The sequence below is a fragment of the Planococcus sp. 107-1 genome, from assembly GCF_021513255.1.
Lineage (GTDB): Bacteria > Bacillota > Bacilli > Bacillales_A > Planococcaceae > Planococcus.
The window spans coordinates 3,109,592-3,165,764 of the sequence record NZ_CP090977.1; the positions used below are offsets into that span (position 1 = coordinate 3,109,592).

Genomic DNA, 56,173 nt, shown 5'->3' on the forward strand with positions numbered 1-56,173 from the left:
GAAATTGCAGATCTGCTGATCGATCAGATCGAGTTCGCCAATGTGATTTTATTGAATAAATCCGATTTGCTTTCGCCCGTAAAAACGCTGGAACTGAAACAAGTCATCCGCAGCTTGAATCCGGACGCGGAAGTGATCGAGACCGCATTTACAACTGTCCCGTTGGACCGGGTGCTAAACACGAAGCTATTCGATTTTGAAAAATCCAGCCACAGCGCCGGTTGGCTGAAAGAACTGAACGGCGAACACATTCCTGAAACAGAAGAATATGGCATCACTTCGTTTGTGTACCGCAGCCAGAAGCCGTTCCATCCCGAGCGCCTCATGGCCTGGATGCTGGAATGGCCGGTGGAAGTCGTCCGCGCCAAGGGGTTTCTATGGATTGCCTCCCGTGACGATGCAGCCGTCTTGCTTTCACAAGCTGGCCCTTCACTCAGCATCGAATACGCCGGTGCCTGGGATCTCGATTACGGAGTGAAAATGACCGAACTTGTACTGATCGGCATCAACATGGACCAACAAGAACTGACTGACTCGCTCAACCAGTGCCTGCTGGCCGAAGATGAAATGCTGCAGGACTGGAATAGCTTTTACGACCCATTGCCAACATTTCAAACCCTTAAGGAGGAGTGAACGATGAGAGTGAATATTACATTAGCCTGCACCGAAACCGGTGACCGCAATTACAGTACGACAAAAAACAAACGCACCAACCCGGAACGCATCGAATTAAAGAAATATTGCCCCCGCCTTCGAAAAGTGACCTTGCACCGCGAAACCAAATAAAAATTTTTTAGTTATTTTCAAATCGTAATGATTACTACTAAAGGAGATAAACCCATGGCAAAAAAATCCAAGATCGCGAAAGACCGAAAACAGCGCGAAACCGCTGCCCGTTTTGCTGAAAAACGCAAAGCCTTAAAAGAGCAAGGCGACTACGCGGCCTTGTCGGCCCTTCCAAAAGATGCTTCACCTACCCGCTTGAACAATCGCTGCGCATTAACCGGAAGACCACGCGGCTATATGCGGAAATTCGGCATGTCCCGAATCGCATTCCGGGAACTCGCGCATAAAGGGCAGATTCCGGGCGTCAAAAAAGCCAGCTGGTAAACAACGAGAAACTACACAAAAAATTTCAACGAGGTGACCAATGAAGAAATTATTATTCCTAGTCCTGCTGCTTGCGCTGTTCCTTGGTGCATGCGGTTCAACAAACGATTCCTCTACAGATGCAGCTAACGGAGCCGATACTGCTAAAGACGATAAATTATCGGTTTACACGACCGTTTATCCCCTGACTTATTTCACTGAACAGATCGGCGGCGATCTGGTCGAAGTCGAATCCATCTACCCTGCCGGTTCAAACGAGCATACTTACGAGCCGACACAGCAAGACATGATTTCACTGGCAGAAGCGGATCTTGTGTTCTATATCGGGATGGGGCTGGAAGGCTTTATCGATAAAGCACAGACAACATTGAAAAACGAAAATGTGGAATTTGTCGCGACTGCAGCAACGATTCCAGAAGAGGAACTTGGCGAAGGCCATTCCCATGACCATGAAGGCGAAGCGGAAGATGGACACACTCACGAGCATGAAGCTGCAGACGAGCATAACCATGAACATGGGGACGAAGAACACAATCATGACCACGAAGCTGATGAAGAACACAGCCATGATCATGGCCACGACCATAGCCATGGTTCAGTTGATCCCCATGTATGGATTTCACCAGTCTTGAGCCAACAATTAGCGGAATCGGTCAAGAACGAATTGGTTAAACAGGACAGCGGAAATGCAAAAACGTATGAAGCAAATTACGAAGCATTAATCGAAGAGTTAAAAGAACTTGATCAATCCTTCCAGGAAACAGCGGATGCCGCTGCGAACAAAACATTTTTTGTGTCTCATGCCGCTTTCGGCTACATCGCGGATACGTACGGGCTTGAACAAGTAGCGGTCGCTGGCTTGAACAGCCAAGATGAGCCGTCGCAAAAAGAACTGACTCAGATTGTCGACCAGGCGAAAGAACTGGACATCCGCTATGTTGCTTTTGAACAGAACGTCTCCTCCAAATTGACCGAAGTCATCCAGAAGGAAATCGGTGCAGAAGCCGTCCAGCTCCATAATCTCGGCGTATTGACTGAGGAAGATGTTGCGGACAAGGAAACTTACTTTACCTTGATGGAAGAAAACCGGAAGACGCTTGAGAAGATTTTAAATTAATTCAGATGAAAAAACCCAACTGTCACGTAACAGTTGGGTTTTTATATTTTCGTTACTGAGCCGTTAATCCGCCGTCAATGACGAATTCAGAGCCGGTCGAGTAACTTGCTTCATCTGATGCAAGGAACACCACCATATTTGAAACTTCTTCAGACTGCGCCACGCGCTTCAATGGAATGTGTTTTGAGAATTCCTCCACTGCCGCTTTTGTATCTTCCTGAACGACCATTGGAGTCGCGATGACGCCTGGGTGAACCGAGTTGACGCGAATACCGTAATTTGCACATTCCAATGCAGCAGCTTTTGTCATGCCGCGTACAGCGAATTTTGTATCTGTGTAGCCGATTGCACCGCCGACTAATCCATTCATCGACGAAATGTTGACGATCGAGCCGCCGCCCGCTTTTTGCATGGACGGAATGACTGTTTTCATACCAAGGAATACAGAAACCTGGTTGATTTCGACAATGCGGCGGTATTCTTCTGCCGTTGTCTGCAAGATCGACTTCGCCATCGTAATGCCTGCGTTATTCACTAATACGTTGACCGGCCCGAATGTTTTTTCAGCTTCTTCGACTACTGTCGCCCAGTCCGCTTCGCTGGTTACATTCTGTTTGACAAATAAAGCATTTTCACCAAGTTCTTCCGCAAATGCAAGACCTTTTTCTTCATTTAAATCCGTTAAAACAACTTTCGCGCCTTCTTCAATGAACTTTTTCGCGTGAGATGCGCCCATACCTTGAGCCGCTCCTGTAATAATGGCAACTTTTCCTTCTAAACGAGCCATGAAAAATTCCTCCAACTAGATTAATTTATTTTATACTACAACTGTAAATTTACAGATAAATAATCCATTTGTCCATCCGGAGGAATTCATGTCATAATAAATTCACCATTGTCGTTCAATTTATCGACACGAATGAGGAGGGCTTGCCGTGGCAGCCACTGAAGACCGGCGTATATTGCGGACCCAGAAAAACTTGAAAGACGCACTGCTCGCCTTGCTGGAACAAAAAGAACTTCGCGAACTTTCCATTACGGAAGTCACCAAGAAAGCAAAATGCAACCGGGTGACTTTCTATGCGCATTATAAAGATTTGAACGAATTGCTGTCGGCAATCTTCGACGATTACCTGCAAGGGCTCATCACATATTTCCGTCAAAGCTTTAAACACCTGGACCACTTTTCTTCGAAAGACGTCCAGCGGCATTTGCCGATTTTCGAATACATCTATAAGAACCAGCCGATTTTCTCGCTTATCATCAAAGGCGAAGTGCTGCCAGGGTCGCAAAACCAATTTTGCGAAAGCTTGGTGCGGGTATCCGCTACGGAACTGGCACTCGCAGGCGAGAACGAACTTAAGATGGAAATTCCGGAATTGAATTATTACCTCACTTACGGAATGCTTGGTTTCTTCATCTATTGGAGCAAACAGAACTTCCAGGACTCACCGGAAACGATGGCGAAGAAAATAGCCGATCTGCATGGCAAAATTTACGAAGGCAGCATCGTTATAGGCGAATAAAACAGGAAAAGCCCACCGGTCGAACCGGTGGGCTTGGGATATGTGGATGAAATTGAGCCGAAACGGGGATAACTGGACCGTTTCGTCATCCTTTTCGACTTACCCACATGTGGGTAAGTTTTTTAAAGAGGAAAATCAGTTATCCACAACTTTTATCATTTAGATAAAATGTTTTTTCTCAACCGTATGTTTCATTATTTCATCTAAATCGACTTCATAGCCAATTCCCGGCTCTTTGGACACCTGCACTTGTCCCCCCGTCGCCACAACTTCCGGCTTGATGATGTCTTTTTCCCAGTAGCGGGAAGATGAAGCTGTATCGCCAGGCAAAGTGAAATTGGCCAATGTCGTGATGGCGATGTTGTGCGCACGGCCAATGCCGGACTCAAGCATCCCGCCGCACCACATTTCAATATTCTCCTGTTGGCAGAAATCATGGATTCTCTTCGCTTCGGTCAATCCCCCGACGCGTCCCACTTTCATATTGATGATGCGTCCGCTGCCAAGCTCTATCGCTTGCCGCGCATCATCATAGGAATGAATGCTTTCATCCAGGCAGATCGGTGTTTCCAAATGTTTTTGCAGCTTGGCATGGTCGATCAAGTCGCCGGCCGTCAGCGGTTGTTCGATCATCATCAAGTTGAACTGATCCAGCTCTTTCAATACGTCAATGTCATCCAAAGTATAGGCAGAGTTTGCATCAACCATTAGCGGAATATCCGGGAATTGTTTCCGTACTTGTCTAACCACTTCGACGTCTTTGCCAGGCTTGATCTTGATTTTAATCCGCTTATAGCCTTCTTCGGTTTTTTCTTTCACTTCACTCAGCAAGTCTTCAATGTTCTCTTTGATTCCTAAACTTACACCCACATCAATCAGCTGTTTTTCTCCACCGAGCGCTTCTGCAAGTGAAATGCCTTTCGTCTTCGCATACAAATCCCATACTGCTCCGTCGAGTGCGGATTTCGCCAAATGATTGCGCTTATAAGGACTGAACAGTTCATGCACTTCATCGGGATGAGCGAGCTCTTTTTTCAGCAGCAATGGAACTAGGAATTTCTCCAGCATAATCCAGCTGGAATCCGTAAATTCTTCAATATATAAAGGGTGTTCGGAAGTGACGCACTCGCCCCACCCCGACAAGCCTTCTTCGTTTTTCACCTCTACCAGGATAAACAAACGTTCTTGCTGCGTGCCGAAACTCGTAGTGAACGGATTTTTCATCTTCATTTTCATTTTATACAAGTTGATTTCTTCAATTTTCATTTACATCGGCCCCCAATCGATTAATACTCCGACAACAATATAAATCGTTCCGATTACATACCAGATCAGCATGAGCGGAATCGCAAATTTAATCCATTTAGACCAAGGCACACCGGCAATCGCAAGCGTCGCCATCAAGACACCGGAAAGCGGCGTGATGATGTTCGTGAACCCGTCGCCAAGCGAATAAGCTTGAACTGCCACCTGTCTTGGCACATCCATCAAATCGGCAAGCGGCGTCATGATTGGCATAACTATGGCTGCCTGGCCGCTTCCTGAAGTGACGATGAGGTTGAAAAGCCCGTTGCCGACAAACATAGCGACTGCGCCCATGACGCTTGAAAATGGTTCAAGAACCGTGGCCATTCCTTGAACGATCGTATCCAAAACCATGCCATTTTCCATTACCACGACGATAGACCGTGCCATCCCGATGATCAGCGCTCCATAAACGACACTCTTACAGCCATTCATAAACTCGGCCACCATTTCATTGGCACCCATTTTCGAGATGAGGCTTGTCAGAATCGCGATGACGATAAAGACACCCGCCATTTCGTTAATGGCCCATTCAAGCTGGAATACACCATAAACGTAAGCGGCAATTCCGATAACCAATACACCCAAGACCCATTTGTGAACAAGAGTCAATTCGGTTGAAGCATCTTCCATGCTGTTTTTTTCATCCCGCCAGGAACGGATTGTCTTTCAAAATACTTTTCTGCGGATCTTTCTTGATGCGGTTTGCATACCACAGAATATAAAGAATCGTTGCAGTAACTACTGTTGCATAGATCAACAAACGATAGCCAAGCCCGGAAAACAGCGGCAATTCAGCAATCGTTTGGGCAAAGCCAGTCGTAGATGGATCAAGGAACCCGACGGCAAAACCGGAATAGGCGCCCAAGTAGATGATTGAAACACCGACGATGGCATCCATTTTCATGGCCCGAGCCAAAATGATCCCGATCGGAATAAAAGCAATGACTGCGTTGACGATGATGCCCAATCCTCCGAAAACGGAGAACAGAAGAGCTACCATGACGATCAATAGCCATTCTTTATTGCGCGTCTTATCGATTGTTTTCAAAATCACGGTGTTGATGGCGCCTGTACTTTCAATTACAGCGAATGTGCCCCCAATGATCAAAACCAGGAAAATCAATCCGGCGCCGCCGATCATCCCTTCTTGTATCGCTGTAAACACACCAATCGGACTAACCGGCGTCTGTTCAATCGCCTCGTAGCTGTTTGGTATGATGACCGATGCGCCGCTTTCGACCGTTTCCCGTTCAAAGCTTCCGGCCGGAATAATATACGTTAGGAGTGCTGCAAGAATCAGAATCCCGAACAAAATCACATAAGCGTCGGGCAATCCCCGTTTTTTCTTTTCTTTCTTTGGCTTGCTTGCTTGGACAGTCATATTATTTCCTCCATTCCCAATTTTCCAAAAATTGAACTTGAATCAAATTATATTGAAGTTTATACTTAAAATCAATAACAAAATAAAGTATATCCTTCAAAAAGAGGTGAACGCATGTCTCTCACTTATGTTGAGAAAACGAAAAAGAAATTTCCAGAGCTCTCCAAGGGGCTTAAAAAAGTAGCTGATGAGCTACTGACTGAACCGCTTTCGTTTGCCATCCATCCGGCTAAAAAAGTAGGAGCCATTATCGGCGTCAGCGAAACAATGGTCATCCGGTTCTGCCATGAAATCGGCTATGCCGGCTATTCTGATCTCCAGCGCGAACTTCGCAGCATCTTTTTGGATCTGGAAAAGACTGAGTCCAAGCAGCAGATTGGCGAAACGGCTCTTGTTCAGTCTTTCGCCCGCCATATGAGCGGCGACATCCACCGAATCCAGGACAATTTGGATCAGATGGATGAAGAAACGCTTGAAAAAGCGATTCAAAAAATCTTAACGAGCGAAAAAATTCTTGTGGCCGGCTATTATCATTCTTTTGCTTTTGCCCATTGGCTATCATTCAACTTGAACTACATTCTTGGAAACGCTTCACTATACCGGCCTGAAACGGATACCGGCCTGTTAAATCTGCCGGCCGAGAAATCCTGCATCGTCATTTTTTCGTTTTACCGGTACGCAGTCGACACCATTGCCTTGGCTAAAGAAGCGAAAGAAAAGGGAATTCCAATCATCACCATTACGGATTCACGGGTTTCACCGGTTGCGGAATTTGCGGACATCGTCATTCCGCTCAAGGTCAATTACCAAAAAGCTTTTGTAGCCAAAGGACCGGTGACACTGTCTTTCATCAACGCACTGCTGATGGAAATTATCGAACGCGGCGAAAGCCAAGGCAGCCTTCAACCGACCTACAAATACTTTGTAAAGGATGAGAAAAACTAATGGAAAACACACTTGCAAAAAAAGTCCAAGAAACTTTCGATCATTTACATGCAAACGCAGAAATCAGTTGGGAAGAAGTTGAAACAACCCACTACCTTCAGCAATTGTTGGAGCAGCACGGCTGCACGACGGAAACGTTCGATGATTGCACCGGCGTCATCGGACGCTACGGCAACTTCAATAAAGGTTTGCCGGTAGTGGGGATTCGCGCCGACATCGATGCATTGTGGCAGGAAGTGAACGGAGAATTCAGAGCGAACCATTCCTGCGGCCATGATGCCCATATGGCAATGGTGCTCGGCGTATTGTGGAAACTCGAAGAAAATCCAGAACTGGCAGATCAAATCGCTGTGAAATTCGTTTTCCAGCCAGCGGAAGAAAAAGGGGAAGGCGCGTTAAAGCTCGTCGATAAAGGCGCCATGGATGACGTAGATTATTTCTACGGCGTCCACTTGCGTCCGGTTCAGGAAACGGCAGTCGGCTATGCATCCCCTGTCATCGTCCATGGTGCTGCAAAAGTCGTAACCGGTGTCATCAACGGCGATGATGCCCACGGTGCGAGACCGCATCTCACCAACAATGCGATTGAAATCGGCGCGCAAATTGTCAACATGCTCAATCAGATCCATCTCGATCCCCTGCAGCCCCATTCCGTTAAAATGACTGCTTTCCATGCGGGCGGAAAAAGTGCAAACATCATTCCCGGCAAAGCGACATTTTCACTGGATATGCGGGCGCAGACCAACGAACTGATGGCGCAATTGACCGAGAAAGTGCAGAAAATCTTCGAAACTATCCAGAGCCAGCACGCCATCGAAATTGAGACATCTTTCGGAGAAGGCATCGCAGCTGCTGAAAAAGACCAGGATGCGATCGATATCATGACCCAAGCCATCGTTGCCGTTCTCGGTGAAGATAAATTGAAAGAACCGCTGATCACGACGGGCGGCGATGACTTCCACTTCTATAAGATCAAAAAACCGGAATTGAAAGCGACAATGCTCGGACTCGGCTGTGGTCTGGCACCGGGCCTTCACCACCCCAATATGAGCTTTAACCATGACTCGATGATGGACGGTGTAAACATTCTCCACGAAGCCATCCTTAAAACCTATGGACTTCAGAATTAACCGAAAAAACAGCGAAACCGCCCTTTTGCGAAGGGCGGTTCTTTTAATTCTGTGCCTCGCCCCCACACTTCCTGTATGATGGAAAAAAAGAGGTGATGACGTGATTTTCCTGTTGATTTGGCTTCTGTTAATCGGTTATGCCGCGTTTCTAGCTCCTGCGGGTGAAAATCCGGATCCCGTATTCTCCAGAATCTTAAGCGGTGAATGGGGCGAAATTGATCCGCTTGTCTTTGCCGTATTCAATTCACTCGGCCTGTTTCCTCTCGTGTTTTTGACAATTCTCTTGCTGCACGACCGTGGAAGATGGCCTGCTTGGCCGTTTGCCCTTTTATCGCTTGGAACCGGCGCTTTTTCGCTGCTGCCGTATTTCGCGTTTGGCGATAAACCATCAAAATCACGCACCAAAAACCGGACACCCGATTGGCTCGTACGTTTCCTGTCCTCCCGCTTTTGGCTCATTGTTCTAATGCTCATGTGGGCAGGCAATTTACTGACGCTGCTGCAAGGATTTTCACTGGCGGCTTACCGGGAAGCTTTTTTCGATTCCGGGCTCGTGTCTGTCATGACCGTTGACTGGTTCGTCTTGTGGGGCTTATCGGTCTATGCCACTTACCGCTTTTTCCCGGATGCGTCACGAAAAGCGGTTGCCTGGATTCCGATTCTTGGACCGGTGCTCGTCATGTGGACGAACAAAACCAAATTACCCAAAAACTAAAAAAGCACACCGATTCAATCAGCCTTTAGGAGCTGATGAATCGGTGTGCTTTTTCTATTGCCTTTATTCAAATAAAGGCGTAACCGGTTTTTCGTTGTGTACGTGCTCGATTGCTTCTGCAAGCAATGGTGCAACGGACAGGATGGTGATTTTCGGCGTGCGTTTTTCTTCAGACACATGAATCGTATTCGTCACAACCAGTTCCGTCAAAGCCGACTCCTCGACTTTTTGAACGGCTCCGTCTGACAAAACCCCATGCGTACAGCAAGCATAGACGCCTTTTGCGCCGTTTTCAACGAGCACATTGGCTGCTTTTGAAATTGTATCTGCGGTGTCGACAATGTCGACGATGATGATGGCATTCTTATTTTGGATATCGCCGACGATGTTGACGATTTCCGGTTCGCCCGGCTGCGGACGGCGTTTGTCGATAAAGCCAATCGGCACATCGAGGTCGTTCGCAAGTTTCCGTGCACGGCTAAGGCCGCCGTTGTCTGGAGCTACAACAATCGCATTTTCCAAGCCTTTGTTCAGGAAATGCTCGGCGATGACCGTTTCACCCAGCAGCTGATCGACCGGCATATCGAAGAAGCCTTGGATCTGCGGTGCATGGAGGTCCATTGTGATGATGCGGGTCGCACCGGCCGTCTCTAGCATATTCGCTACTAATTTAGCGGTGATCGGCTCACGTGAACTCGCTTTCCGGTCTTGGCGCGCATAGCCGTAATACGGAATGACCACGTTGATCGTCTCGGCGGAAGCCCGCTTCAACGCATCGATCATGATCAGCAATTCCATCGTATGTTCATAGCCTGGCTGTGAAGTCGACTGGACGATAAAGACTTCTGCACCGCGAACACTTTCCTCTAAATGGATTTGCACTTCCCCATCGCTGAAACGGTTAATCGAGCTCTTGCCCATTTCGCAGCCAAGCAAGTCGGCAATTTCCTGAGTCAACTCAGGATTTGAATTCAACGTGAATAATTTAAAGTTCTTTCTTAATTGATAAGGCATGTCGTGCTCCTCCTCCGCAAAAATCGATGGACTGGCTGGCAAAATAAAGCTTAACCCGTTGCCGCCCAGCCTCTATCCGTTGCTTTTATGATACCTTTTTGCGGAAGGAATAGCCAATGGATATGGAAAGCTTTTCAGCCGATTAAAGAAAAAGAAGCGACTGGTCTTCTTTCCAAGCCGTTCCAGAAATTAATTGTCTACCTGGATTCATTTTGCAGGCTCTTTTTCTTACCAATGATTGGCATCAAGGCACCCCACATAATGACAATAACTAAACCCAGTATTCGAATCCAAAGCGGCCCATTATTGATAAATATTGAATAAAAGAGATAGATCAACAACAGCATCCAGAAAATAATTAGCCATCCTTTTCTATTCATCGTTCTCCCTGCCTTTTCAGTTTAAATTTGATTTTTATATCCTGAAGTAAATTTCTGCATCACTGCTTGGCAGTGCACTTTACAGCTTCAGACAAACCCTATAAATCCCCTTCAGAACCCATACTTTAAGTCCCGGCAACTAGTGGCGCTGCTATAATTTATCCACTTTTATTTCGCGCCACTTTGAATAGGCTTCAAATAGTTTATCATGCAGAAATTCTTCGTTTTCAGTATCCTCCAGATTTTTAGCCACTAGCTTAAACCCTAGCCAAACATCCTCCTCACTTTGCAATTTCGGATCCCCCACACCATCCAAGACTGCTAAAAAACCAAAGAACAACGAGAACATCCTGTCCTTTAATATTTTCTCAATCCCATGGATAGCATTACTGCTGAATTCAATTGCTTTCAATGCTTCCAGTTCTTTTTCAGAGAGTTTTACTTCATCTCTAGCCGTTTGCGTTCCGGGATTTTTTAATAGATTCCCTATATCCGCGTATTCTTCTATTCGCTCGTGAACTTCCACCAATAAATCCATTTTATTGTCTTTTTTAATCTCATTTTTCTCCTTAGTGCCATACAGTTCAAAAAGCTCGCCGGACTCAATCATTTCAAGGCTTATTTCCGCATGAAAACTGGTGAGTTTAAGATCCATTGCCACGATTTCCTGCAAAATCTTTATAGCATCTGTTTTACGGTAATTTAATATGACTGCATAAAGGCTTGCGACATATAAAACGTACGGATTTTGGTGAAGCAGCAGTTCGTCGAACACATTTTTCGCTAATTCCGGTTCATCTTTAAGCTGATGATGTATGGCAAGCAGCGCTTCTTGCGATTTATTGCCTTTTCGATAATCACCTGAAAACTGTGCTTGCTCCGCCGTAACTGCATGCTTGATAAACTCTTTTACGAGATATTCCTGATTGTTCATAAAGACCTCCCCTTCTCCTTTTGGCTGCTATCGAAAGCAGCAGTGAACCGTACATAAAATCATCAAACCGCAGTATGCTGCTATTTTTTGTTTTTCATCTCTAAGAGGATAGGCGTTATATTCATCAGAATTGACAGCAGTGTCAAGACCCATAGAGCCGTTGACATTATAGGCACTACATCGAGTAAAGCAGACCAATCTTCAGCCTTTACCCAATCGGATACCATCGTATAATCTGCCACAACGGTCAATGCGGTGAATGACAACCCCATCGCCATCGCCAGCTTATAATCTCTGCCTATGGCATACCGGTATAGGTTTAAAAAAGTTGCGGCTATCGCGATAAGCCCTAATATGAACCACATTGACATTCCTCCATTGTTTTTCTATTGCTCATATCCCATAAAAACTTTTATTGTTAATTATAACGCCAAGATTTTACAGAAGTTTCCACAAAAAGAAAAGGTTAACCCCTCACTTCTTCCTTCTCTATCGACATTTCGCTTTCTCTCTGTGACATTTCACCTCCCTATCCGTCTAAATTAGAAAGGGGGGTGTTCTGATGAAATTCTACTGGCTAGCCGTTCTGCTGTTTTATATAGCATGGTTCTTATTTTCTACAGCCAATTTTCAAGAAGTGGTTTGGTGGTCGATCTTTTCTTCGAACCGGGCGACACATACTCCCTATATCGAGCAAATGTCTATCGTGAAAGTCGCAGCGATGGCCCTTATTTTTGGCGGCCTGCATTTCCTGATTCGACGCTTGAAATTAAAAAAGAATAAACCTTTAAACGAGTAAAAGCTGTTAAAACCCTGTGTTCAGTTATAGAAGAAATGTATGCTACGGTGGTTTAATAAATAAACGACAGAAGGTGAAAAAATGAAATACACTTGCCCGTGCTGCGGATATAAGACTTTAGATGAGGAACCACTGGGAACGTTTGAGGTATGCGGCATTTGCTACTGGGAAGATGATTCAGTGCAATTTACTGATCCGGATTATGAAGGTGGAGCAAATTGCGTTTCGCTCAGACAAGCGCAGCGAAACTATGCGGCATTCGGTGCGTGTGACGAAGCTTCCATCGAATCTGGCCGGAAACCTAATGAAAGGGATGTAAAAGACCCTCATTGGGAAACATTATAAAGAGCATAAGAAATGGAGGAACACTATGATTGAGCGGAGTAAAATTTTTTCAAATATCCTGCATGCGCTCCTTGGCAATGTGCCGGTTACACTGCGGGCTTTAGTCATTACCGCTGACGATACTTCAAAATTTACAAAGTGGACCGCTTATTTTGATCCGGAAGCTGATGAAGAGGATTTCGAAGCAGTGAACGTAGCCAACACAGAATTCTTCTCGTCATTTCTTGAGTCAGAAATAAACAATACAGCCATTGAAAATATTAGTTGGCCTCAATCCGAACCGCTCCCTTGGACAAAAGACGGAAAAATTGATGGGTTTTTGGTATTTTTGCGATACGAAAAAAACCTTCATCCCCCAGAGAACCAAGGGTCTTGAAGGTCTTCCTCCTCTTCAGCCGTTTTTTCATAGATAGTTCGATCTTACTTCGCCAAACCTTCTTTTTCCATGATTTTTTCAAGTTCTGCTAATGCATCGTTTTCATCGGTGCCTTCTGCGTGGATCTTGAATTCCGCCCCGTTCGGAATGCCGAGGGACATGACGCCGAGGATGGATTTCAAGTTCACTTTTCTTTCCTGAAGCACCAGGTTCACTTCCGATTCAAACTGGCTGGCCGTATTGACCAAAATGGCTGCGGGACGTGCGTGGATGCCTGCTTCGTCTATGATTGTGTATTGTTTTTCTACCATCTCCATCAAACTCCTTTTGTAATCGTTGTATTTATTCGTGCGAAACGATGATTTCGAGCTCGCCTTCAATCGAATACGCTTCAATCGATGCCGGCAAAATCAAATGATCTCCTTTGGCGATTGGAAAAGAGCATTCGCTCCCGGAAATCATTCCCGCACCGCTGATGACATTGAGAAGCAAGTAATCCGCAGCCATCGGAATCGGCGCTTTGCCGTCAACTTGCCAATGATAGACGGTGAAGTAGGTTTCTTGGATCAATTGCCGGATCACGAGATTTCCGCTTTTTTCTTCCACGGCACGCGGCGCTGGTGAACAGTGGGGAAATTTGATCACGTCCACTGCCGATTGAAGATGCAGTTCGCGTGTGTTTCCGTCCGCATCCTTGCGGCCGTAATCGTAGACGCGATAGGTGATATCGGAGCTTTGCTGGATTTCCAAAATGACGTTCCCTTTTCCAACGGCGTGGACCGTGCCGCTCGGAACATAAAAGAAATCGCCTTTTTCCACTTCCACCCGGATCAATAAGTCATCCCACTCTTCTTCTTCCACCCGGCGCTTGAAATCTTCCTTGGATTCGGCGCGGTGGCCAAAGACTACATAGCTATTTTTCTCGCAATCCAGGACATACCAGCATTCGTTTTTGCCGAACGGCTCTTTTTCCGCCCGCTTCGCGTATTCGTCGTCCGGATGGACTTGAACCGATAAATCGTCGTGGGCATCTAAAATCTTCACCAGCAGCGGAAAGTCGCCGGCTGAAGACGCTTTGCCGAATAATCCTGGATAGTCGTTCCAGACTTCCAGCAGGCTCCGCCCTTTTAACGGGCCTGCCGCAATTTTGGAAGAGCCGTTTTTATGGGCAGCGATCACCCAAGCTTCTCCCGTTTCACCCGAAGGAATCGGGTAGCCGAATAAAGTCTGGAGTTTTCGCCCGCCCCAAATGCGTTCATGGAACACCGGCTCTAAAAAAATCGGTTCCGGATGCATCAGCACTTCTTCTACCATCCATTCGGAATCTTTCATTCGTCAGCCTCCTGCCCGAGCTGCCAGGCCGCATGCTTAAATCCCTTTCAGGATTCTCATGAAATCCCCATGCGTCTGTGCTTTAATCAGCTTCTCGACAATGGAGCGCTCATGGACGATCCGCCCCAATAAGTCGTACATCACCTGCAAATCTTCCTGGCTGTTCTTCATGACATTGAGCAAACAGACGAATTGCACCGGCTTGCCTTTCCACATGATCGGCTTTTTCAAGGTGCACACCGTCAGAAACGTACTTTCGGTATGCGGTGTGATCGGATGCGGGATTGCGACCAAGTTACCAAACGATGTAGGCGCCACTTCTTCCCGCTCCTGCACCGCCTGAAGGTAATCCGCCTCCACTAAGCCCATTCCGAGCAGCCGCTCGTGCAGAAATGCCAGCACCTCCTCTTTCGACCCCAGCTCTTCTCCCAGGAACAACAGCTCTTTCTGAAAATAAATGCCGATATTTTTCGTATCATCCAATGTGTATTTTTCAATTCGTTTAATGTCCGTCTCGCCGAGAATCGCATTGACGACAATGACCGGAACAGAAAGTTGTTCATGGATCGGTATGGAACTGATAATGAAATCGATATCCGCCAAATCGTATTGGCCGAGCTTGTAGTATTCCGTGGTCCCGGCCACTTCGAGCCCTTCCCCGAACTGGGACTTCAATTTATAGTTGATCAATTGGGCAGTCCCGAGGCCGGATGCGCAGACGATGAGGCAGCGCTTCGGCTTCGCCTTGGATTTTCTCCGTTCGATCGCAGCGCCGATATGAAGCGCCAAATAGCCGATTTCATTTTCGTCAATGACGGTGCCGATTGCTTCCTTGATGGCGAGCCCGGCAATGATGCCCGCCTCAAAAGCGAGCGGATAGGCTTTTTTGATGTCTTCAAGCATCGGGTTCCGGATATTCATGCCGTATTTATAGCGGTTGACGGCCGGCTTTAAATGGAGGCCCAAAGCGATGATCAGCTCGGGGTCGCCCGAAATGCCCAAATTCAATTTCGACTCGACTTTCGACAGCGCGAGCCTTACGAGTTCAGCGATGTCTTCATCAATCACTTGCCGCACCGCATCTTCCCCTGGCGGCATATGGGCCATGATCTTCGTTCCGAGAAGATGCATCGCAATATAAGCCAATTCCTCCTGCGGAAAATCCACATTGAATTGCCCTTCCACTTGCCGGACGATTTCTTCTGCGACCCGGTATTCCTTCTGTTCGACGATTTCATCCAGTTCCGCCTGGTAAATCTGGACGTTATAGCCTTCTTTGATGCGTTTATAGGCGATTGCCATATGGATCACGAGATTATTGATCGCAATATCCGACACGACAATCCGGTGTTTATGCACCTGGTCCATGATGATGGCTGAAATGGAAGCCAATTCTTCCTCTGTCAGCGAGATGAAGCTCGGTTTGAACAGCTCGTTCAGCCCTTCGTCCCGCAGGAACACATACTGGGCGAGGCAAAAACGAAGCTTCAGTTCATCCGCTTTTATTTTCAAGCCGTAGTTTGGCCGTGCTTCCAGCCGGATATCGTAGGCGGCCAGCTTCTTTTTCACCTGGATTAGGTCATTTTGAAGCGTAGATTTGCTGATGAACATTTCATCCGCCAATTCCTCAAGTTTGATGTAGCAGTCGCTAAGCAAAAAGCGCTTGATCAAATAAGCGATGCGGTCTTCCGGCAGCCGCGGAATTGCGGTTTTCGGATCCGGTACATCGCCGCTGACCTCTTTCAAATAGCTGCGGAACTGCGGTTCATCCGCAATCCCCAGCTGGTAGCCTTGGCCCATGATCGAATCGATGAAGGCGCCTTGGCTCCGCAGCATGGAATCCAGGACTTTCATGTCCTCCCGGATTGTCCGCGAAGACACCTGATTGACGTCGGCTAAATATTTGCCGGTCAGCGGCGTTTCCGCAGCCATCAATTCCCGGAAAATCGTTTTCATTCTTGTGCTCAACATAAAGCAACTTCTCCTTATGAATGCTTTGCAGGTTCAAGGTCCATCCTTTTTCAGCCGCAAGTCCACAAGAAGCCAAAACCCCTATCCTGAGTCCTTCTTTTCATTATACGGGCACTTTTCTGAATTGCGGCAAAAATTCTTTGTGGGCTTCTAGCATTTCATCCAGCATCTGTTTCGCCACCGTATCCGACGGCACAAGCGGATTGATTGTCATCGCAAGAAGCGCGGTGCGGTAGTCGCCGGTCACTGCCGCTTCGGCCGCAACCCGTTCAAACGATTTGATCTGTTGGATCAATCCTTGGACGGCAACCGGCATTTCCCCGACTGCGACCGGCTTCGGCCCTTTTTTCGTGATGAGGCAGCTGATTTCAACAGCCGAATCTTCCGGAATGCCCGAAATCGCGCCGTTGTTCCGCGTATTGACGACTTGGATGTCCTGTTTGTCGTTGTAGATCGAACTGATGAGATTGCAGGCGGCGTCGCTGTAAAAGGCGCCTCCGCGCTCTTCAAGTTGAGGCGGCTTGATCGCCAAATTTTCATCGCTGTACAATTCGAACAGCTCTTTTTCAAGCGCCTGCACGACTTGGGCGCGCGTCCCTTTTTCGTTGAGCGCTTTCAGTTCCTGTTCCAGCATTTTGCGGGTCTGGTAATAATAGCGGTGGTACGGGCAAGGCAACACCTTCAAGGCCTGGATAAAGTCTTTTTCCCAGCCCAGGTCGACGATATTCTTCATCGTCATCTGCGATCCTTCGGTCAGCTTATTCAATACGTCCTTTGTGACCGATTGGCCGTCCAGATAGACTTCAAGCCCGTAGACCATATGGTTCAATCCGGCAAAATCGATGCGGATCCGCTTGTGGTCGACTTCGAGCATTTCAGCGACGGCCATATGCATGCCGATCGGCACATTGCAGAGCCCCAAAGTTTTTTTAATATTGCTGTAGCGGAGCACCGCTTCTGTGACCATTCCGGCCGGATTCGAAAAGTTGATGAGCCATGCTTCCGGACACAGTTCCTCCATGTCGCGGCAAATGTCCAAAATGACCGGAATCGTCCGTAAGCCTTTGAACAACCCGCCAGGCCCGTTCGTTTCCTGTCCGATGACGCCGTATTTCAAAGGAATCAATTCATCTTTTGCGCGGGCATCGAGATGGCCGACGCGGATCTGCGTTGTCACAAAGTCCGCGCCAACGAGTGCTTCGCGGCGGTCGAGCGTTAAATGGATGTTAATCGGCACTCCCGCTTTTTTGACCATGCGCTTTGCAAGAGCTCCGACGATTTCCAATTTTTCGAGCCCTTCCGGAATATCCACGAGCCAAAGTTCCCGGACCGGCAATTCCTCGTACCGTTTGATAAAACCTTCAATCAGCTCCGGCGTGTAGCTTGAGCCTCCGCCGATCGTCACCACTTTAAGTCCGTCCATTTTTTCACTCCTGACTGATCCGATGCCGGGGAAAAGGGGCGAAACCCCTGAACGTTTTGCCATTCAGCGCTTCCGCTCTTTCAATCCCGTCGATCAAAATCCATTGTTCTCAGAAACTGCCTTGATCCAATGCGCACTTTTTTTCGGTGTCCGCTCTTTTGTTTCCAGGTCCACTGAAAAGAAGCCGTAGCGGTTTTTATAAGCATTCATCCAGGACCAATTGTCCATGAACGACCATAAATGATAGCCTTTCACGTTGCAGCCTTCTTCTGTCGCCCGGTGCAGCCATTTCAAATGCCCGCTGATGAATTCGATGCGGTAATCGTCCTGGATTTCCCCGTTTTCAATAAACCGCGATTCATTCTCCACGCCCATACCGTTTTCCGCGATATACGACGGGATGTTGCCGTAGTTGTCGCGAAGATTGACCATGATGTCGTAAATTCCTTTTTCGTAGATTTCCCAGCCGCGGTACGGGTTCATCTTGCGGCCGGGCATTTCGTAATTGTCGAAAAACCAGTCCGGCATGAACGGCCCATATGGATTTGGCAGATGTTCTTTTGCCTTCACGCGTCTCGGCTGGTAGTAATTGACGCCGAGAAGATCGACGATGCCGGATTTCAGCAATTTTGCATCCCCCGGTTCGACCGCAGGAAGCTGGCCGTGTTCACGGAGCAATTCAATCAGTTCCGCCGGATATTCGCCGAGCACGGCGGGATCCAGGAAACTGCGGTTAAAGAACAGATCCGCAATATTCGATGCCCTCAAGTCTGCCGGATTTTGGCTCCGCGGATAAGAAGGCGTCAAATTCAGGATGATGCCGATCTGCCCTGCTTCGATTTTGGCGGCACGGAACACGCCGACCGCTGTCGCATGCGCGATCATCGTATGATACGCCACTTGCACTGCGCGCCTCGCATCGACGACGTTCGGATAATGGAAATCGTACAGGTAGCCGCCTTCAACCGGCACGATCGGCTCATTGAACGTGAACCATTTCTTCACCCGGTCGCCAAACAGACGAAAGCATTCTTCCGCGTATTTCGCGTAAGCTTTGATCACTGCCCGGTTTTCCCAGCCGCCTTCCTGCTGCATCTCGAGCGGCATATCGAAATGGTACAAGGTGATGAACGGTTCAATTTTTTGCGCGATCAATTCATCAATCACCTGATTATAGAAAGTGACCGCTTCCGGATTTACCATACCGCGTCCGCCTGGGATGAGGCGGGACCAGGAAATCGACAGCCGGAACGTATTGTGGCCGATTTCTTTCATCAGTCCGATATCCTCTTTGTAGGTATGGTAGAAATCCGAGGTCGATTCCGGGCCGACGCCGTCAAAAAAGCGATGCGGCTCCGTTTCATACCAGTGATCCCAAATGTTCTTTCCTTTTCCGCCTTCATTTGCCGCGCCTTCGATCTGCGTTGCGGATGTGGCGCTTCCCCACCAGAAACCTTCCGGGAATTTATACTGTACAGCCATTCCAAAACCTCCAATTGCCTTTACTTATTGCGGTAGATCTCCACGATTTCAACTGCCAAATCGCGTACTGTCATCGATGTCATCAAATGATCCTGCGAATGGATCAGCATGACCGTAATGGTGTTTTCCTCTCCGCTGGCCTCTTTTTGCAGCAATTGGGTCTGGTAACGATGGGCTTTCCCCAACTCTTCCCCTGCTGCAGCGAGCAGTCTGTCCGCCTCTTCGAAATCGTTGGCTTTGGCAGCCTGGATCGCTTCCATGGCGCTGGATTTTCCGTTGCCAGCGTTCAAGATGATCTGAAATGCTATTTCTGTGATTTTGTCCATATACGGTCACCTCTAAATAGTAGTTTTCCTGAAAACCGATCAGGCATTTTCGCGCTCGGTTTCGTAATAATCTTTATCCAAAATGCGCAGGAACGGCCACCAGATAAGCATGACGACCATCATGTTGACGGCCTGCAGCATTCCGCCCTGCCAAGCATTCCCTGTTGCCAAGAATCCGTTGATGATCGGCGGTGTCGTCCATGGTACGATGATGCCTGCCGGTTTCGGCACAAGGCCGAGCGACATCGAGTAATAGGTGATGATGGTAACGGCTACCGGTGCAAGCATCCACGGGATGATGATCAGTGGATTCATGATGATCGGCAAACCGAAGATGATCGGTTCGTTTACGTTAAAGAGACCTGCCGGCGCACCGAGTTTTCCGAGCTCTTTAAGCTGCCGGCTTTTCCCGATGGCGAAGATCAAGGCAATGACGGCAAGCGTCATTCCCGTACCGCCCATTCCAACGAGGAACGAGTCGATAAATTGTTTCGTAACGATATTCGGAAGTGCTTCCCCTGACTGGAAAGCGGTCAAGTTCTGGTCATTCAATGCAAACCAGATCGGATCGAATACCGAGTTGATGATGATTTGCCCGTGAAGGCCGAAGAACCAGAACACTTGCGTCAATAACACAATCGCAATCGTTGCCGGAAGCCCGCTTCAAGAATCGTCAGCGGCTGCTGGATGATCGTAAAGATGAAGTTCTGCATCGTTTCAAATGAAGTGAAGCTGAACAGCACGCGGATTAATAAGAACACAGAAAGCGTCAACGTAATCGGAATTAACGCACTGAATGATTTCGATACGGCTGCCGGTACACCCGCCGGCATTTTGATTGTCCAGCCGCGCTGGATGAAGAAGCGGTTCAGTTCCGCCGAGACGAAAGCGGTGAAGATCCCGAGAAACATGCCTTGTGCACCAAGGCTTGCCGTCGGAATGACGCCGGTCGTTTCTTCCAGCACCTGAGGCGTTAGAATAAGGAATGCCGCCAATGCTACAACGCCGCCGTAAATGGCTTCTTCCTTGTAATAGGCGGTCAGCTTATAGCCGATGCCGATGATGACGAACATCCCCATGATACTGAGCGTCGCAGCTGATGCCGGACCAAGCGCATTTTGGTACGCAGTATAGGCTTCCGGGCTGATGAGCTTGTCGAGGAACGGCAAGTTCGCGATAACCACGAAAATCGATCCAAAGATGATCAATGGCAAAGCGACCATGAAGCCGTCGCGCAGAGCCGTTAAATACCGGTTGTTGTTCAATGCATCCGCAAGCGGCAATAAGACTCTTTCCAGAAACTGCATGAATTTACTGTTCTCCATTTTCTTTCCCCCGTCCCTTTTAGTGGTTTCCGATCAAATCGAGTGCCCGGTTCAAGACCGCTTCACCGTCCAGCCGGCCGTATGCCATCGAATCGATGACTTCAAGCGGAATGCCGACTTCGCCTGCTGTTTTTTCGAATTTCTTTTTCAGGAAGCGCATTTGCGGACCGATCAACAGCACGTCTGCCTTTTCCATATCCGCGTTCGCCTTGTCCTGAGAAACTGCCCAGATCGATACCTCCAGGCCCCTGCTTTTTGCGGCTTCCTCCATTTTTGCTACGAGTAGACTTGTCGACATCCCCGCTGAACACGCCAATAAAATCTTTTTCATGTCGTTAACCCCTTTTCCCCTTAGTTTTCTGAAATGTTTGATTACAAATTCAGTTTATTCTGAAACCGCTTACAACTACACCCATTTATTTTCCGCCTCATGGAGGAAAAGAGTAAATGCTCACTGCTCTAAATGTAAGCTAGAATAGAAGATAGGAAAAGCCCATCTTTTACCCGAGGAGGAAGATCTATGAAATTTGGCATCATCGGCACGAACTGGATCACGGACCGCTTCCTGAAAGCGGCCGCGCAGCACCCGAGCTTTACACTCAGCGCCGTCTATTCCCGCAAGGAAGAAACGGGGCGCACATTTGCGGAAAAATACGGCGTCGATTCCGTCTACACGGACCTTGCTGAAATGTTTTCAAGCGGCGACATCGAAGCGGTTTATATCGCTTCACCCAATTCCCTGCACGCCGAACAAAGCATCCTTGCGATGGAGCACGGCATCCACGTCCTGTGCGAAAAACCCGCGGTGACGACGGTCGAAGAAATGGACCGCATCATCGAAGCGTCGCAGAAGCACAATGCGACATTCATGGAAGCCATGAAATCCACCGTGACGCCGTCGTTCCTGAACATGAAGGAACAGCTCGGCAAGATCGGACCGATCCGCCGCTTTTTCTTCCATTACAACCAATACTCGTCGCGCTACGACAATTACAAGCAAGGCATCATCGAAAATTCCTTTAAGCCGGAACTCGGCAACGGCGCCCGCATGGACCTTGGCGTCTACGGCATCGCGCCGGTCGTCCACCTGGCCGGCGCACCGGAGTCGTTCCTCCGAAACGATTACCGGCTGTCGACAGGCGCCGACGGCCAAGGCAGCATGATCCTGAACTACGGAGACAAAGAAGCGGTCGTCACCTATTCGAAGATTTCCGATTCCGCGCTGCCAAGCGAAATCCAAGGCGAAGACGGCACGATCGAAATCGACCGTATCAGCGACCCAAAACGCATCACCTTGAAATACCGCGACGGCCGGACCGAAGACCTGTCCGTTCCGCACGAATTTGACACGATGTACTACGAACTCGCGGAGTTTATCCGGTGTGTGGAGAACGGAAATATTGAGTCTCCGGTTAATACGCATGCGATTTCGAGGGAGACGGTTCGGTTGTTGATGTAAGAGCTGAATAAAATTTGTTCAAATAGAAACGCTCTCCGGAAATTTCATTCAGGAGAGCGTTTTTGTGCAAAAAAATAACCAGGCGTCTTTGCAGACCGCCTGGTTACATGCCTTAATCTTATTTAATTTATTCTCCCACCATGCCGTCATTGTCGTTATCCCGCATATACGGGTACAACCAATGGTCGCTCATGATCGGCATACCGAAGCCGGCCGCTTTTGCTTCTTTGATCGTCACTTGGCCATTGCCGTCTGTGTCGACTGTCGAAACGTCGCCACCGGTTGCTGGAGCTGGCGCACTTTCGGTTTCAGCTTCCGCAGATTCAGCAGCTTCGCCGCCCGTTAAGCCGAGGGATTTGTTCACTTCATCCGGGTTCACGTTGTCGTAGTTATCTACGACTTTGTTGCCGTTGACTGTATACGTGTATTGGTAACTTGAAGGAATCTGCGTTTCCGTATCCGGATAGGTGATGACCGCTTCAAAATCCGAAGCACCTCCAGCTTTACGGATGACATCTTCCATATAAGCCTGGTCACCGTAGCGGTTCAGTGTACTTTCCTGCGGCGTGATGTTGTAGGCATTCGATACGCCGCCAAGCGAATCCGCAATGACATGCCCTTCGTCTAACGCAGCACTTTCAACACCAGGCACCTTCGCCTCGTCCGGGTAATATCTGCCTGCCGAAGTTACTGGTTCAGTATTATCGTCTTGAAGAATGATTTCACTAGCTACAACTCGAACAAGCTGCCCGTGTTCATTGGTGAATGCCCAGTATTCCCGGTCTCCAAAACCAATGTCGACCACGACATTTGCTTCACGATGTCCGGACAAATCGCCGCCGTCCACTTCAATCAGTGTGTATCCAGCGAACAGGTCGTTCGCGGGTTCTGCCGGCGTTTCTTCTACTGCGGGTTCTTCAACAACTTCAGTAGCCGGTTCTTCTTCAGCAGCCGGTTCTTCGGCGACTTCAGGAATCACTTCTTCGCTGCTTTTTTCTTCTTCAACCGTGCTTACTTCCTCCACATCAGTTTCTACCTTTTCAATAGATGCGGCATCTTCTATATCGGTACAACCGACCAGGAAGACGGCCATTAAAAGTAAGATCAAATAGTTCATTTTCTTTTTCATTTCATGACGCTCCTATAATAATTTAAATCAGCGGCTTACTTCTTTTATGTTATCTATTTATCTTTTTCGCTAAAATTCACCTTTTATTATAACATTAATTGGAGGATAGCAATCTTAATATCCAACATTTCCCTCCAACGAACCTGTCTTTCCTAATATTTCATCTAACTAATTCCACAAGAACTGACATGAAAATTCTACTTCTTAATATAAGCAATAATTCTTTTGGCAATAGCTGCATTTTCTGCAATTGAAATTATACCAATATAAAAAGACATTTTAATTCGCAGTTGCGATTTTACAACCTCGCGAAATGAAATGTCTGTTGAAAAGGCATAGGGTTAGTGAATCTACTCCTGCATAATACAAATTTAATCCAATAATAAAGGAATTTCGTTAAGCTGTGCAACAATCTCCGGCCATTCCGCTCCTAAATCCACAGTTCTGACTACGATTCGGTTGCCGTCAATCTGGTAATCATTATTAGGGGTAATTTCTTCATCGGTTTTTGCATATAGTAATAAGCCACTGACATCGCCGCTTCCATCTCGATCCTTATTCTTTACATAAGTATAAATTTGATAGAGATTACTTGAAATCAGCTTTTTGCTGTTGAACATTGTATGAGTCTGCATCGTATTCCCATAATACTTCGCATCAACAATTAATGTTTTCCCCGCCTTGCGATAAAGTAATATCCGTTTTCATTGCAGGCAGAAATTCGGTTATGCCATTATCGACATTCCAGTCAATATATGAGGCACTTGCTGAATACTCGGGGAACTCCTTCTTGTAGTAGTTCAATAAGAAGCGTTCATACAATTGATGCATTTGTTGATCATCAATGAACTGCTTCATTTTGAGTTCTCCACTTTCAGTGGTCATCAGCATTCCTTTAATTACAAGTTGACAAATATTAATCAAGAGCTTATAAGTCGCATTATTCCGATGAAAGGAAACCGCACTCCAATTAATTGATTGCGGCTCAACCAAATCAACGTTTTCAAAGAAAAGAATCAAGCTCTTCAGTTCCTTACGAATCCCAATTTTCACATTCTTATTTCGAATCAGGAGAACCATAGTAGACTTTATGATTTGATTCAATAGAATATTCTCCGAAAAATTATCGACATGGCACACCATGCTCCTTCTAATAAGCGTATTGCCTTTGATTGAATTCGAGACATCGATTTTCCCTTTTAAACTGCCGGTTATTTCCGTACGTTGGATATAATCTTTATGCAACCCCCGTTTGCACTGACTGGAAACTCCTTTTACAAGAATAGTGGCCATCAAATCATGAATATTTTCAAATTCTTCACCTGCAATGCTTTTATATCCTTCTTCATTTAAAATCCGGTATGCATAAGAAAGCATATGATAAATATTTTTAAGTCTAATCACGGATGGAACCTCTCAGCTTACTGCTCCAATACTCCATCTGCGAAGGCTCGTCAAACCAATATTCATTGATTAAAGGAAGCAATTCGTATTCCACAATTTCCGATAACCACTCATCTGTAATATCAGCGGTTGAAGAAAAATAGCTATGCCCAATTCGGAAACCGGTGCCTAAGGAAGCATCGTCTGCAATAATACTGTTCATTGCGATGACTGTATCAATAAGATGTCCGAATTTCATATTTCCTACACTCTCTTGATACTTTTTAAAGCCTGCTGTCTCAAAAGCAGGTTCAAATTCAAAGAAAGCAAAGCGACGCCGGAGAGCATAGTCAATCATTGCTAAACTGCGATCTGCTGTATTCATCATTCCAATGATATAGACATTTTCCGGTACTGAAAAATGTTCATCTGAATAAAGCAGCCGCAATTCATTTCCTCTTTTATCATTCTCGATTAACATCAGCAATTCACCAAAAATCTTGCTTGAATTGCCTCTATTGATTTCATCTATAATGAAAAAATGAGGACGAGAATCCAATTCAGCTTTTTTACAAAACTGATAGAATGGTCCTTTGGCCAAGAAGAACCCACTATCGTTTGGACGATACCCCATAATGAAATCTTCGTAGCTGTAGCTTTGATGGAATTGGACTACTTGGATTCGGCTCTTGTCTTTTAACCCCATCATAGAGTAGGCTAATCTTTCTGCTGCAAAAGTCTTTCCAACCCCAGGAGCACCTGAAAGAATTAAATTCTTCTTTCTAAGAAGAAGATTTTTTAACGTATTATACTTTTCCTCATCTAAATAAACTTCAGTTAAAAAATCTTTTTCTGTGTATATTTGATACTGCTTATCCTCTTTAACAGAAGATTTTTTTCTTCATCCTCGTTATCAGACAAAGCAACTGCAGGGACCTTCGAATAGTTTCCATTAATAATATCTTTAATAACTAAATCTTCTTCTTTAGTCACTTTAAAATTTGTTGCCCCTGGATATGTAAGTATTTCCATCTTCTTGGTACGCTCATCAGCTCGCAAAATCGCTCTTTCAACTCTAGATGAAATCAGTTTTTGATCGATACGGATGTCCACCGCTAAATAAGGCTGCGAATTTAAATTTTCGTCTTGGCTGTAGGGATCTTCTAAATTAGGCTGTCGTATTTCAGGGTTCTCCAGGATTTCACCATATGCAACGATGCCTCCTCCTTCACCGGAAAGCCAAATGTAAGCTTTATCGCCTTTTTTGATTTGTTGCTTATATTGGTTAACTGACCATGTAATTTGATCAAGATCCTCAACTGCATTTATTACATCATAGTATTTAGGATTTCCTTGAAAAATCCATATAGAGGGTGCTTCTCGCTCTTCCAGAAATCTTGAATATAAAACCATTGCATTGGAATAGGCTTTGTTTCCAGCAGCAATATCCACTTCTTTAAAATTTGGTGCTGAAGTTAGGATATGATACGTTTTTTTAAATTTTTCAACGGAAGTTATATAAAATAAGTCGGTTTGGGTCAATTGCTGAAGTTTTAATTTAGCGCTGCTATTTTTAAGCGCATTAGTATAAGCAATGATCGTTCCTTCTTTATATGGTGTGCCATTTGATTTTTTTGCTTTGCCATCCATTTCTGAAAAGCTGTTTTTAAATATTCTTCCGTCATAATTGGTTAACTCCTCCGATATTATATTTTGCTCGCGAAGTATTAATATAAATACATTAACATATTATTTAGAAAATAATTACATTTATTAATTCAATTTTTTATAACTAAATACAAAAAAGACCATCTAATAGATGGCCTTTTAAAGATCAACTCTATTTAGCTTTGTTTTCTTTCCAATCATGCGGCCCTCTTACCCAACCGCCGATTGCTGCTCCCATGGCAGCCATCGGCGTATCAAATTCGATATCTTCCATGACGAGCAAGTGATTATGAAGAGGGACAAGTTTTTTATCCAATATCAACTTTTCTCGCAGTTTGATGTACTTCTTCGGACACTTTGGCGAAGTAGATGCAGCAAACTTAGAACCTTGTTTCACGACAAAGCTCGAAGCTTTTGAGTAGCCAACAGCGTCCGCACCCCTTTTGGACTGGATGGTCAGTAGCTCAGGCTCTTCTTCTTGAACAATCTCCGGGAATTGAGCCATATCAAAAGGGAAAACCACTTCCTCTTTTCCGGTTTCCAAATCTACTTTTAAAAATTGATAAAGTTCTCCGTACTTTTCATTTACTACCTTTTTCACATAAATTTCCTGCGCCATTTGATCATCTCCTCAAGTTTGTCTTTCTTTTACTCGATATATAGAGATGATTGGCTCTAAGAGATACCTATTTGTTAATTAACCGGTAGAAGATTTGTTTTTCTTTCAAAATAAGCATGCAGACGATAGTCCGTAATTTCTTTCGTCCAATTATAGAGGAACTCTTTTTCACCTGGCAAAGGATCTAAATGAATTTTAAATTTGTTATTTGAAAAAGTGATCAAGTTATTTATTGCGCTGCCACTCCATTTGGTCATCGGCATCGTTGAGATAAGGTTAGCGACTTTCTTCTCATCGTACTGGCGCAATCTTTTGCCTTGTGAGTCATTAAAATCCGTGTTTAACCGGTAATCTTTCTCTGTTAAATAGTCGTGAAAGAACGGCGCTGTTTCTTCAGGTGTCACAGGATCCAGCCAATGTTCTGGCCCTTTCGATAACATGTATCTTAATACTACCATTTTATAGCTCTTCGTCATCCCTGTCTTTTCTAACTCAGTAAACCAATGTTTGAACTTTAGCCATAGTTCTTTCTCTTCCTCATTCAGCTCATCTGCATATGCCAGCATGCCAATGTAACTTCCGAATTCTTGTTTCACGATTTTGGAATCGATGTTCGCCTGAAGATGGAACTCTAAATAAGTTGGGCGTCTGCCCAGCTCTTTCTTCAATTCGTTATAAGCGATGACAACGGATTCTTTTCGTGGAGCTCTCTTCTTCCTCATTTCTTCCAAAAGATTAATCACTTGCAGATCCAAATTGAACTCACATACGGCTGGCACAAGCGGTCCGATGGCTTTATTGCCCACAGTCTTTTCTTGCTTGCCAAAAACAGCCATTTTCAAATCCGCATTGCGATAATTCCCGATAAAATCGATGATGACACAATGCGATTTCCCTTCCGCAATTCGAAGACCTCGCCCTATTTGTTGCGTATAAACCGCCAATGATTCGGTCGGGCGTATAAAAAGAAGCGTATCCACTTTTGGAATATCTACACCTTCATTAAACAGATCCACTGTGAAGATCATTTCCAGTTCTCCGGTTTCTAATTTAGTTCGTGCAGTCCTTCTTTCACTCGAATGTGATCCTCCGTTAAGTGCGATTGATCGCACTCCTTTTTGCTGAAAGAAACGATTCATATAAACCGCTTGTTTGACTGAAGAACAGAAAACAAGCGTTCTCGTTTGTTTATATCGTATCCATTCATCAAAAATTTTCTCTGCAAAATCTTCGCGCAGTTGAATCCGTAACAGCTCTTCTTCGTCATAACGAGTGCCGCGCCAAGGGATTGCCGAATAATCTGTGTCGTCGTAGACACCGTAATAATGAAAAGGGGCTAGCCAGTTCCGTTCGATCGCGTCTAAAAAGTGTATTGAGATAGCAACGTTGCCGTCACATAGGGCGTATACATCCTTATTGTCCATCCGGTCCGGTGTCGCCGTAATTCCTAATAAAAATTCGGGTTCAAAATGGTTTAATAATCGCTCGTATGTAGGGGCAGCCGCATGATGAAATTCGTCCACAACGATTAGATCGAAAGCATCTTCTTCGAACCGATTCAAATGGTAATCACTGCCCAATGTATAAATGGCAGCAAAGATAAAATCGGCTTCTATTTTTTTCTCGGATGCATTGTAAAAAGCACGCGAACGGTTCGGGTGAACATGTTTGAACGATGCTTCCGCCTGAATCAGAATTTCTTCCCGGTGCGCAACAAATAACACTCGCTTAAATCTTTCCGCAAAAAATGCAGCTAAATAGGTTTTGCCAAGCCCCGTTGCAAGAATGACCATTGCCCGACTATAGTCTTCAGCCATTACATTGTCTAAAGCAGCTAAAGCCTCTTGTTGTGCAGGCCTAGGCGTAATGTCCACTTCATAGGAAACAGAAGTTTCAGCAATTTCCGGTTCTTGTGGGAGGCTTGGTCCAACCGTCATTTCCACTTCTTCCGCTTCCGACCACACTGGACTGATTGGATTTTTTATATTCGCTTTTTTATGTAAGGAGCGATATTCATCAAGCGTCTCCGGATTTAAAGGAATCGTTTGATCCGCGTAAAAGCTGGTAAGAAATTGTGTCGTGGCTTCCTCAAACACTTCCGCATCGACAGAAGTGGGCGCAATTAAGCTCCACTCAACTCCTATAGTCAGAGCGGAAGAAGATAAGTTAGAAGAACCTACGATTAAATGAGACACCCCTTTCCCCCGAAACAAATACGATTTCGGATGAAACGAAGTACCCCCACTTTTCCAGATACGTACTTCCGCTGAAGGTAACTCTTCCAGAATCATTTGCAGCGCATCCGGCTGCGTAACAAATAAATAATCGCCTACCAATAGTTTAATCGGTACTCCCCTGTCAGCAGCTTGCTTCAAAAATGGAATAATCTTTTTAACACCCGAATTCATAGCGAATGCCGTCACCCAGTTAATCTCGACTGCCTCTTCAGATAATCTCTCCAAGCGAGAAAGTAATTGAGACGTGACGAGTTCCAGCTTAGTCATTTTCGACCTCAATAAGGAAAATACGCTTCTCGAATCCTCCGCGCTTTTCTGCTTTTTTCTTACGAACTTCTTCCAGCTCTTCAAAAGACGAACCGTGAAGTTTTACAGCAGAGTGTAGTATTTCTAGAATATCTGCCAACTCTTCGACCGCTTCTTCATCGCTACTCGCTTCTACATACTCGATAAGTTCTTCCGATAATTTCTTTTTTAGTTCTATTTCATATTCTTCTTTCGACAAAATACGTGTTGAAAATTCTTTATTTGTTTTCTGTATGATTTCCGGGATGTAGTCTCGGACTAGTTTATTATGGATTGGCATAGTGAGTCTCCTTTTAGCTGACTTCTCTTTTTTCATTATATAAGAGAAAAATTTTCAAAGAATAGAAAGTATTTTAGTATTATAAGAAATTTAGATCTCCTTATTACTGTCATTACAATCAGAGCAACGGGAAATTCACGCTTTGGAAAGTTGGATTTAAATTAATTTTAAATTAATCGTCTATAGAAGTTATTACTCTATCTACTGCACTGCCATTCTATTGGGTGATAGACATTGTTGAAAAGTGTTTATTCTAATTCGCATTTAAAGAAGGCCAGCTCTTTATTCTTCTAAAAATGTTTTAAGAAATTCTAAATTGAATAAGAATTCATTATATGGTACATTTTGCACATAAGAAAGGATGGATTATTATGACATATAGTTATACTTTTACACATAACTTAAGATCAGAATCTGATTTTAGAACCAACATCACGAAATACTCAAATATTTTAAAAACTAATTATGCAAGCTATTCTCCTAGTAACACGACCGAAAGAAACAAATTCACTGAATTGCTAAGTTATTTACACTTAAAAGATCATCATAACCAATCAACTCAAATATGTGAAGAAGTACTGATGGGGAATACAGATATAGCCCTGTTTAATTTTATTGAAAAATTTCAATATCCTAACTTTTGTTCAACCCAGGGTCCTAATGCTAAAGGTTTCGATATCAAATTAGTTCCGGTTCGAACCATTTTGAAGTTATTATATATAAAGTTTCTATCTAAGCCTACTAGTATTCCCTATCTAACTCTGGATGAAATTAGTAAATTTATATTTAGTAACCCTGATGTATACTTAGACTTGAAGTATGATAGCTTGGAATTTTGGAATGATATAAAAGATTACCGCAGTAGTGGCGGTACTTTGCCATCTAAAATAAGTAACACGATAACTATAGGATCGAGAACATTGAGAGAAATGTTGAATCTATTTAGCTATAGTAAATTTGTTTATTATTCTGATAATAATAAGCAAATTAACTTAGATTTTCTTAATCTACCTCAAGACTTACAAGATACTTTAATAAGAATAATTTCATGCGAATCTTTTTTCGAAATTAATGATGTTACGTCCGCTACTAAAGACGCTTATTATGAATACATAGATCTTCCTAAAGTAACTAGTACTTTAACGCCAAATATGGATTTAAATCACATACTATCATGGTTTAATTCTAACCCCGATCAAATCTATGATGTAGATTTAATTGCAAATTTTCATATCAGTTTAAACTGCCTACCAGACAAACATTTTTTAATTATTTCCGGAGTGTCTGGAACTGGAAAAACGAACCTCATTAAACAATATGCTAATGCAGTCTACAATAATACTACAATAGATAATAATCCTTACTTTAAATTAATTAGTGTCCGACCGGACTGGGAAGACGAAAAGGCTCTTTTTGGATATTATAATGCTTTAGAAAAAAAATACGAGATTTCCGAGTTTTTAAAGACTCTTCTTCAAGCTAGGTTTAATCCAGATAAAAATTACTTTATTTGTCTAGACGAAATGAATCTAGCCCATGTTGAGTATTATTTTTCTGATTACTTAAGTGCTGTAGAGTCAAATGAACCAATTATACTGAACAATTTTTATATAAGTGAATTGCCTATTCCCCAAAACGTGTATATTGTAGGAACGATAAATGAAGACGAAACAACCGAGAGAATAAGTGATAAAGTTTGGGATAGAGCATTTAAAGTTGAAATGAACAATGTTAATATCAACCAATATTTAAATGAATATTGCAACACAAATAGAAAAGAATTGAAAATAATTACAGATTTAAACTTTTTAGCTACTGTTAATTCTGAATTGGCAAAAGAAAATATGCAGTTTGGTTATCGTCTAGTTAAAGAGATGATTGAAAAGTTAGATTATAATTATGTAAAGTTAAGCTCTTATTTTCCTACTAAAGACTTGATAGATAATACCTTACTAGAAAAAGTGATCCCTAAAATTAAAATTGAGATTGTTACTTTAGAGGTTTTAAAAAATATTGAAAGTATTATTCAAGCAAGCTCCTATCCCAAAACTAATTCAAAGTTGAACGAGATGATTGAAATCTTAGAATCCAGTAGTGCAATATGGTGATTAAAGATATGGAGTTTCTGAACACAAATAATAATTGGGATTCTATTGACAACTTATTACTAATAGAAGGAAAATCCTATATAGTGAGAGTCAACAAAGAATATACTTTGCAAGCATCCGGATTAAATATTGAGTTAGACAAAAAAAGACCAAATGTATATAAAATTATAGTTCCTTTTAAAACTGGTCAATCGAAAGTGACTTTGTTAAAACAAAATAAAAAATATAAAACTTTTGATATGCTGATACATTCAGATAACAGAAAAATAATATACGAAGACTATATTCAGATGATGACAGATGTAGTTAATTGCCATAATCTAAGCCTTACTATAGACGATGAGAATGTTGAATTGAATAAATTTAAAAATACAATAGATCTTGATCAATTCACAGCACAAGAAAGTATGTTTATTTTTTTACAAAATTTTTTCGAAGAACTTCTGCCGAGTATAAAAGATATATGCGAAAATCCTATGAAGACTCGAGAGAAATCTCCGAAAACGTTCCCTATTTATAGAACTGATAAATTAGATGCTAGTGCAATAAATTGGATTTCAAGAAATAGCGAAAAGTGTTTCAATATCAGTGATACAACACCGACTTTTTTTAAAACAAAAGTAAACAATAAATCATATGATATATTCGAAAACTTAGTAATTTACAACATTTTAAATGATTTAATCTCTTTGTGTACTACTGTATATAAAAAACATAAATATATAAAAGCAAAAAAAATGGAACAACAGTTACTGCAATATTTAAATCGGTCTCACTTGAAATCTTTAAAAACTACTGATTTTAATTTTCGAAAAACAATGAAAATTAAATTTAACCGCAACTATTCCCTAATTTATGATTTTTACAAAAAAATGAAACAAATTTCATTTAGAGTGAATCCAGTAAATTTCAATCTGCTTTCTCTCCCTCTTTCTAAAACATACAAATTATATGAAATCTGGACTTTTTTAAAAGTAGTAAACATTTTAGAGAGACACAATAAAATTCCTGGCAATTTTACTATACCTATTTCTTATAACGTTAAGGAAGAATGTTTTGACATTGTGCATGGTGAAAAAAGTTGTGTAAATTTAAATAATGGATATAAAATGTATTATCAAAAGCACTTTGATAAAGGAGGCGTTTCTTTTAGAACCTATACCACAACCTTGATCCCAGATATTTCCTTTGTCAAAAACGATAAAGTAATTGTACTAGACTCTAAATACAGAATTAGTGAAAATCTGGACGGCGCACTTGCAGAATTACATAAATATAGAGATGGAATTGTTGTTACCAATGATCGTAGCAAAGCTGTATCAGAATCATATATAGTTACTCCAACTTACTCATCTCGATTAGAAGTGCATAATAAAGTTTTTCATTCTAAATGGAATATGGGATGTATAATGTTAAAGCCGAACAATGATTTCTTCTTGTCAGAATATATTATAGAAACACTTTTCCCTAATTACTTTAGTTTCTTAAAAGCTATTTTCCTACAAAAAAATTTCGAGGTTAAGGGAATTTACAAAAAAATCGATTTACCTGGAGTTTTACTAACACGTGATTTGGATATGTCCATTTATTAGTATCCGATTTTACCACAAGAATCCTTATCTAGTAATTTATGTTCCAACTCTTTATTATTTCATATAAATTCGTTTGGGGGATTGCAACATGAAGGCTAATGTAATTTTAGGAGTAAATATTGATACTCCTAAGTGGATTAATAAACTGAAGAAAGAAAATTGCAGCAATATTATAATTTTAGATTATGACTCTGCAGGAGAAGTAAATGTAAAGGACGGTGTACTTTATATTTACGAGAATGATATTCAAATTTTAAAAAAATATGATGAGATACGATATTACAAATCTCTTTATGTTTACCCGGGATTTAGTGGAAGAATGTCTCAATTATTCGAAAGAGATTAAATTATATTAGCTTAAAAATTTATTTAAGAAGGTAGTAACGCTACCTTCTTAATTAAATTTTTTAATTTTTGAATCTGTTGTGCAATTCGAATTGTAATAATTTAGTATTTTAACACTGACAATGAATTCAACAAATTTCTATAGGAATGTATTCTTTTTTTACTTCATTATTAAGTAATGTCAACAATGACTCTGCCACGTTCCACATCAGTACCGGTGGTATGGCGTTGCCTAATGCAATGTATTGGGTAGACTCCGACTCTAACAGTTCGAAACTATCAGGAAATGATTGTATTCGAGCTACTTCTCTTGGCATAAATCTACGATATTTTTCGTCTATCTTTAAAACTGGATCAGTGCTATTAAGACTCACTTTAGCTAAATGAGCACCTACAGTGTTGCAAGGATTGTTAATATCTTGTGCTCTCCCCTTATTCATCTGTTTTTTAGCCCTCATCAATCCTTCGACAGCCCTCTCGCTAAAATAATACTTATCTGGAATGTCTTTTTCATCAAATATTACTTCTTTCAAAGAACGATATTTCGGGGTGAATAATGATTCCTTTGAAAAATACTTAGGTTCTGGAAAAGTATATTCTTGGTCTATGTCTTTTCTTATCCCTACAATAAATACACGTTCTCTTTTTTGCGGAACTCCAAAGTCAGCTGAATTCAATAATCTATATTTCACATTATAACCTGCTTTTTCAAACTCTGAAAGAATCAGTTGGATAGCTTGCCCTTTATTAGCTGAAAGAAGACCTTTAACATTTTCGGCGATAAAAGCTTTGGGTTGCTTATCCTTTAAAATTCGAATCATTTCAAAAAAAAGTTTGCCACTAATGTCATTCTCTATACCTAATCTCGGAGGATTTTGCGCAACGATCGAAAAAGACACACATGGAAAACCACCGACCAACAGATCATGAGAAGGGACATCTTCATTTGAAACTTCTCTTATATCTCTTACATCAGGTTTGATGCCTATATTTTTTTCAAAAATATTAGCTATTTTCTGATTGATTTCATTCGCAAATATCGTTTCAAATTGCAAAGGAGAATAATAGTTATCTAAAAAATTAAACCCTCCATGTAGGCCAACGTCTCCTCCACCACAACCAGAGAACAAAGAAACTACTTTGAACATAATCCAAATCCTTTCATAATAACATTAATTGATTAGGAGAGGGAATTCTTCCCCACATATTTTAGGGTCGAAAATAATATCTACTCCATCTCTAATGGATATTTTTAAATTATTACTTTTATATAAACCTACCGGATCTCTAAGAATATGCAGTTTTATGTTTTTAGGACTCACCAATAATCTATAAACAAAATATTTATCGCCGAAAGATTCAGCTGTACTCCACTCATTAGGCGTAAGGTGGAATCTTGAAAAAGTTAAGGCATTTTGGCTTGCTGTTGTTTTAACCTCAATTAGTTTGCTAGTGGCTTGCAGATCACGAGAAGAGACATCATAACCTACTGCAAAATGCGAAGGTATCAACTTAACTAAATGCATTAAATCTTCCCTTCCATTTTGACTCAAATATACCTTTTCATGATTTACCACTAATCCTTCTCCAAAATCACCAATTCTGATTTCCGGTTGTTCGCCGTCTTCCAATACTTTTGTCAGATGTTCTTTTAAATCATTATAGTCTTCTTCTGAACTATCCGAATACAAGGCTATAACGTCTGTTTCAAAGTATTCATCAGGAAGTTCACTATTAAAATAGTCTATCCATTCATTTTCTAAATCACTGATATCCTTGAGTATACTATCACCTGTGACTGAACTGTAACCTTCAAAAAAATCGTCGGTTGTCAAGAATCTTTCTATAGCTAAGTCTTCATTATGATTAAGGTAGTATAGGTTATTCATTTTTCTATTTAATATCTGAGCATGTTCTAAATAATCCAGGATGTCTCCTGCATATCGAATAACATCACCTTTTAAATCATAATTCAAATCTTTATCTTCTTTATTTCTAGCTATTAATGACCAAGTATCTTCAATAGACCTACCATTTCTTGTAACTCTTAGATCATTAAATATACAGTGTGCCACTTCAGCTTTACTAATGCCACATCTTTGCTTTGTAAATTTCTCTGCATACGATAATAATTTCACTATATAAGGTCCTGGTCTAAATTTTATTGAATTCTCTACTATTTCTTTTATGTAATGAGATTTCAAAGAACCATTAGGATACTGGAATCTATAGGAGAAGACTTTAAAAAATTTAATCAAATCTTGCTCATTTGCTAAATCGATTGCATTTTTTGTCGGATTTGCAAAATTATCTTCATATTTTATAAATCCAAATAAGGCATCGATTTCAGTTCGCCAATTATCTACAGTTTTTTTACTTTTTCCTGCATTTCCGGGAAATCTCCTTATAGATGCATTAAAAGCTTCTTTAAACTCGGACTTTTCTCGTCTTCCAATGCTTACTATCTCATTAGAAAAGTAAAACAACACATTTTCTATATCATTTTTGAACCTGGGTCTAGGATGATGAAGTGCAAAAAAATATTGGTCTGGCACAGTATATAAATGCGGCATCAATAAATCTCTCCAATCATTGTTTAGGAAAGTGCTTGCTTAATTGATTTTGCTATTTCGAAAGCCAGTAAAGGAGGAACGGCATTGCCTACCTGTCTGTACTGTTCTGTTCTATTTCCTAAGAAGACAAAGTCATCTGGAAAAGATTGAAAACGTGCATTTTCTCTAACTGTTGGTACTCTATTCATACTGTAATGAAAGTGATGTCTGTGCCCGGTATCAATAGTAGGAGTTGGTTTTTTACTATGGTATCTTGTCCAAGCTACGTTAAATTTCCGAGTACTTCGCAAATGCTCTGGTAGACTTTTATAGTTCTCACCTTCTGGCACTAGTGCAATTATTGATCGAGTTTGCTCACTATGGTTTGTAGCAATATGATTAGTTATTTGCTTGCTTTTTTTCCTCATAATTTCTTGGTAATTATTTTGTGGAGGACTTAAATAATCTTGAATTTCTTCTCCTAGATGATTGAAGTCTTCTAGCAAAGGCAAATCTGAAGTTGCTTCTTCAGCAGTAATTTTCTCATGTTCAAACAGTGTAGTGGGGTTTGGAAATGAGTATTCAATCCCCAAATCCTTTCTAAAACCTACAAAGAACACCCGTTTTCTATTTTGCGGTACTCCGAAATCAGAAGCTAGCAGTATCTCAACTTTTACTGTATAGCCCATCGTTTCAAATTCCGCCAAAATACTTTCTTTGATTCTTCCACCAAATAAACTTACTAATCCCGGAACATTTTCAATCACAAATGCTTTTGGTCTGAATTCATTAACAGCATTAATAAATGAAAGGTATAAAGAATTTCTTGGATCATGAAATTGTCTTGGGCCTGAAAGAGACATCCCTTGACAAGGTGGGCCTCCTACAATAACGTCTATTTCTTTGTAGTTAATTGCTTCTGAAATCTCTAGTTTTGTAACTTGAGTTATATCTGTCAACATAGAATTGCTATTTTTATGATTCGCAACAAACGATTTCAATGCCGCTTTATCATTATCAATCCCTAGAAGAACATTAAAATCGGCCATTTCGAATCCATAAGATAATCCGCCACATCCGCTAAAAATATCTATTATATTCATCTTTTCACATCCTAGTTATTAAGAAATCTTTATAAAATATTTTTTCATTTTTCACTTTTTGTATCACAAAAATCTACTATGAACTATAAACATCATTATAGCATGATTTTCGATAAATTTAAGAACGTAAGTTTCTATTATTAAACCTATTTCAATTAATTCCTTCTTCAGAAAGCAAATTAGCAATTTACTTTAAAAGTAATTTAATCAGTTAGTTCAACTTTAGCGGTTTGATTGTCTATTGTACTATCGTTATCATTTCTTGCATATATAAGTATGCCAGTGGTCACTAATCTCTAGAGGAAAATCATTCTGCTATTTAACCCAATGACTTTATAATAAAAAGTTACTGGAGAGTAAATACTTCATTCACTCCACAAGGCCGATAATAATAATTTTAATCTAACAACTCCACCTAATTTTTATATTTTTAGACTCATTATCAAAGTAAAGCTCTTCACAAATACTTCCGGTAATTCCCTCTTAAAAACACTTCTTCAATTTGGCTCGTGAACACTTTTGTATTCAGGATTTTCTTCCCGATCAATCGGCTCGCAATCATTTCCGCTTCCGGGTATTCCATGCCGAGCTTTTCTGCGATTTCTTTTACTTCTATGAGCTTGCCTTCTTTTGCATCTTCGCCCGCTTCTTTCGCTTTCCGGCTTTCTTCGAAAACATACGTAAGGACGCTTGCTTCTTCTTCGTTGAGTTTTCCGGTTGAGACAAATTTCTCGATGAAGCTTTTTTCATTGAGTATATCTTTCAGCACTTTCGCTGCTTTAAATTGCGGTGCTTTCGATGCCGCGATGGTGATTTCTTCGCCGGTCTGCGGATTGCGCCCTTTCCGCTCTTTTTTCTCCGCCAGCTGGAAAATGCCGAAGTCGTTGATCTTCACTTCATCGCCTTTTGCTAATGCTTCAGTGATGCGGGAAGTGATTTCGTTCAGGACTTTCGCTGCCTGGTCTTTTGAGATTTTGCTTTTATTTGAAATGGCTTGAACGAGTTCTTTTTTATTCATCCGATTTCCCCCTATATGAGAAGACGCCTTTTGCCTTCGTTTCGATTATCTTCTATTATACATTTTCCTGTCATGTGTTTGGCTGTTTGGATTTCTCCTAGTAGAATAACAGAAAGACCTATTCCGAATGACAGGAGGTTTTACTAGATGGAGTCGACCACCCCGGCCCAACAAACTGAATCAATCCGCTCTTTCGAATCCACCATCCGCAAATGCGAAACAGCTTTGGCGCAGATGACCGAAAAAAGATCCAATACGACCTTGCTCGAAAAGCGGCTAAACGCTTTAAAGATTGGTTTAGCGATTCTTGAAAACGTTTGGCATAAACAGCCTTTCGATTGCAGTCCGCAGGAGATCAGGGAATCCCAAGAAGTTCTGTCCGGCCTCCTTCCTCCCATTGAAAGGTCCTATGCCAAATCGAAAGACGGCAGTCCGCAAAAGACGCTTTTGGAACGGCGGCTGAAATCCATTAAACTCGCAATTGAAGCGATTGACGACTATTCGGATGGTTATTTAAGCTGTTGCTTGCGTTAACCAGTTCGTTATGGAAAAATATAGGTGAAATCAGATTATTAACTAGCAAGAAGGAGCGTAATCTTCTTTAGCTAATTCAATGCAGTTCGCCGCATTCTTGAAAAGAGGTTAGAAAGATGAAAAAAAATCAGTTGTCATATTTTTCTTTTCCGGTGATTTTCTTTCTCGTTTTAACGATTAAGCAATTTTTCTCAGACAGCGAGATCCAGTGGGGCGAAAATTTAAGTATTCTGGCCGCCTCTTGTATCATTCTGTTTTTGTTTTTAAGTCTCTATAATTGGTCAAAAAAGCCCTATTCGTGGAAGAAAGGGTAATCTACATAAAAAAACGGCTCTCCAGTCTCCTGGAAAGCCGTTTTTCATTTTTCTATTTCTGAAGGCGCTCGACGAATTCGTGCAGGCGCTCCAATGTATTGATGTTGCTGTTGCAGACCTCGTTGTCTTGGCAGATGTAGTTGCCGCGTTTGACGAAATTATCCTGGCTGGACCCTTTCGTTTTGGCGGTGAACATGCCGACTTCACTGTGGCGGTTGCAGATCGAGCAAATGCCTTTCTTGGCGCTGCGGGTGAAGCTGCCGTGGATCGCCTCGAAGCGGCCGTCTTTTTCAAGCACCATGTACATAAGGGTCGAGCTTTCAATCCAGCTGAGGTACGAGCGTTTCTTGAAATCGAGCGTGTCGAGTTTCGGCCCTTTCAGCTTTTTCGCTTTCGGGAACAGTTTCTTCAAGCCTTGGTCGGTCACGTTTTTGAACGGGATGACATAAGGGGATAGTTGTTCCAGGAAAATTTCCGCATCTGCGGTTTCCTTGACCGAAGCGAGCGGATTCAAGACCGCTTTCTGTTCGGCGTCAAGCGACGGAAACAGATTGAAGACTTTTTCATGCGCCAGGTGGCGAAGGACGTTCAGCACTTCGGCGTCGTTGCCTGTCGCCTGTCCGTTCACGAGGATCTTCGTCTGGTCTTTGATGAAATTGTATTGGTCGTTCCGGATAAATGCTTCCGGTCCGCTATTCGTGTTTCCTATTTTGTCGTTCGTTTCTTTTACATGTATCATTCGAGCCACTCCTTATGGTTTGTTGGATGAATGCTATAAGGAAGCCGTGTATCGGCCATGACACATCTGCAGGCGATTTAAACCGTACTTCTTGCCCCACATAAAGTATCGCCATTCCGCATACCAGGCTTTACGTGAGTTTTTGCTGACGCTGACAATCGATTTATTGCCATCTGATATCACATCCTTTGGAGCAGGTCTCTTCCCTGCTCTTCCATCATACTGCATAATTTCCTGTTTTTCCATTGAGCCAGTTTTTCTGAAAATAAAACAGGACCTGCCGGTTTCGGTGGGTCCTGTTTTTCAAAAGTTTATTAGCCTTGCAGATTTTCGTCTTCCCGGTACTCGAGCACATCGCCCGGCTGGCAGTCCAGCGCCTTGCAGATGGCGTCGAGTGTCGACAGGCGCACCGCTTTCGCTTTGCCGTTTTTCAGGATCGACAGGTTGGCCATTGTGATGCCCACCCGTTCCGACAGTTCGGTCACACTCATTTTCCGTTTGGCCAGCATTACGTCAATATTGATGATAATCGCCATAGTTGCACCTCACACAGTTAAATCGTTTTCAGATTTGATATCAATGGCATTCTGCAGCAGCTTTTGGAGCACGGCCGCAAAAACCGCGATGACAATTGCTCCGAACGTGATGATCATCCCGAGGCCACCAAGGCCCGGTGCGTCATCGACTTCCGCCGTGTACAGGATGATCGGCAAGTTCAGGACGAACAGCACCGTAATAGCAAGTGCACAATATTTAATGTTCTTCAGCGCCTTTACCGACAGTTCCGAAAAGGCGATGCCTTTATCAATATACCCCAGAAGCTTGAGCGTTTGGTAGAGCGCCGTGAAATACGCCAGTGCCGAACCGTAAAGCGCCAGCATGAAGACATATTGCAGGAAGTTCCACTTCGGCAAGATCTCGCCGACAAAATTCGACATCGGCGGCACCACAAAAATGCAGATGGCAATTGCCGGCAGCGCCATCAGGACGATTACCAGCTTTAAAAAGATTGTTTCCCGTTTCATGAAAAAGCACCTCGCTTGTTTGTTGTTAGATTGAATTTAGCACATTATTTATCGTAAATCAATAAATAATTGTCGTTTAACGTATTTTATTTGATGGAATTGCACTTTCTCTGTTCAGCGCTAAATGCATGATTCCGTTAAGGGAAACTTTTATGGGGGGAAGCGGTCCAGTTTACTAAGAAGAACGTGAAGAATCGGGGTGTGGGATGAAACGATTGGCAATTGGCATGATGCTGCTCATTTGTTTGGCCGGCTGCATCGGAGAGAACTACGATTTTACGCCGCCAGGCATCACTCTTTCTGGCAGTGCGCCGGTCGAATGGGATAGACTTGCGGAAGCGAACATCGATTGGCTGGGACCGGAAAATAAACGGATCAATAAAGAAGTGAAGGACTTTTCGGCGTTTGCCGATAAGCAGCCGGAAATGCGCTTAGTGGCGGGAGAAAGGGTCGATTTACTCTTTGAGCATGGAGATTTTGACCTTCAAAGTTTAAGCGTCACGCTGTGGCATGACGGAGAAGAAACAACAGTCGAAGTCGAGGACATCATGTTCACATTGCCGGACGAAATAGGCGATTACTTGATCGAAGTGAACCTCAGGACCGACCGGGGAAGCGCGCAATATGCCGGGAAACTGTCGATTTATGACTAACACCCAAAAAGAAACGCCTGACAGCGGACTGTCAGGCGCTTTTTGGTTTCTTAAGTTAAACGCAGGTCTCTTTTCAAATCCTTATATTCGTTTCGGGCATCATCGCCGTCTAAACGGATAAGATGCTGCTCGAGTTCTCTTCTTGTTTCTTGAAACACCGGATGAATCTCCGTCGTATCCGCTTTTCCGTACAGGCAGTTCAGATAGAACACCAGCTGCGATGCGATAAAATCATCGTCCGTCAAAAGAATGGCGTGAATCATGTCGGGAATGAAATCGAAAGCATCGCTGCTGCTCTTCTTTTCAATAAGCCGGTCGAAGGAACGGGCCAAGTAAAATTCATCTTCATTTATTTTGCGGGTCCAGTCTGTTAAAATTTCAGCAATTTCCGGGTGCATCTTCTCATCCTTTGCTGTTTTTTTAGGATCACTCCTCCGGGTAGTCCAAAATCTTGATGGTCTTGAAGCCAAGAATGATTTTGAAATTGAGCCCCCAGTTGGCGGTGATGATTTCCAGCTCGGCGTCCGTTACGGTAAATTGCAGGACGACGTCGTTTTCGTAATCAATGACGACATAGGTATTGGCATTTGAATAGATCTTGTAGGATTTATGTGCAATAAACGTCCAGCCGTGCTTCAAGCCGTGGCTCTTGTTTCCCATCCCGTCACCCCTTTTCGTTTTCTCCGTGAAAGCTCTATGGAGTAAGCCCATTATAGCGCAACTGTATAGCGGATGTAAGCGCTGCAGAAAAAGGTGGATAGAAAAAGCCGATGCCCACTTAAAGGATGCATCGGCTATCCGTTCATTTCTTACGGCAATATCGCAAACGACCGCACCGGGAAGCCGGAAGCCTTGTCCGCTTTCGGGACGATGTTGAAAATTACGGCCCCTTTTGCCGGCAGCTGATCGAGATTTGCAAGCAGCTCGACTTGATAGGTGTCTTGGTCGAGTACATAATACTCGCCGAGGAGCGCGCCGTTTCTGCGGTAGTCGATGGCGGAATCGGTGTCGAAGGTCTCATGTCCGACTGCCCGCACGCCCCGTTCTTCAAAAAGGAATTTCAATGCTTCGACCGACCAGCCGGGTGCATGGCTATTGCCTTCTTCGTCTTTGTTGTCGAAGGCTTCCTTGTCCGGCCAGCGTTTGCTCCAATCGGTGCGCAGCGCGACGAAGGTGTCGGCTTCGATTTTGCCGTATTCCGCTTCGAACGCTGTAATGCCGTCAATCCCTAACGTTAAGTCAGGGTCTGCTTCCGCTTCTTTCGATTTGTCAATGACGACGAGCGGAAGAACGAGTTCCTTCAGCCCCAGTTCGTGAAGATAGCGGGCATTGCGTACGAAATGGATCGGCGCGTCGAGATGGGTTCCGTATTGCCCGGGAAATGTAAAGCGTTGGGCAAAGAATCCGTCGTCGTGGTTGAACAAGGTATCGAATTTCGCATCGTCAAATGCCGAGAAATGCGGCGAGTCGGGGCCGAACGCATGCGTCAAGTCGACCCAGGTCTTCTGTTTCAGTAAATTGATGGCTTCGATCGTTTCAAATGTTTTGATGGGCATGGCAAATTCCTCCTTGGGGGTTTGTGGATAGAGGGCAACTAAAAACCCTCTTCCTGGATTAAGAAGAGGGTTTGGCAGATGAAAGTCAACGTTCTCTTCTTATCTTCAAGCTCAAACGCTTTTGGAATTAGCACAGTACTTTGCAGTCTGTTGCTGAGGCTTCAAAGGGCCAAATCCCTCCACCTCTCTTGATAAGAAAGTTATATTCAATTAGTTATCCATAATCCTACAATCGGCCAAGTGAAAAGTCAATCTATTTTGAATTCTTTTTAAGCGCGAATCCATTTCCAGATTTCGCCCGGTGTTGCGTTCTTGCCGTACATGAGAATTCCGGTCTTGAAGACTTTTCCGGCAAGCTTCATGAAGACCCAGACGCTGATGGCGAGAATGGCGACAGCGATGCCGATTTCCACCCATGGCCATTCTTCAAGGAGCGATAGGCGCAAGATCAAGACTCCCGGTGATGTGAACGGGATGTAGCTTCCAAGCTGTGCCCAGAATCCGCTCGGGTCGCTGAATACAGGACCGATGAACAGGAACGGACTGAACGGCAGCATCATGACAAGCCCCTGGAAGTTTCCGGCGGTCGAGATATCGGCCATTGTGGCGCCGATACCGACGAACAGTGCAGCATACAAGAGATAGCCGAGCACCGCAATCAGCAGCAAGACGGCCAGTTCCGGCACGAGCAAGTATTCCATGATCGGCATATCGATTTTCCACAGCAGCACCGGCAGGATGATCGCGACATAGACGATCAGCTGGATGATGCCGAGGACGAAATAGCCGATGATCTTGCCTTGCATCAAATCAGCCGGCGTCAAAGACGACAGGATGATTTCGGCGATTTTGTCTTTCTTCTCCTGCGACGCGCTTTGGAAGATCGCCATACCCGTGAAGACGATCGACAGCATGACGACAGCGGCGAAAGCGCCAGGAATGATGCGTTCGAGCATCCCTTCGCTGAACAGTCCGCCTTCTTCCGCTTCAACGGAAGCGTCTTCAAAGACGATACCCTGCGCGACCATTCCCGCTTCTTCCGGCGTCAATCCAAGCTGTTCGATCTGCATCATCTGCAGCGGACCGCTCAGCACTTGAACTTCCTCCATGAAACCCGAATCGGTATCTTCGTTTGTATAGACCGTGACTTTGCCGTTTTCAACCGACTGTTCGTTGATAAAGACGTATGCGGCATCTTCTTCTACTTCAAGCGCCGCTTCCGCTTCCTGTTCGGCGATTTGCGTTTCTTCCAGCTGCCATTCGGTCGAGGCTGCAGCGGCTTCCAATTGTTCGTAGACCCCAAGCTCGTCGTTGACGTAGACTTTCGTTGCGGCCGGTTCGTCGTCTGAACGGAACAGGTCCGGCAGCAAAAAGAAGGCCAGGAAAATGATCGGTGTCAGGAACAAGCCAATGATGAACGATTTGCTTTTCATATTGCGTTTGATTTCCCATTTGGCGACTTTCATCGTGTTACGCATGTGCTTCACCCGCTTCCTTCAAAAGATTCTTGTCAGTGGCGATGTCGATGAAGATTTCGTGCAGCGAGATGCGGTCGATCGATAGTTCCTGGATGTCCAGTTCCGCCGGCAGATTCTTCAGCCAGACGGCCGGCTGCACATTCCGCGACAGATACAGCACCGCGATTTCCCCGTTTTGTTCAACCCGTTCCACTTCCGGCAACCCTTCAAGCAGGCTCCGGCTGTTCACGCCGTTGATTGTGCATTTGAAGTTGGCGTATTCTCTTTTCACTTCGCTGAGCGTCCCGTAGATCACTTTCGTTCCGCGGTGGATCAAAAACAGGCGGTCAGCCATTTCTTCGACCAGGTTCATCTGGTGCGAAGACAAGAGAATTGCTGTGCCTTTTTCAGCGAGCGAGCGAATCTCTTCCTTGAACAGCTCCTGGCTGACCGGGTCAAGCCCTGAAAACGGCTCATCGAGAATCAAGAGCTCCGGTTCATGGAGAATCGATGCGATAAACTGCACTTTCTGGCCCATCCCTTTTGACAGTTCTTCCACGGCGACTTTGTCTTTTCCTTCAAGCCCGAACTTTTTCAAATACGCGAGTGCGCGTTCTTTTGCGCGGTTTTTCGGATAGTCTTTCAACTCTGCGAGATACAGCAGGATGTCCATGACGTTGACGTTTTTATACAGGCCGCGCTCTTCCGGTAGGTATCCGATTTTGTTGCGCGGATTTCTTTGTTTTTGCTGTTGTGGAATGTGATCGCCCCCCGTCCGGGTACATGATGCCCATGATGTTTCGGATCGTTGTCGATTTCCCCGCACCGTTCGGCCCGAGCAGCGCCATGATTTCTCCTTTTTTCACTTCAAATGAAATATTCGAGATGATCTGTTTGTCTTTGAATGATTTGCCTAAACCTTCTACAGCGAGCATCGTCTCCATGTTCTTCATCCTTTCCGGATTGTTATTTCAGCAGCAGGCTGATGATTTCTTCCAGTTCCAATGCTTGGTCATCGAGGACCTGTATGTTTTGCGCTACGATAAACTGTTCTGTTGCGTCAGGGTCGTCACTGATCAGCAGGCGGCCATCACGGGAAAGTTCTCCCGGCACCGGTCCATCCGGCATTTCCGTGAGCCAGTAGCGGCGGTAGCTCGCAACCAGCCGGTCTTTTTCGTACAGGCCGATACCTTGTCCGTCTTGCATGAGAAACAGGTAATCTGCGAGTTTCCGCAAATCATCCGCCTGATGCGTCGTCAAGACGACGGCGCGGTCTTCCGGCTCCATCCAATCGACCAGCAAATCCATGAATTGCTTTTTTGACGGGATGTCGAGCGATGCGGTCGGCTCGTCCAAGATCAAAATATCTGTTTTGCGCGGCAAAGCGAGTGCTAAGCTCAGCTTCTGCTGCATGCCGGGCGATAATTTGCCGAAGCGCTTATCGAGCGGGATATCAAAGAGCCGGGTGATGTGTTCAAAAAGCTTGTCGTCCCATTTTAAATAGAGCGGGGCAATCAGGTTTTTCAATTCATTTCCGGTATAGGCGTTCCAGCCGACCTGTTTTTGCGGCTGAAACGTGATGTGCCGTTTCCAGCTTTCGTCTCCGCCGTCAACCGGTTTGCCGAGGATGCGGATTGCTCCTCCGTCCATGTTGGCGAGGTTCATTAGCAGCTTCAGCAGCGTGCTTTTTCCGGAGCCGTTGTTCCCGACAAGTGCTGTGATGGTGCCCGCTTCGATTTCAAGGTTTACCGGACCCAGCTGAAAATCGTCCACTTTCTTTCTGGCGTCTTTTATTTCAATCCATGCTGGCATCTGTCATTCCCCTTTTCCGAGTTTTTCTAGAATCTCTTCAAAGACCGCTTTGATTTCACCGGGCGTGTAATCGTAGTCCATAGCGTTTTGGATGGCCCGCTCGAATTCCGCCCGGACCGAAGCTGTCATCGTGTCTTGTTTCACGGTGCCTTGTATTTCTTTTACAAACGTTCCTTTGCCGTGGGCTGTTTCGATAAAGCCCTGTGCTTCCAAGTCCTGATAGGCGCGGCGTATCGTGATGACGCTGATTTCCAGGTCTTTCGACAGCGCCCGGATTGATGGAAGCGGTGTTCCGGCTGCAAGATGGCCGCCTGCAATCAAGGCTTTCAGCTGCTTTTCAATTTGATGGTAAATGGGTTCACGAGAATCTTTGGATAAACGTATCGGCAGCAAACTCTAGTCCCCCTCTCACAGGTAATCCGTTTTCTTGATCATTTTCCGCATATCCGCCTGCCAGTATTTCCAGCCGGTGACACTCAAGACAATGGCCACAATCACAGACACCCACGTCCAGTCTGTTGCAAGTGTGATCGTCCAGCGAACAATGCCATGGTCTGCGAATAAGTAAATCAGTCCGTAGATGGCCGCAATGCCTGCAATCATATAGATAAACGACTTTACGATTGCGTGGGTCTTAAAATTGCCGCCCGCTTCACTCGATGCCATGATGAAGCCGACTGCAATCGATAGCGCGAGCCAAATCAGGATGAATGCGATATAGGTGACCGGCGTCATCAAGCTTCTAAAATTTTCCGACATCAGCGGCAAGCTAATCAGCAAAAGCAGCTGAAACGGAAACGAACAAACGGCATGTACGACAAATCGGCTTTTGATGATGACGTCTTTTGGGATGGGAAGCTGCTGCAGCATGACAATCGACGGCGCTGTCCATAAATCCCCGTCCATCTTCTGCATCTGGAATTCCTTGCCTTTCATCCAAGCTGGGAACAAGAAGAAAATCACCAAGAACAAGAGGTCAAAAAACTGAAACTCACCTTCCAGGTAAAGGTCAAACGATGCCATGACGATCAGCGCCATGGCGATATAAAAAATAAAAATCGTGATCAAACTTTTCATAGACGCTCTCAGCTCGAAAGCTGCCAGCCGGGAAGCCTGTTTCCATTCACTCATTTATAAACACTCCTTTTTAACTGTTATACTGTTTATACTCATATACACAGTAACAAATCCTTTTTAGACTTGTCAACCGATTGTATAAAATAGTTTGAAAATTCTTCCGACACGATAAAACCCTCCAGAAAAGAGGGCTTTTCCTGAAGGGTTCGTCTATTCAACTGTGGAAGGCTGCAATATGGCTTGTGAAATATCCGCGTGCAGGCTTACTCCTCTTGTATAATTTGCTAATATGCTAAAAAAATAAAATAAATTTCCAAAAACACGACTTTTGATTTTTGATTGCGTCTAACAAGTAGAAACCTAAATTAGGGGGCGAGATTCCTTGGCCAACGAAAGAAAAGTCGAAATCACTGAGTGGTATCAGCAGCACGGCGATTCGGTCTTCAGGTATATCTTGCTGATGGTGCGCGATCATCAACAAGCGGAAGATTTAACACAAGAGACGTTTATCAAAGCATTCCGGTCTTATGACGGCTTTGAACGGAAAGCAAATCCGAAAACCTGGCTTTTTCGGATTGCGCATAATGTCACTATCGATTTTATTCGAAAGCAAAAGCCTTTGGAGCTTTTAAAAGAGCTCGTGCTGCTCGGGAAAAGCGCGAACGCGGCACCTGAAGGCATCGTGGAGATCAAGGAGAATTCCACCGAACTTTATGATGCCTTAGGCCAGTTGAAAGCCCCGTACCGGGAAGTCATTGTCTTGAGGAAAATAAGGGAGTTCAGTATCCAGGAGACTGGCGAAATTTTAAATTGGTCCGAGAGCAAAGTGAAAAACACGCTTTCCCGTGCCCTTTCCGCATTGGAAAAACAGTTGAATAAGGAGGGAATTATCCATGAAAAAAACTGATGGCACACAAAATGCCTTAGACAATCAGTTGAAACAATTGGATCAGGATATCGTTTGGAGCGGGAGCCATAAAGCAAGGCTGCATAGCCGGATTTTATCGAATTTGGATAAGCAGGAATCCAAGACCCGATTTTTCAATGGCTTTAAATTCACCTCCAGTTTAGTGCTGTGCTCCATCCTTTTAGTGGCCGGGATCATGTTCCTTTCGCAAACGCTCCTTCAAGGAGACAGCGGAACAACGACGGGAAATAACACAGAAGAACCTGCCTTATCAGGAAACGAAGCGGTCGATGCCGAAACGAGCAAAGAATCCATTCAGGCTGTCATTGAAAAAGAATTTGACGGGCCCGATGAGAAGTACAAAGAATTATCGGAAGCGGCAATGGAAGCTCAGAGCAATGCCGCAACTCAAGAAGAGTTCGATGCCCTGCAGGAAACACCGGTATGGCAAAATTATTTAGACTACATGGCGGAGACGTATGCTTCTTACTTCACAGAAAACGGCTATGACAAGTTTTTAAATGCCACTCCTGCTTTTATGTACAGCGGTTTTGAGGGCGACTATGACCTGACAGCGTCGGATATTAAAATCAGCCAAAACGAAAACAACCTGCAAATGTATCAATTCACTTTTCAAGTCGACTACAAAAATGCAGACGGAGAAGTCCAGCCGTATGCGTTCGAAGGCGAAGCCATAGCTTCGGAAGAAGGAAAAATCGAGGAGCTGCAATTTCTGGATAAGGATGGCTTGCTCACCGCCATGAACGAAGACATTTATTGACGCTGCCTTTGGGCAGCGTTTTTGTTTGTCTCCTTTCATATACAAAGAGAGAATAAGCTTTTATCAGCCTATTCTCTCCCTTCTATTTATGCAGTTTTCGATAAATCTATGTTATATAAACTTGAATTTTCACTGTCTTCGATAGATTCCGCGGTTTTGAATTAATTTTAAGTCAGGAGATCTGCCCAAATTCATCACACGTAAATTCAATGGCAAATGCTTTCTCGTACGACAAACCATTCAATGTAAACGTTCCTTCAATATCAATGACATATTTCTGTCCTCCATCGATTATAGCCGCTTCATAAGAAGTTTGTTTCCATTCGCCAGTGGGACTTTTGATAGCAGTGGAGACACTAGCTACATCCTCAAACACCTGGCGATTGTCGTCAGAACTGTAACGGGTATCAAAATGAGCGGTTACTTCCAATTCTTTTAAGAAATCCGGCACGTAAATAAAGACATTTTTTCTCGTTTCGCCATAACGGTCGGTTTTCGCTGAATAAAGTTCTGACTCTCTCTTGGCAATCAAATCAGCTTCGGTTGCTAAATGGCTCTCCACCATTTCATCAATGTCCTTCTTAAACTCTATAGGGGCCACCCAATCAGTTTCCTTAAATTCTTGCATAGGCGCCAGGCTAATCCCGATGCCAGATTTTAAATCCATGGCTTGTTCCACAATTTTTGTATACTCTTCATAATATGATTCTTTCTGTTCCTTACTAATTGGTTTTTCTGGATATACATTCACTGGACTTGCAGCACTTTCCCCTATATTTACTAAAGGTAGATAGGGTAGCGATAGTACGACCAGCGTTAACAGAAATAAAACTGTTATAAAAGCAGGTTTCAAATGGAAGTTGGTTTTCTTGGCCCTAAAAGCACGTGAACGAATCGAACTCTTTTCTTTTTCCGATAATCTAATATCTCGATTAGCCTTTTCTAACTCATTTTTGATATCCATACGCGCCCCCACTCTCTTCTATCGCTATTTTCAGTACCTTTCTTCCTCTTAATAATCGCGTTTTCACTGTATTTACAGAGCAATCTAACACATCAGCAATTTCAGGAACCGTCAATTCCACATAATAATGAAGCCAAATAACCTCCCGGTACTTAACCGGCATTTTGCCAATTAAATCGCTAAGGCTCACATTCTGTTCTTTTTGTATGTAGTCATCTTCAACCGAACTTTTATATTCCAGGTTTTTTATCTTCTCTGTTATCTTTAGTTTTCTGTAGTGCCAACTGCTTAAATAGTTTTGGCATTCATTTACCGCAATTCTGTACAGAAAAGTTTTAATGGAAGAACGCCCTTCGAAACGATCCAAGTTTTTGTAAAACTTAATGAATACGTCTTGGACAATATCTTCTGCTTTTGAGCTATCTTTTATATAGGAAAAAATTAATCGTTTAATGTAATCACCATGTTGCGTCATTGATTCATTTAAAATCTCTTTTTTCTCAAAATGATCCACATATTAACCTCCCCCTATATTGTTAGACAAAGCACAACGCTCATTAGGTTCATTTTAGAAAATAAAATTTTTCAAAGATAATATCGTATGGAAGTCTGATTTATAAGTAACTCTTTACTTCTACGAACAAAAAGAGAAGAAACTTCAAATGAAGCTACTTCTCTAGATAAGCCTTACTGTGTAAATATATGTACTACACGATTGCGTTCTAGAAACTATATAGAATAGACATTTTGAATGCGGCTTAATTGCAATTAAGCCGCATTCAAATTATTCATCCCCCAAATTGAAAACCGAATAAGATTGTGAGAAACAAGGCGATTAATATGAAGCTCAAGAGCAATGTTAAAAGCGGTATGCGCTTTGCTTTCTTTTTCTCATTCAGAACCCCCGCAACTCCAACTATCATTCCCACTGCAGCTAAAAACGGGGTAAATTGCAGGATTACAGTCATCGCTCCTAAGAAATTCACAAATACCATAATAATGGCCCAAGCTATTTCAATTGCAAGCAGGATTAAAATTGCGAAAGACAACTTCCCCCATATTGTTTGCGGCATGGAAACACTCCATCCTCTTTGGATTTTAATCAGTGCAATTTATAGGTCGTGTGGTTCTTATCACATGTCCTATAAGTGTTTTCTTATAGAACCTTTTGGGTTTTATTGGATAAATGCAGCTTCACTTTGCATTTCCCATCCACAAACCAATCAGCAGAATATGTGAATATCCCACGCTAAACCAGTATTTCCTTTTCGATTTCTTCATACTCTTCTCGATAAAATGCCGCTTTTTGTGGTTTTAATACAAAATAGGAAAAGACGAAGGATGCCAGCAGCATAATGCTGGCCAGTCCCACGATAGCAGTTCGAAGGGAAATCACGTCTGCCAAGATTCCAATTCCCAGTATAAAGAGGACTTGTGCGCCGCTTTGAATTAGTTGAAAAATACTTGTGACCCGTCCCATCAGCGCAACCGGTATATTATTTTGGTAAAACGTAGCGATTCCGGCATTCATGAAGACATTGAAAAAACCTAAAATCAGGAAGCCGACTGTAATGGATAGGAACGACCAAGAAAAGGCATACAAGACATAGCCGACCGCCGTCATCACCACACCCAGAACAATCATGAGACGTAAAGAGAATTTCGAAGAAAAGATGGAAAGAAGAATTCCCCCGCTAACCGAACCAATGCCGGTGATACTGATCAACAAGCTGTAGTCCAATTCGGACAGCCCCACCACCTGCTGGGTGAAGACGACTTCCTGGGCATCCATCGCAAACGAAAAAATCATGACCAGAATAAAACTGAGATAAATGATAGCGATGTATTTATTTTCGAAGAGGAATTGCTTCACCACTGTGAAATCACTCCATACTTGAGCACCGGTCATTTTAGGAATCGCCTCACGGTCAATCTCTTCCTTCGCTGGAAGTCCCACAAGCAGAAGTGCTGCAATTACAAAGAAAATCGAATTGATCCAAAGGGTTGCTTGAATCGAGATAAGCAAAATCAATGCACCCCCGATGGCAGGACCGATGATAAATGCTCCCGAAGAAGTTACCGACCGAATGGAATTGAAGCGTTTCCTCTTTATTTTCGGTACTAGCATGGTGGTGTACGTGGTTGAAGAAGGACCAAAAAAAGACTTAGCGATACTGAGGAAAACCAGAATCACGTAGATGCCTATGATATTGGAGGCAAACGGAATCACTGCGAGAAAGCCCGCTCGCAATAGATACGTCGCAATAATGACTTTCTTCTTGCTTCGGTAATCAATAAAGCTTCCGGTCCAAAACTTTGTCAAGATATTGACGATTGGTCCGATAATCCAAAGCCCAGCCACAGCTGCGGCAGAACCGGTCATCTGGTAAACGATGATATTGATGGCAACCAGATAGATAAAGTCACCGATTCCAGCAATCCCAAGTGAAGTCAACAGCATGGCCTGCTCTTTCCAATCCTTTAGCTTTTCTTTCATTTCGGTCCCCCTATAAGAAATATTGGGCATTCTTAAAGCTCTATTATTCCAGCAAAGTACTTAATATTCTTATAATAACATTAATTTCCATCTGTATGGGAACTTAAAAGTCTGTAGTTAATGCATCTAAAAAGCTCAGCTTCTCTACAAAACAAATAGAGAAATTGAGCTTTTTACTTACTTTATTTATTTATTTATTGAATTCATTAACTGGAAGAAATACTCCGGTTTGTGTGTCTTATTCAAGTTATACCATGAATCTAATGCATCCGGTGAAAATACAGCTAATTTTCCCAGTACCTCCTTTGCAAATTCCAAAGGGGCTATTCCTGCGGCTGTAACTAAATTCGCATCGGATGCCGCTGATTCCATCACATAGAACTTTTCTCCTTTGTAATTAGGGCATACCATTTTAGTATATTCCAAGTTATTACTTGTATGCTTTCTAGTATCTAAGTATCCCATATTCGCGAGGCCCTCAATTGCCCCACAAATGGCGGCAACTATAGTGCCCGAATCCAAAGCTTCGCCAACTCTTTTTAAGACAGGGTGATGAATTTCTTCACTCCAAGTAGTCCCTCCTGGCAAAATGATAAGATCTTTACTGTTAAGCATACATTCATCAAGGGAGATATCCGGTTTTATGCCCAGTCCTCCCATCGTAGTAATCATTTCTTTGTTTGCTCCTACTGTAATTACTTTTAAAGGCACCAAATCTTTTTTGAAATATCTTCCTGAGTTCAGCTCCGCAATTAAATATCCATATTCCCAGTCTGACATTGTATTAAATACATAGAGAAAAACGTTTTTTGTTTGCATCCAACAACACTCCAATTCCAATTGATAAAGCCAGTATAAAATAACTTCCCTGACAGCTAGCGTCAGGGAAGTCATTGTACTTCATGAAAATTTATTAATTCTAACAGGACTTCAACAAGTCTTCTCTTAAAACTTATTGGCTCAATAACTTTAATCGACTGATTGTATGGTAAAAGTAAATGAGGCACATATGTATGCAGCACATCTTGTTCAAGAAGAAAAACAGCTTGATTTAGCGTCCGCTCTTTTAAATAATGCCCCAAAAACCAATGTTGGCAAATATCATTCAAGACATTTTTCTCCCCATTAATAACGAAAGAAATAATTCCTTCCTTATCTTCTGTAGTTGGAAGAAGGTTTTTTATAAAAAAGTCACGTGCTGAAAAGTTTTCCGGCCGGTTAAACTTATCTCCGGTTAAAACGAGGCTTTCAATTCGATCTGCTCTAAAACTGCGGAGATCTTGCCTAAGATGACAAAACCCAACCACATACCACTTATTATGCCAATAAATGATTTTGTACGGATCGACCAATCTATCATTTAATTGCTTTTCGCCGCTTTTCTGGTAAAGAATTTTTACGGAGCGCCCATCAGCTAGCGCCTGTTCCAACTCCTTCAAAAAAGGTTCTGCAGAGAATGGGATTGACCGATTCATTACTTCAAGACTCGTTACATGATGGTTTATCTTTGTTTCCTGTTCTTGATTTGAGTAGTTACTTAGTTTTGAAACAGCTCTGTTGAGCGCTTCGCCTCCATAATATCCCGCTTCTTCTGCAAAAACAGCGGCGTGAAATAAGGAAGTTTGTTCCTCTGAGTCAAAAAAAGAGGAGCCTCAATAAAATTATTCAATAAAGTGTATCCACCGTTATGGCCCGGTTCTGAAATGATAGGTACGCCACTTGTTGAAATCGTATCAATGTATCGATATACCGTCCTGATATTCATCTCTAGCTTTTCTGAGATTTGTTGTGCCGTAATTTTTTCACCTGATCGAAGCATCCATAAAATCGCTAACATATTGTCGATTTTAGCCATATGATTTCACCTCTCTATGAATTTTATTTCCTATCTTTTCTCGCCTGGATGATTATACCATTATTACAGAAACCTAAGACAGTTCGCCCCAGTAGTTGCTCTTTCAATCGCAATTGAATTTATCATAAAAACAAGTATGCCTTTTCATCTTTAATCACTAAAGCTTGGAGCAACCATGAAAAAAAACAGCTCGTTTTCAGAGCTGTTTTTTTAGTTGCTGAGTTCTTTTCAGTTGTCCTCTTAATCCTCCGAATAACCCCAGCGCCAGTTGCAGAATGCCCATCGCAAGAAGTTGAACGGTCGGCAAATACCATTCCCCCACCAAAACCGCAGGCAGGACGGATGCTGCGAACAGCAAAGCACCCATCATGGCCGTCAGCCCAAATACGTGTTTCGTGTTTTTTACGAATCCCATTACCGCAATCGCTGCATTTCCAACTCCAAAAACCACGATTCCGAATAGCGCTAAGCTCTCCCAGCTGTTAAACGGCATACGGCCGGTCCATTCTGGCGGGAATTCCGCAAATATCCCATCACCAAGCAATATGCTAGTCCCCATATAGAATGCACCCAAAGCCAATAATAAGTTATATCCACTCACATATTTTCTCAACAAATCCATTTCCCCCTTTTCAATCATTCAGACAATCAAATCGTTTTCTTCTTTGATCCGGATCGCGTCCTCCAGCAATTTTTGAAGCACAGCTGCAAAGACTGCGACGACCAGCGAAGCGAAAATGACGACTGCTCCGATCAGAACACCCGGTGCATCATCCGCTTTTGTCAGGAGATAAAAGAATGGCAGCTCAATAGTGAACAGCGCACTGACCGCGACAGCACAGTATTTGATGGTTTTCAGCGCTTTGATGGACAGCTGCGAAAATGCCTGATCCCGGTCGATGAAGCTCAGCAGTTTCAAGGTTTGGAAAAGCGCGATGAAAAACGGGACCATGGCCGCGTACATGCCGATTAGCAATGGATACTGTAATTTTGCCAGCTCTTCGGTTGCCCAGTACGGCGAATCCGGATCGAACCGTGATAAGCCGTAGATGCAGCCGGCAAGAATCGGCATTCCCATGAGGATGATGACGAACTTCAGAAAAAGTGTAGATCCCCTGCTCATGATAAGCACCTCGCTTCGTTTTAATATTGATTTGATTTTATCATCATATTTATCGAAATACAATAAATTAATATTGAGTAAGAGAACTATTGTATTGTTTTTTAGGATATCCACTCTTATGCTCGTACATTCCTATTGATT

The 56,173-nt window shown here is 43.4% G+C and carries 62 protein-coding genes, 4 pseudogenes and 1 riboswitch (1 of these 67 only partly in view); of the genes and pseudogenes, 19 read left to right on the forward strand and 47 right to left on the reverse strand.

Going from position 1 to position 56,173, the window contains the following annotated elements; all coding sequences use genetic code 11:
• The 4 genes in view from L0M13_RS16070 to L0M13_RS16085 are tightly spaced (at most 54 nt apart) and all read left to right on the forward strand, a layout consistent with a single transcriptional unit that may run on beyond the window.
• A protein-coding gene (locus L0M13_RS16070; RefSeq protein ID WP_235197443.1) for a GTP-binding protein crosses the window boundary here: on the forward strand, nt 1-633 show its 3' portion. The gene continues 492 nt to the left of window position 1, outside the view; 633 of the gene's 1,125 nt are visible here — the last part of the coding sequence; its start codon lies beyond the left edge, outside the window; the stop codon is at nt 631-633.
• A gap of 3 nt (nt 634-636) precedes the next feature.
• Nucleotides 637-786, forward strand: coding sequence for a 50S ribosomal protein L33 (gene rpmG / locus L0M13_RS16075; RefSeq protein WP_052650078.1), 150 nt, complete (start codon nt 637-639; stop codon nt 784-786).
• 54 nt (nt 787-840) lie between these two features.
• Nucleotides 841-1,110 carry a 30S ribosomal protein S14 gene (rpsN, locus tag L0M13_RS16080; protein WP_235197444.1) on the forward strand — a complete coding sequence of 90 codons (270 nt, stop codon included), beginning with the start codon at nt 841-843 and terminating at the stop codon, nt 1,108-1,110.
• Between the two features lie 40 nt (nt 1,111-1,150).
• Entirely contained in the window at nt 1,151-2,227 is a 1,077-nt protein-coding gene (locus tag L0M13_RS16085; protein ID WP_235197445.1) for a metal ABC transporter solute-binding protein, Zn/Mn family, read from the forward strand.
• 52 nt (nt 2,228-2,279) lie between these two features.
• Here the strand turns inward: L0M13_RS16085 and L0M13_RS16090 are convergent, their stop codons facing one another.
• Nucleotides 2,280-3,014, reverse strand: a complete 735-nt coding sequence (locus L0M13_RS16090) for a glucose 1-dehydrogenase (RefSeq protein WP_235197446.1) — start codon at nt 3,012-3,014, stop codon at nt 2,280-2,282.
• Between the two features lie 148 nt (nt 3,015-3,162).
• Between L0M13_RS16090 and L0M13_RS16095 the strand changes: the two genes are divergently transcribed.
• Complete coding sequence (locus tag L0M13_RS16095) at nt 3,163-3,753, forward strand: TetR/AcrR family transcriptional regulator (RefSeq protein WP_235197447.1); 591 nt, start codon at nt 3,163-3,165, stop codon at nt 3,751-3,753.
• Nucleotides 3,754-3,912: 159 nt separating this feature from the next.
• On the opposite strand, the gene menC is transcribed toward L0M13_RS16095, so the two are convergent.
• The 3 genes from menC to L0M13_RS18390 are packed head-to-tail and all read right to left on the reverse strand — an operon-like array spanning nt 3,913 to nt 6,442.
• On the reverse strand, nt 3,913-5,019 hold the full coding sequence (gene menC / locus L0M13_RS16100; protein WP_235197448.1) for an o-succinylbenzoate synthase: 1,107 nt from the start codon (nt 5,017-5,019) through the stop codon (nt 3,913-3,915).
• A complete protein-coding gene (locus L0M13_RS18385) occupies nt 5,020-5,691 on the reverse strand; it encodes a TIGR00366 family protein (protein ID WP_260107694.1) in 672 nt (223 codons plus the stop codon).
• Between the two features lie 10 nt (nt 5,692-5,701).
• Nucleotides 5,702-6,442 carry a hypothetical protein gene (locus tag L0M13_RS18390; RefSeq protein WP_260107695.1) on the reverse strand — a complete coding sequence of 247 codons (741 nt, stop codon included), beginning with the start codon at nt 6,440-6,442 and terminating at the stop codon, nt 5,702-5,704.
• Nucleotides 6,443-6,556: 114 nt separating this feature from the next.
• On the opposite strand from L0M13_RS18390, the gene L0M13_RS16110 reads away from it, so the two are divergent.
• The 3 genes from L0M13_RS16110 to L0M13_RS16120 all read left to right on the forward strand — a co-directional run bounded on the left by L0M13_RS16110 (nt 6,557) and on the right by L0M13_RS16120 (nt 9,232).
• Nucleotides 6,557-7,387 (forward strand): MurR/RpiR family transcriptional regulator, encoded by an 831-nt coding sequence (locus L0M13_RS16110; protein ID WP_235197449.1) that lies wholly within the window; start codon nt 6,557-6,559, stop codon nt 7,385-7,387.
• The gene (locus L0M13_RS16115; RefSeq protein ID WP_235197450.1) at nt 7,387-8,517 is read left to right on the forward strand and encodes a M20 peptidase aminoacylase family protein; all 1,131 of its coding nucleotides are present in this window, start codon (nt 7,387-7,389) and stop codon (nt 8,515-8,517) included. Before L0M13_RS16110 ends, L0M13_RS16115 begins: the two co-directional genes overlap by 1 nt.
• Nucleotides 8,518-8,617: 100 nt before the next feature.
• Complete coding sequence (locus tag L0M13_RS16120; RefSeq protein WP_235197451.1) at nt 8,618-9,232, forward strand: hypothetical protein; 615 nt, start codon at nt 8,618-8,620, stop codon at nt 9,230-9,232.
• A gap of 63 nt (nt 9,233-9,295) precedes the next feature.
• Here L0M13_RS16120 and L0M13_RS16125 read toward each other — a convergent pair whose 3' ends face one another.
• The 3 genes from L0M13_RS16125 to L0M13_RS16135 all read right to left on the reverse strand — a co-directional run bounded on the left by L0M13_RS16125 (nt 9,296) and on the right by L0M13_RS16135 (nt 11,925).
• A complete protein-coding gene (locus L0M13_RS16125) occupies nt 9,296-10,246 on the reverse strand; it encodes a ribose-phosphate diphosphokinase (protein ID WP_235197452.1) in 951 nt (316 codons plus the stop codon).
• A gap of 531 nt (nt 10,247-10,777) precedes the next feature.
• Complete coding sequence (locus L0M13_RS16130) at nt 10,778-11,560, reverse strand: hypothetical protein (RefSeq protein WP_235197453.1); 783 nt, start codon at nt 11,558-11,560, stop codon at nt 10,778-10,780.
• Between the two features lie 80 nt (nt 11,561-11,640).
• The gene (locus L0M13_RS16135; protein WP_235197454.1) at nt 11,641-11,925 is read right to left on the reverse strand and encodes a hypothetical protein; all 285 of its coding nucleotides are present in this window, start codon (nt 11,923-11,925) and stop codon (nt 11,641-11,643) included.
• A gap of 197 nt (nt 11,926-12,122) precedes the next feature.
• Here L0M13_RS16135 and L0M13_RS16140 point away from each other — a divergent pair, with 197 nt between their 5' ends.
• The 3 genes from L0M13_RS16140 (at nt 12,123) to L0M13_RS16150 (ending at nt 13,080) form a co-directional block, all read left to right on the forward strand.
• The gene (locus L0M13_RS16140; RefSeq protein ID WP_235197455.1) at nt 12,123-12,359 is read left to right on the forward strand and encodes a hypothetical protein; all 237 of its coding nucleotides are present in this window, start codon (nt 12,123-12,125) and stop codon (nt 12,357-12,359) included.
• Nucleotides 12,360-12,440: 81 nt separating this feature from the next.
• Nucleotides 12,441-12,704 (forward strand): CPCC family cysteine-rich protein, encoded by a 264-nt coding sequence (locus L0M13_RS16145; RefSeq protein WP_235197456.1) that lies wholly within the window; start codon nt 12,441-12,443, stop codon nt 12,702-12,704.
• Nucleotides 12,705-12,729: 25 nt separating this feature from the next.
• Nucleotides 12,730-13,080 carry a MafI2 family immunity protein gene (locus L0M13_RS16150; protein WP_235197457.1) on the forward strand — a complete coding sequence of 117 codons (351 nt, stop codon included), beginning with the start codon at nt 12,730-12,732 and terminating at the stop codon, nt 13,078-13,080.
• Between the two features lie 44 nt (nt 13,081-13,124).
• On the opposite strand, the gene L0M13_RS16155 is transcribed toward L0M13_RS16150, so the two are convergent.
• From L0M13_RS16155 to L0M13_RS16190, 8 genes and pseudogenes are all read right to left on the reverse strand, one after another.
• Nucleotides 13,125-13,391, reverse strand: a complete 267-nt coding sequence (locus L0M13_RS16155) for a phosphocarrier protein HPr (protein WP_235197458.1) — start codon at nt 13,389-13,391, stop codon at nt 13,125-13,127.
• 31 nt (nt 13,392-13,422) lie between these two features.
• Nucleotides 13,423-14,412, reverse strand: coding sequence for a mannose-6-phosphate isomerase, class I (gene manA, locus L0M13_RS16160; protein ID WP_235197459.1), 990 nt, complete (start codon nt 14,410-14,412; stop codon nt 13,423-13,425).
• Nucleotides 14,413-14,448: 36 nt separating this feature from the next.
• The gene (locus L0M13_RS16165) at nt 14,449-16,383 is read right to left on the reverse strand and encodes a BglG family transcription antiterminator (RefSeq protein ID WP_235197460.1); all 1,935 of its coding nucleotides are present in this window, start codon (nt 16,381-16,383) and stop codon (nt 14,449-14,451) included.
• A gap of 103 nt (nt 16,384-16,486) precedes the next feature.
• Nucleotides 16,487-17,806, reverse strand: coding sequence for a 6-phospho-beta-glucosidase (locus tag L0M13_RS16170; RefSeq protein ID WP_235197461.1), 1,320 nt, complete (start codon nt 17,804-17,806; stop codon nt 16,487-16,489).
• A gap of 93 nt (nt 17,807-17,899) precedes the next feature.
• Nucleotides 17,900-19,288, reverse strand: a complete 1,389-nt coding sequence (locus L0M13_RS16175) for a glycoside hydrolase family 1 protein (protein WP_235197462.1) — start codon at nt 19,286-19,288, stop codon at nt 17,900-17,902.
• A gap of 20 nt (nt 19,289-19,308) precedes the next feature.
• The gene (locus L0M13_RS16180; protein WP_235197463.1) at nt 19,309-19,614 is read right to left on the reverse strand and encodes a PTS sugar transporter subunit IIA; all 306 of its coding nucleotides are present in this window, start codon (nt 19,612-19,614) and stop codon (nt 19,309-19,311) included.
• A gap of 39 nt (nt 19,615-19,653) precedes the next feature.
• Nucleotides 19,654-20,939 (reverse strand): annotated as a pseudogene (gene celB / locus L0M13_RS16185) (PTS cellobiose transporter subunit IIC).
• A 19-nt stretch (nt 20,940-20,958) separates the two neighbouring features.
• A complete protein-coding gene (locus L0M13_RS16190) occupies nt 20,959-21,270 on the reverse strand; it encodes a PTS sugar transporter subunit IIB (RefSeq protein WP_235197464.1) in 312 nt (103 codons plus the stop codon).
• A gap of 189 nt (nt 21,271-21,459) precedes the next feature.
• Here L0M13_RS16190 and L0M13_RS16195 point away from each other — a divergent pair, with 189 nt between their 5' ends.
• The gene (locus L0M13_RS16195; RefSeq protein WP_235197465.1) at nt 21,460-22,398 is read left to right on the forward strand and encodes a Gfo/Idh/MocA family protein; all 939 of its coding nucleotides are present in this window, start codon (nt 21,460-21,462) and stop codon (nt 22,396-22,398) included.
• 127 nt (nt 22,399-22,525) lie between these two features.
• On the opposite strand, the gene L0M13_RS16200 is transcribed toward L0M13_RS16195, so the two are convergent.
• The 8 genes and pseudogenes from L0M13_RS16200 to L0M13_RS16235 all read right to left on the reverse strand — a co-directional run bounded on the left by L0M13_RS16200 (nt 22,526) and on the right by L0M13_RS16235 (nt 30,020).
• Nucleotides 22,526-23,527 carry a DNA/RNA non-specific endonuclease gene (locus L0M13_RS16200; RefSeq protein ID WP_235197466.1) on the reverse strand — a complete coding sequence of 334 codons (1,002 nt, stop codon included), beginning with the start codon at nt 23,525-23,527 and terminating at the stop codon, nt 22,526-22,528.
• Nucleotides 23,528-23,898: 371 nt separating this feature from the next.
• The gene (locus L0M13_RS16205; RefSeq protein WP_235197467.1) at nt 23,899-24,147 is read right to left on the reverse strand and encodes an McrC family protein; all 249 of its coding nucleotides are present in this window, start codon (nt 24,145-24,147) and stop codon (nt 23,899-23,901) included.
• Nucleotides 24,148-24,184: 37 nt separating this feature from the next.
• A complete protein-coding gene (locus L0M13_RS16210) occupies nt 24,185-24,931 on the reverse strand; it encodes a 5-methylcytosine restriction system specificity protein McrC (protein WP_235197468.1) in 747 nt (248 codons plus the stop codon).
• Nucleotides 24,924-25,769, reverse strand: a pseudogene (locus L0M13_RS16215) (AAA family ATPase); the annotation flags it as partial. The pseudogene L0M13_RS16215 and the gene L0M13_RS16210, both read right to left, overlap by 8 nt.
• On the reverse strand, nt 25,748-26,560 hold the full coding sequence (locus tag L0M13_RS16220; RefSeq protein WP_311195585.1) for an EVE domain-containing protein: 813 nt from the start codon (nt 26,558-26,560) through the stop codon (nt 25,748-25,750). The pseudogene L0M13_RS16215 and the gene L0M13_RS16220, both read right to left, overlap by 22 nt.
• 190 nt (nt 26,561-26,750) lie before the next feature.
• Nucleotides 26,751-27,197: a DUF4357 domain-containing protein gene (locus L0M13_RS16225; protein ID WP_235197469.1), complete on the reverse strand. Its 447-nt coding sequence runs from the start codon at nt 27,195-27,197 to the stop codon at nt 26,751-26,753.
• A 74-nt stretch (nt 27,198-27,271) separates the two neighbouring features.
• Complete coding sequence (locus L0M13_RS16230; protein ID WP_235197470.1) at nt 27,272-29,701, reverse strand: DEAD/DEAH box helicase family protein; 2,430 nt, start codon at nt 29,699-29,701, stop codon at nt 27,272-27,274.
• On the reverse strand, nt 29,694-30,020 hold the full coding sequence (locus L0M13_RS16235; RefSeq protein ID WP_235197471.1) for a nucleoside triphosphate pyrophosphohydrolase: 327 nt from the start codon (nt 30,018-30,020) through the stop codon (nt 29,694-29,696). The genes L0M13_RS16230 and L0M13_RS16235 overlap by 8 nt, the downstream gene beginning before the upstream one ends.
• A gap of 371 nt (nt 30,021-30,391) precedes the next feature.
• Here L0M13_RS16235 and L0M13_RS16240 point away from each other — a divergent pair, with 371 nt between their 5' ends.
• The 3 genes from L0M13_RS16240 (at nt 30,392) to L0M13_RS16250 (ending at nt 34,066) form a co-directional block, all read left to right on the forward strand.
• On the forward strand, nt 30,392-32,128 hold the full coding sequence (locus tag L0M13_RS16240) for an McrB family protein (RefSeq protein WP_235197472.1): 1,737 nt from the start codon (nt 30,392-30,394) through the stop codon (nt 32,126-32,128).
• Nucleotides 32,125-33,720 carry a DUF2357 domain-containing protein gene (locus tag L0M13_RS16245; RefSeq protein ID WP_235197473.1) on the forward strand — a complete coding sequence of 532 codons (1,596 nt, stop codon included), beginning with the start codon at nt 32,125-32,127 and terminating at the stop codon, nt 33,718-33,720. Before L0M13_RS16240 ends, L0M13_RS16245 begins: the two co-directional genes overlap by 4 nt.
• An 88-nt stretch (nt 33,721-33,808) precedes the next feature.
• The gene (locus L0M13_RS16250; RefSeq protein ID WP_235197474.1) at nt 33,809-34,066 is read left to right on the forward strand and encodes a hypothetical protein; all 258 of its coding nucleotides are present in this window, start codon (nt 33,809-33,811) and stop codon (nt 34,064-34,066) included.
• A gap of 127 nt (nt 34,067-34,193) precedes the next feature.
• Here L0M13_RS16250 and L0M13_RS16255 read toward each other — a convergent pair whose 3' ends face one another.
• The 4 genes from L0M13_RS16255 to L0M13_RS16270 form a co-directional block, all read right to left on the reverse strand.
• Nucleotides 34,194-35,213, reverse strand: coding sequence for a DNA cytosine methyltransferase (locus L0M13_RS16255; RefSeq protein WP_235197475.1), 1,020 nt, complete (start codon nt 35,211-35,213; stop codon nt 34,194-34,196).
• Between the two features lie 24 nt (nt 35,214-35,237).
• Nucleotides 35,238-36,638, reverse strand: a complete 1,401-nt coding sequence (locus L0M13_RS16260) for a protein NO VEIN domain-containing protein (protein WP_235197476.1) — start codon at nt 36,636-36,638, stop codon at nt 35,238-35,240.
• A 23-nt stretch (nt 36,639-36,661) separates the two neighbouring features.
• The gene (locus tag L0M13_RS16265) at nt 36,662-37,720 is read right to left on the reverse strand and encodes a DNA cytosine methyltransferase (protein WP_235197477.1); all 1,059 of its coding nucleotides are present in this window, start codon (nt 37,718-37,720) and stop codon (nt 36,662-36,664) included.
• Nucleotides 37,721-38,177: 457 nt separating this feature from the next.
• Nucleotides 38,178-38,738 carry an HU family DNA-binding protein gene (locus L0M13_RS16270; protein WP_235197478.1) on the reverse strand — a complete coding sequence of 187 codons (561 nt, stop codon included), beginning with the start codon at nt 38,736-38,738 and terminating at the stop codon, nt 38,178-38,180.
• Between the two features lie 147 nt (nt 38,739-38,885).
• Here L0M13_RS16270 and L0M13_RS16275 point away from each other — a divergent pair, with 147 nt between their 5' ends.
• Nucleotides 38,886-39,272, forward strand: coding sequence for a hypothetical protein (locus tag L0M13_RS16275; RefSeq protein WP_235197479.1), 387 nt, complete (start codon nt 38,886-38,888; stop codon nt 39,270-39,272).
• Between the two features lie 366 nt (nt 39,273-39,638).
• Here L0M13_RS16275 and L0M13_RS16280 read toward each other — a convergent pair whose 3' ends face one another.
• The 3 genes from L0M13_RS16280 to L0M13_RS16290 all read right to left on the reverse strand — a co-directional run bounded on the left by L0M13_RS16280 (nt 39,639) and on the right by L0M13_RS16290 (nt 41,350).
• On the reverse strand, nt 39,639-40,325 hold the full coding sequence (locus tag L0M13_RS16280) for a FusB/FusC family EF-G-binding protein (RefSeq protein WP_235197480.1): 687 nt from the start codon (nt 40,323-40,325) through the stop codon (nt 39,639-39,641).
• 314 nt (nt 40,326-40,639) lie between these two features.
• Nucleotides 40,640-40,861, reverse strand: coding sequence for a helix-turn-helix domain-containing protein (locus tag L0M13_RS16285; protein WP_235197481.1), 222 nt, complete (start codon nt 40,859-40,861; stop codon nt 40,640-40,642).
• A 9-nt stretch (nt 40,862-40,870) separates the two neighbouring features.
• Nucleotides 40,871-41,350: a DUF2975 domain-containing protein gene (locus L0M13_RS16290; RefSeq protein ID WP_235197482.1), complete on the reverse strand. Its 480-nt coding sequence runs from the start codon at nt 41,348-41,350 to the stop codon at nt 40,871-40,873.
• A 206-nt stretch (nt 41,351-41,556) separates the two neighbouring features.
• Here L0M13_RS16290 and L0M13_RS16295 point away from each other — a divergent pair, with 206 nt between their 5' ends.
• On the forward strand, nt 41,557-42,003 hold the full coding sequence (locus L0M13_RS16295) for a hypothetical protein (RefSeq protein ID WP_235197483.1): 447 nt from the start codon (nt 41,557-41,559) through the stop codon (nt 42,001-42,003).
• A gap of 50 nt (nt 42,004-42,053) precedes the next feature.
• Here the strand turns inward: L0M13_RS16295 and L0M13_RS16300 are convergent, their stop codons facing one another.
• The 9 genes and pseudogenes from L0M13_RS16300 to L0M13_RS16340 form a co-directional block, all read right to left on the reverse strand.
• Nucleotides 42,054-42,401, reverse strand: a complete 348-nt coding sequence (locus L0M13_RS16300) for a hypothetical protein (protein ID WP_235197484.1) — start codon at nt 42,399-42,401, stop codon at nt 42,054-42,056.
• A 28-nt stretch (nt 42,402-42,429) separates the two neighbouring features.
• Nucleotides 42,430-42,663 carry a hypothetical protein gene (locus L0M13_RS16305; protein ID WP_235197485.1) on the reverse strand — a complete coding sequence of 78 codons (234 nt, stop codon included), beginning with the start codon at nt 42,661-42,663 and terminating at the stop codon, nt 42,430-42,432.
• A gap of 149 nt (nt 42,664-42,812) precedes the next feature.
• A complete protein-coding gene (locus L0M13_RS16310; protein WP_235197486.1) occupies nt 42,813-43,559 on the reverse strand; it encodes a cyclase family protein in 747 nt (248 codons plus the stop codon).
• Nucleotides 43,560-43,655: 96 nt separating this feature from the next.
• Nucleotides 43,656-43,757, reverse strand: a riboswitch (SAM riboswitch).
• A 71-nt stretch (nt 43,758-43,828) separates the two neighbouring features.
• Nucleotides 43,829-45,037 (reverse strand): ABC transporter permease, encoded by a 1,209-nt coding sequence (locus L0M13_RS16315; RefSeq protein WP_235197487.1) that lies wholly within the window; start codon nt 45,035-45,037, stop codon nt 43,829-43,831.
• Nucleotides 45,030-45,389, reverse strand: a complete 360-nt coding sequence (locus tag L0M13_RS18790) for an ATP-binding protein DrrA1-3 family domain-containing protein (protein ID WP_397443548.1) — start codon at nt 45,387-45,389, stop codon at nt 45,030-45,032. Before L0M13_RS18790 ends, L0M13_RS16315 begins: the two co-directional genes overlap by 8 nt.
• Before the next feature lie 45 nt (nt 45,390-45,434).
• A pseudogene (locus L0M13_RS18795) lies at nt 45,435-45,969 on the reverse strand (ABC transporter ATP-binding protein); the annotation flags it as partial.
• Nucleotides 45,970-45,982: 13 nt separating this feature from the next.
• A complete protein-coding gene (locus tag L0M13_RS16330) occupies nt 45,983-46,828 on the reverse strand; it encodes an ABC transporter ATP-binding protein (protein ID WP_235197489.1) in 846 nt (281 codons plus the stop codon).
• 3 nt (nt 46,829-46,831) lie between these two features.
• On the reverse strand, nt 46,832-47,221 hold the full coding sequence (locus L0M13_RS16335) for a GntR family transcriptional regulator (protein ID WP_235197490.1): 390 nt from the start codon (nt 47,219-47,221) through the stop codon (nt 46,832-46,834).
• Between the two features lie 15 nt (nt 47,222-47,236).
• Entirely contained in the window at nt 47,237-47,959 is a 723-nt protein-coding gene (locus L0M13_RS16340; protein WP_235197491.1) for a hypothetical protein, read from the reverse strand.
• A gap of 328 nt (nt 47,960-48,287) precedes the next feature.
• Here L0M13_RS16340 and L0M13_RS16345 point away from each other — a divergent pair, with 328 nt between their 5' ends.
• Both L0M13_RS16345 and L0M13_RS16350 read left to right on the forward strand, forming a co-directional pair.
• Nucleotides 48,288-48,812, forward strand: a complete 525-nt coding sequence (locus tag L0M13_RS16345; RefSeq protein WP_235197492.1) for an RNA polymerase sigma factor — start codon at nt 48,288-48,290, stop codon at nt 48,810-48,812.
• Complete coding sequence (locus L0M13_RS16350) at nt 48,799-49,593, forward strand: hypothetical protein (RefSeq protein WP_235197493.1); 795 nt, start codon at nt 48,799-48,801, stop codon at nt 49,591-49,593. The genes L0M13_RS16345 and L0M13_RS16350 overlap by 14 nt, the downstream gene beginning before the upstream one ends.
• 172 nt (nt 49,594-49,765) lie before the next feature.
• Here the strand turns inward: L0M13_RS16350 and L0M13_RS16355 are convergent, their stop codons facing one another.
• The 8 genes and pseudogenes from L0M13_RS16355 to L0M13_RS16390 form a co-directional block, all read right to left on the reverse strand.
• Complete coding sequence (locus L0M13_RS16355; RefSeq protein ID WP_235197494.1) at nt 49,766-50,557, reverse strand: hypothetical protein; 792 nt, start codon at nt 50,555-50,557, stop codon at nt 49,766-49,768.
• Nucleotides 50,541-51,071, reverse strand: coding sequence for a sigma-70 family RNA polymerase sigma factor (locus L0M13_RS16360; protein WP_235197495.1), 531 nt, complete (start codon nt 51,069-51,071; stop codon nt 50,541-50,543). The genes L0M13_RS16355 and L0M13_RS16360 overlap by 17 nt, the downstream gene beginning before the upstream one ends.
• A gap of 274 nt (nt 51,072-51,345) precedes the next feature.
• Nucleotides 51,346-51,630, reverse strand: coding sequence for a hypothetical protein (locus tag L0M13_RS16365; RefSeq protein WP_235197496.1), 285 nt, complete (start codon nt 51,628-51,630; stop codon nt 51,346-51,348).
• Nucleotides 51,631-51,806: 176 nt separating this feature from the next.
• Nucleotides 51,807-53,054: an MFS transporter gene (locus L0M13_RS16370; RefSeq protein ID WP_235197497.1), complete on the reverse strand. Its 1,248-nt coding sequence runs from the start codon at nt 53,052-53,054 to the stop codon at nt 51,807-51,809.
• Between the two features lie 186 nt (nt 53,055-53,240).
• Nucleotides 53,241-53,873, reverse strand: coding sequence for a type 1 glutamine amidotransferase family protein (locus L0M13_RS16375; protein ID WP_235197498.1), 633 nt, complete (start codon nt 53,871-53,873; stop codon nt 53,241-53,243).
• Between the two features lie 71 nt (nt 53,874-53,944).
• Nucleotides 53,945-54,909: pseudogene (locus L0M13_RS16380) on the reverse strand (helix-turn-helix transcriptional regulator).
• A gap of 196 nt (nt 54,910-55,105) precedes the next feature.
• Nucleotides 55,106-55,525, reverse strand: a complete 420-nt coding sequence (locus L0M13_RS16385; protein ID WP_235197499.1) for a hypothetical protein — start codon at nt 55,523-55,525, stop codon at nt 55,106-55,108.
• Between the two features lie 24 nt (nt 55,526-55,549).
• Nucleotides 55,550-56,032: a DUF2975 domain-containing protein gene (locus L0M13_RS16390; protein WP_235197500.1), complete on the reverse strand. Its 483-nt coding sequence runs from the start codon at nt 56,030-56,032 to the stop codon at nt 55,550-55,552.
• Nucleotides 56,033-56,173 lie beyond the last annotated feature (141 nt).

Coding starts and splice junctions, on each gene's coding strand:
- rpmG (WP_052650078.1), top strand. CDS start 637: ATGAGAGTGAATATTACATTAGCCTGCACCGAAACCGGTGACCGCAAT.
- rpsN (WP_235197444.1), top strand. CDS start 841: ATGGCAAAAAAATCCAAGATCGCGAAAGACCGAAAACAGCGCGAAACC.
- L0M13_RS16085 (WP_235197445.1), top strand. CDS start 1,151: ATGAAGAAATTATTATTCCTAGTCCTGCTGCTTGCGCTGTTCCTTGGT.
- L0M13_RS16090 (WP_235197446.1), bottom strand. CDS start 3,014: ATGGCTCGTTTAGAAGGAAAAGTTGCCATTATTACAGGAGCGGCTCAA.
- menC (WP_235197448.1), bottom strand. CDS start 5,019: ATGAAAATTGAAGAAATCAACTTGTATAAAATGAAAATGAAGATGAAA.
- L0M13_RS18385 (WP_260107694.1), bottom strand. CDS start 5,691: ATGGAAGATGCTTCAACCGAATTGACTCTTGTTCACAAATGGGTCTTG.
- L0M13_RS18390 (WP_260107695.1), bottom strand. CDS start 6,442: ATGACTGTCCAAGCAAGCAAGCCAAAGAAAGAAAAGAAAAAACGGGGA.
- L0M13_RS16110 (WP_235197449.1), top strand. CDS start 6,557: ATGTCTCTCACTTATGTTGAGAAAACGAAAAAGAAATTTCCAGAGCTC.
- L0M13_RS16115 (WP_235197450.1), top strand. CDS start 7,387: ATGGAAAACACACTTGCAAAAAAAGTCCAAGAAACTTTCGATCATTTA.
- L0M13_RS16125 (WP_235197452.1), bottom strand. CDS start 10,246: ATGCCTTATCAATTAAGAAAGAACTTTAAATTATTCACGTTGAATTCA.
- L0M13_RS16130 (WP_235197453.1), bottom strand. CDS start 11,560: ATGAACAATCAGGAATATCTCGTAAAAGAGTTTATCAAGCATGCAGTT.
- L0M13_RS16135 (WP_235197454.1), bottom strand. CDS start 11,925: ATGTGGTTCATATTAGGGCTTATCGCGATAGCCGCAACTTTTTTAAAC.
- L0M13_RS16140 (WP_235197455.1), top strand. CDS start 12,123: ATGAAATTCTACTGGCTAGCCGTTCTGCTGTTTTATATAGCATGGTTC.
- L0M13_RS16145 (WP_235197456.1), top strand. CDS start 12,441: ATGAAATACACTTGCCCGTGCTGCGGATATAAGACTTTAGATGAGGAA.
- L0M13_RS16150 (WP_235197457.1), top strand. CDS start 12,730: ATGATTGAGCGGAGTAAAATTTTTTCAAATATCCTGCATGCGCTCCTT.
- L0M13_RS16155 (WP_235197458.1), bottom strand. CDS start 13,391: ATGGTAGAAAAACAATACACAATCATAGACGAAGCAGGCATCCACGCA.
- manA (WP_235197459.1), bottom strand. CDS start 14,412: ATGAAAGATTCCGAATGGATGGTAGAAGAAGTGCTGATGCATCCGGAA.
- L0M13_RS16165 (WP_235197460.1), bottom strand. CDS start 16,383: ATGTTGAGCACAAGAATGAAAACGATTTTCCGGGAATTGATGGCTGCG.
- L0M13_RS16170 (WP_235197461.1), bottom strand. CDS start 17,806: ATGGACGGACTTAAAGTGGTGACGATCGGCGGAGGCTCAAGCTACACG.
- L0M13_RS16175 (WP_235197462.1), bottom strand. CDS start 19,288: ATGGCTGTACAGTATAAATTCCCGGAAGGTTTCTGGTGGGGAAGCGCC.
- L0M13_RS16180 (WP_235197463.1), bottom strand. CDS start 19,614: ATGGACAAAATCACAGAAATAGCATTTCAGATCATCTTGAACGCTGGC.
- L0M13_RS16190 (WP_235197464.1), bottom strand. CDS start 21,270: ATGAAAAAGATTTTATTGGCGTGTTCAGCGGGGATGTCGACAAGTCTA.
- L0M13_RS16195 (WP_235197465.1), top strand. CDS start 21,460: ATGAAATTTGGCATCATCGGCACGAACTGGATCACGGACCGCTTCCTG.
- L0M13_RS16200 (WP_235197466.1), bottom strand. CDS start 23,527: ATGAAAAAGAAAATGAACTATTTGATCTTACTTTTAATGGCCGTCTTC.
- L0M13_RS16205 (WP_235197467.1), bottom strand. CDS start 24,147: ATGTTCAACAGCAAAAAGCTGATTTCAAGTAATCTCTATCAAATTTAT.
- L0M13_RS16220 (WP_311195585.1), bottom strand. CDS start 26,560: ATGGATGGCAAAGCAAAAAAATCAAATGGCACACCATATAAAGAAGGA.
- L0M13_RS16225 (WP_235197469.1), bottom strand. CDS start 27,197: ATGGCGCAGGAAATTTATGTGAAAAAGGTAGTAAATGAAAAGTACGGA.
- L0M13_RS16230 (WP_235197470.1), bottom strand. CDS start 29,701: ATGACTAAGCTGGAACTCGTCACGTCTCAATTACTTTCTCGCTTGGAG.
- L0M13_RS16235 (WP_235197471.1), bottom strand. CDS start 30,020: ATGCCAATCCATAATAAACTAGTCCGAGACTACATCCCGGAAATCATA.
- L0M13_RS16240 (WP_235197472.1), top strand. CDS start 30,392: ATGACATATAGTTATACTTTTACACATAACTTAAGATCAGAATCTGAT.
- L0M13_RS16250 (WP_235197474.1), top strand. CDS start 33,809: ATGAAGGCTAATGTAATTTTAGGAGTAAATATTGATACTCCTAAGTGG.
- L0M13_RS16255 (WP_235197475.1), bottom strand. CDS start 35,213: ATGTTCAAAGTAGTTTCTTTGTTCTCTGGTTGTGGTGGAGGAGACGTT.
- L0M13_RS16260 (WP_235197476.1), bottom strand. CDS start 36,638: ATGCCGCATTTATATACTGTGCCAGACCAATATTTTTTTGCACTTCAT.
- L0M13_RS16265 (WP_235197477.1), bottom strand. CDS start 37,720: ATGAATATAATAGATATTTTTAGCGGATGTGGCGGATTATCTTATGGA.
- L0M13_RS16270 (WP_235197478.1), bottom strand. CDS start 38,738: ATGAATAAAAAAGAACTCGTTCAAGCCATTTCAAATAAAAGCAAAATC.
- L0M13_RS16275 (WP_235197479.1), top strand. CDS start 38,886: ATGGAGTCGACCACCCCGGCCCAACAAACTGAATCAATCCGCTCTTTC.
- L0M13_RS16280 (WP_235197480.1), bottom strand. CDS start 40,325: ATGATACATGTAAAAGAAACGAACGACAAAATAGGAAACACGAATAGC.
- L0M13_RS16285 (WP_235197481.1), bottom strand. CDS start 40,861: ATGGCGATTATCATCAATATTGACGTAATGCTGGCCAAACGGAAAATG.
- L0M13_RS16290 (WP_235197482.1), bottom strand. CDS start 41,350: ATGAAACGGGAAACAATCTTTTTAAAGCTGGTAATCGTCCTGATGGCG.
- L0M13_RS16295 (WP_235197483.1), top strand. CDS start 41,557: ATGAAACGATTGGCAATTGGCATGATGCTGCTCATTTGTTTGGCCGGC.
- L0M13_RS16300 (WP_235197484.1), bottom strand. CDS start 42,401: ATGCACCCGGAAATTGCTGAAATTTTAACAGACTGGACCCGCAAAATA.
- L0M13_RS16305 (WP_235197485.1), bottom strand. CDS start 42,663: ATGGGAAACAAGAGCCACGGCTTGAAGCACGGCTGGACGTTTATTGCA.
- L0M13_RS16310 (WP_235197486.1), bottom strand. CDS start 43,559: ATGCCCATCAAAACATTTGAAACGATCGAAGCCATCAATTTACTGAAA.
- L0M13_RS16315 (WP_235197487.1), bottom strand. CDS start 45,037: ATGCGTAACACGATGAAAGTCGCCAAATGGGAAATCAAACGCAATATG.
- L0M13_RS18790 (WP_397443548.1), bottom strand. CDS start 45,389: ATGAACCTGGTCGAAGAAATGGCTGACCGCCTGTTTTTGATCCACCGC.
- L0M13_RS16330 (WP_235197489.1), bottom strand. CDS start 46,828: ATGCCAGCATGGATTGAAATAAAAGACGCCAGAAAGAAAGTGGACGAT.
- L0M13_RS16340 (WP_235197491.1), bottom strand. CDS start 47,959: ATGAGTGAATGGAAACAGGCTTCCCGGCTGGCAGCTTTCGAGCTGAGA.
- L0M13_RS16350 (WP_235197493.1), top strand. CDS start 48,799: ATGAAAAAAACTGATGGCACACAAAATGCCTTAGACAATCAGTTGAAA.
- L0M13_RS16355 (WP_235197494.1), bottom strand. CDS start 50,557: ATGGATATCAAAAATGAGTTAGAAAAGGCTAATCGAGATATTAGATTA.
- L0M13_RS16365 (WP_235197496.1), bottom strand. CDS start 51,630: ATGCCGCAAACAATATGGGGGAAGTTGTCTTTCGCAATTTTAATCCTG.
- L0M13_RS16370 (WP_235197497.1), bottom strand. CDS start 53,054: ATGAAAGAAAAGCTAAAGGATTGGAAAGAGCAGGCCATGCTGTTGACT.
- L0M13_RS16375 (WP_235197498.1), bottom strand. CDS start 53,873: ATGCAAACAAAAAACGTTTTTCTCTATGTATTTAATACAATGTCAGAC.
- L0M13_RS16390 (WP_235197500.1), bottom strand. CDS start 56,032: ATGAGCAGGGGATCTACACTTTTTCTGAAGTTCGTCATCATCCTCATG.